61 protein-coding genes, 1 pseudogene and 3 riboswitches (2 of these 65 cut by a window edge) are annotated in these 56726 nt (G+C 53.4%); of the genes and pseudogenes, 14 read left to right on the forward strand and 48 right to left on the reverse strand.

The window, feature by feature from the left end; translation table 11 throughout:
• The 3 genes from M0651_RS14630 to M0651_RS14640 all read right to left on the reverse strand — a co-directional run.
• Positions 1–231, reverse strand: partial view of a nitroreductase family protein gene (locus M0651_RS14630; protein ID WP_248552485.1) — the 5' end (the start) only. It extends 366 nt beyond the left edge of the window; 231 of the gene's 597 nt are visible here — the first part of the coding sequence; its start codon is at positions 229–231; its stop codon lies beyond the left edge, outside the window.
• A 98-nt stretch (positions 232–329) separates the two neighbouring features.
• Positions 330–647 carry a DMT family transporter gene (locus M0651_RS14635; protein ID WP_248552486.1) on the reverse strand — a complete coding sequence of 106 codons (318 nt, stop codon included), beginning with the start codon at positions 645–647 and terminating at the stop codon, positions 330–332.
• Between the two features lie 3 nt (positions 648–650).
• The gene (locus M0651_RS14640) at positions 651–992 is read right to left on the reverse strand and encodes a DMT family transporter (protein ID WP_248552487.1); all 342 of its coding nucleotides are present in this window, start codon (positions 990–992) and stop codon (positions 651–653) included.
• A 59-nt stretch (positions 993–1051) separates the two neighbouring features.
• A riboswitch (guanidine-I (ykkC/yxkD leader) is annotated at positions 1052–1161 on the reverse strand.
• A 132-nt stretch (positions 1162–1293) separates the two neighbouring features.
• Here M0651_RS14640 and namA point away from each other — a divergent pair.
• From namA to M0651_RS14655, 3 genes are all read left to right on the forward strand, one after another.
• Positions 1294–2304 carry an NADPH dehydrogenase NamA gene (gene namA / locus M0651_RS14645; RefSeq protein WP_248552488.1) on the forward strand — a complete coding sequence of 337 codons (1011 nt, stop codon included), beginning with the start codon at positions 1294–1296 and terminating at the stop codon, positions 2302–2304.
• A 179-nt stretch (positions 2305–2483) separates the two neighbouring features.
• Positions 2484–3167: a futalosine hydrolase gene (locus tag M0651_RS14650; protein WP_248552489.1), complete on the forward strand. Its 684-nt coding sequence runs from the start codon at positions 2484–2486 to the stop codon at positions 3165–3167.
• On the forward strand, positions 3164–4000 hold the full coding sequence (locus M0651_RS14655; RefSeq protein WP_248552490.1) for a 1,4-dihydroxy-6-naphtoate synthase: 837 nt from the start codon (positions 3164–3166) through the stop codon (positions 3998–4000). Before M0651_RS14650 ends, M0651_RS14655 begins: the two co-directional genes overlap by 4 nt.
• A 280-nt stretch (positions 4001–4280) precedes the next feature.
• On the opposite strand, the gene M0651_RS14660 is transcribed toward M0651_RS14655, so the two are convergent.
• From M0651_RS14660 to M0651_RS24100, 3 genes are read right to left on the reverse strand one after another with little or no spacing between them, the layout of a single operon-like run.
• On the reverse strand, positions 4281–5165 hold the full coding sequence (locus M0651_RS14660) for a radical SAM/SPASM domain-containing protein (protein ID WP_248552491.1): 885 nt from the start codon (positions 5163–5165) through the stop codon (positions 4281–4283).
• 57 nt (positions 5166–5222) lie between these two features.
• Positions 5223–5639 (reverse strand): metallothiol transferase FosB, encoded by a 417-nt coding sequence (gene fosB / locus M0651_RS14665; RefSeq protein ID WP_248552492.1) that lies wholly within the window; start codon positions 5637–5639, stop codon positions 5223–5225.
• A 14-nt stretch (positions 5640–5653) separates the two neighbouring features.
• Positions 5654–6331: a DUF4183 domain-containing protein gene (locus M0651_RS24100; RefSeq protein ID WP_282577923.1), complete on the reverse strand. Its 678-nt coding sequence runs from the start codon at positions 6329–6331 to the stop codon at positions 5654–5656.
• 215 nt (positions 6332–6546) lie between these two features.
• On the opposite strand from M0651_RS24100, the gene M0651_RS14675 reads away from it, so the two are divergent.
• From M0651_RS14675 to M0651_RS14690, 4 genes are all read left to right on the forward strand, one after another.
• Positions 6547–6960, forward strand: coding sequence for a DUF4183 domain-containing protein (locus M0651_RS14675; protein WP_248552493.1), 414 nt, complete (start codon positions 6547–6549; stop codon positions 6958–6960).
• 43 nt (positions 6961–7003) lie between these two features.
• A riboswitch (Fluoride riboswitch) is annotated at positions 7004–7066 on the forward strand.
• Positions 7067–7106: 40 nt separating this feature from the next.
• Positions 7107–7496, forward strand: a complete 390-nt coding sequence (gene crcB, locus M0651_RS14680; RefSeq protein WP_248552494.1) for a fluoride efflux transporter CrcB — start codon at positions 7107–7109, stop codon at positions 7494–7496.
• Complete coding sequence (crcB, locus tag M0651_RS14685) at positions 7493–7861, forward strand: fluoride efflux transporter CrcB (RefSeq protein ID WP_248552495.1); 369 nt, start codon at positions 7493–7495, stop codon at positions 7859–7861. The genes crcB (M0651_RS14680) and crcB (M0651_RS14685) overlap by 4 nt, the downstream gene beginning before the upstream one ends.
• A 109-nt stretch (positions 7862–7970) precedes the next feature.
• Positions 7971–9059 carry a chymotrypsin family serine protease gene (locus M0651_RS14690; RefSeq protein ID WP_248552496.1) on the forward strand — a complete coding sequence of 363 codons (1089 nt, stop codon included), beginning with the start codon at positions 7971–7973 and terminating at the stop codon, positions 9057–9059.
• Positions 9060–9101: 42 nt separating this feature from the next.
• Here the strand turns inward: M0651_RS14690 and rpoD are convergent, their stop codons facing one another.
• The 3 genes from rpoD to M0651_RS14705 form a co-directional block, all read right to left on the reverse strand.
• Positions 9102–9995 (reverse strand): RNA polymerase sigma factor RpoD, encoded by an 894-nt coding sequence (gene rpoD, locus M0651_RS14695; protein WP_059045062.1) that lies wholly within the window; start codon positions 9993–9995, stop codon positions 9102–9104.
• 265 nt (positions 9996–10260) lie between these two features.
• Positions 10261–10899: a DsbA family oxidoreductase gene (locus M0651_RS14700; protein ID WP_248552497.1), complete on the reverse strand. Its 639-nt coding sequence runs from the start codon at positions 10897–10899 to the stop codon at positions 10261–10263.
• 28 nt (positions 10900–10927) lie between these two features.
• Positions 10928–11083 (reverse strand): hypothetical protein, encoded by a 156-nt coding sequence (locus M0651_RS14705; RefSeq protein ID WP_248552498.1) that lies wholly within the window; start codon positions 11081–11083, stop codon positions 10928–10930.
• Positions 11084–11294: 211 nt separating this feature from the next.
• Here M0651_RS14705 and M0651_RS14710 point away from each other — a divergent pair, with 211 nt between their 5' ends.
• Positions 11295–11981, forward strand: a complete 687-nt coding sequence (locus M0651_RS14710) for a metal-dependent hydrolase (RefSeq protein ID WP_248552499.1) — start codon at positions 11295–11297, stop codon at positions 11979–11981.
• A 58-nt stretch (positions 11982–12039) separates the two neighbouring features.
• Here the strand turns inward: M0651_RS14710 and M0651_RS14715 are convergent, their stop codons facing one another.
• From M0651_RS14715 to M0651_RS14740, 6 genes are all read right to left on the reverse strand, one after another.
• A complete protein-coding gene (locus M0651_RS14715; protein ID WP_248552562.1) occupies positions 12040–13197 on the reverse strand; it encodes an MFS transporter in 1158 nt (385 codons plus the stop codon).
• A 145-nt stretch (positions 13198–13342) separates the two neighbouring features.
• Positions 13343–13951, reverse strand: coding sequence for a TVP38/TMEM64 family protein (locus tag M0651_RS14720; protein WP_248552500.1), 609 nt, complete (start codon positions 13949–13951; stop codon positions 13343–13345).
• Positions 13952–13981: 30 nt separating this feature from the next.
• Positions 13982–14500: a GNAT family N-acetyltransferase gene (locus M0651_RS14725; RefSeq protein WP_248552501.1), complete on the reverse strand. Its 519-nt coding sequence runs from the start codon at positions 14498–14500 to the stop codon at positions 13982–13984.
• A gap of 10 nt (positions 14501–14510) precedes the next feature.
• The gene (locus tag M0651_RS14730; RefSeq protein WP_248552502.1) at positions 14511–14981 is read right to left on the reverse strand and encodes a DinB family protein; all 471 of its coding nucleotides are present in this window, start codon (positions 14979–14981) and stop codon (positions 14511–14513) included.
• Between the two features lie 12 nt (positions 14982–14993).
• Entirely contained in the window at positions 14994–15296 is a 303-nt protein-coding gene (locus tag M0651_RS14735) for an antibiotic biosynthesis monooxygenase family protein (RefSeq protein WP_248552503.1), read from the reverse strand.
• Entirely contained in the window at positions 15286–16236 is a 951-nt protein-coding gene (locus tag M0651_RS14740) for an NAD(P)/FAD-dependent oxidoreductase (protein WP_248552504.1), read from the reverse strand. Before M0651_RS14740 ends, M0651_RS14735 begins: the two co-directional genes overlap by 11 nt.
• 102 nt (positions 16237–16338) lie before the next feature.
• Between M0651_RS14740 and M0651_RS14745 the strand changes: the two genes are divergently transcribed.
• The gene (locus tag M0651_RS14745) at positions 16339–16713 is read left to right on the forward strand and encodes a DUF2512 family protein (RefSeq protein ID WP_248552505.1); all 375 of its coding nucleotides are present in this window, start codon (positions 16339–16341) and stop codon (positions 16711–16713) included.
• A 77-nt stretch (positions 16714–16790) separates the two neighbouring features.
• Here M0651_RS14745 and M0651_RS14750 read toward each other — a convergent pair whose 3' ends face one another.
• The 11 genes from M0651_RS14750 to M0651_RS14800 form a co-directional block, all read right to left on the reverse strand.
• Complete coding sequence (locus M0651_RS14750; protein WP_248552506.1) at positions 16791–17588, reverse strand: ABC transporter ATP-binding protein; 798 nt, start codon at positions 17586–17588, stop codon at positions 16791–16793.
• Complete coding sequence (locus M0651_RS14755) at positions 17588–18502, reverse strand: ABC transporter permease (protein ID WP_248552507.1); 915 nt, start codon at positions 18500–18502, stop codon at positions 17588–17590. The genes M0651_RS14750 and M0651_RS14755 overlap by 1 nt, the downstream gene beginning before the upstream one ends.
• A gap of 38 nt (positions 18503–18540) precedes the next feature.
• Positions 18541–19626, reverse strand: coding sequence for an ABC transporter substrate-binding protein (locus M0651_RS14760; RefSeq protein WP_248552508.1), 1086 nt, complete (start codon positions 19624–19626; stop codon positions 18541–18543).
• A 252-nt stretch (positions 19627–19878) separates the two neighbouring features.
• Positions 19879–20385 (reverse strand): metallophosphoesterase family protein, encoded by a 507-nt coding sequence (locus M0651_RS14765; protein WP_248552509.1) that lies wholly within the window; start codon positions 20383–20385, stop codon positions 19879–19881.
• Between the two features lie 5 nt (positions 20386–20390).
• Entirely contained in the window at positions 20391–21332 is a 942-nt protein-coding gene (locus M0651_RS14770) for a DUF7916 family protein (protein WP_248552510.1), read from the reverse strand.
• An 80-nt stretch (positions 21333–21412) separates the two neighbouring features.
• Positions 21413–23122 (reverse strand): glycoside hydrolase family 13 protein, encoded by a 1710-nt coding sequence (locus M0651_RS14775; RefSeq protein WP_248552511.1) that lies wholly within the window; start codon positions 23120–23122, stop codon positions 21413–21415.
• 102 nt (positions 23123–23224) lie between these two features.
• Positions 23225–23503, reverse strand: coding sequence for a hypothetical protein (locus tag M0651_RS14780; protein WP_248552512.1), 279 nt, complete (start codon positions 23501–23503; stop codon positions 23225–23227).
• The gene (locus M0651_RS14785) at positions 23490–24152 is read right to left on the reverse strand and encodes a hypothetical protein (RefSeq protein ID WP_248552513.1); all 663 of its coding nucleotides are present in this window, start codon (positions 24150–24152) and stop codon (positions 23490–23492) included. The genes M0651_RS14780 and M0651_RS14785 overlap by 14 nt, the downstream gene beginning before the upstream one ends.
• Before the next feature lie 88 nt (positions 24153–24240).
• The gene (locus M0651_RS14790) at positions 24241–25173 is read right to left on the reverse strand and encodes a Gfo/Idh/MocA family protein (protein WP_248552514.1); all 933 of its coding nucleotides are present in this window, start codon (positions 25171–25173) and stop codon (positions 24241–24243) included.
• Between the two features lie 381 nt (positions 25174–25554).
• Positions 25555–26583: a TIR domain-containing protein gene (locus M0651_RS14795; RefSeq protein ID WP_308195516.1), complete on the reverse strand. Its 1029-nt coding sequence runs from the start codon at positions 26581–26583 to the stop codon at positions 25555–25557.
• Positions 26584–26611: 28 nt separating this feature from the next.
• Positions 26612–27877, reverse strand: a complete 1266-nt coding sequence (locus M0651_RS14800; protein WP_248552515.1) for an MFS transporter — start codon at positions 27875–27877, stop codon at positions 26612–26614.
• 211 nt (positions 27878–28088) lie between these two features.
• On the opposite strand from M0651_RS14800, the gene chrA reads away from it, so the two are divergent.
• On the forward strand, positions 28089–29309 hold the full coding sequence (chrA, locus tag M0651_RS14805; protein ID WP_248552564.1) for a chromate efflux transporter: 1221 nt from the start codon (positions 28089–28091) through the stop codon (positions 29307–29309).
• Between the two features lie 27 nt (positions 29310–29336).
• Here the strand turns inward: chrA and M0651_RS14810 are convergent.
• The 15 genes and pseudogenes from M0651_RS14810 to metE all read right to left on the reverse strand — a co-directional run bounded on the left by M0651_RS14810 (position 29337) and on the right by metE (position 44237).
• Positions 29337–29676: pseudogene (locus tag M0651_RS14810) on the reverse strand (SDR family oxidoreductase).
• 16 nt (positions 29677–29692) lie between these two features.
• Positions 29693–30577 carry an NAD-dependent epimerase/dehydratase family protein gene (locus M0651_RS14815; protein WP_248552516.1) on the reverse strand — a complete coding sequence of 295 codons (885 nt, stop codon included), beginning with the start codon at positions 30575–30577 and terminating at the stop codon, positions 29693–29695.
• A gap of 33 nt (positions 30578–30610) precedes the next feature.
• The gene (locus tag M0651_RS14820) at positions 30611–31009 is read right to left on the reverse strand and encodes a hypothetical protein (RefSeq protein WP_248552517.1); all 399 of its coding nucleotides are present in this window, start codon (positions 31007–31009) and stop codon (positions 30611–30613) included.
• A 162-nt stretch (positions 31010–31171) separates the two neighbouring features.
• Positions 31172–31795 carry a nucleotidyltransferase family protein gene (locus M0651_RS14825; RefSeq protein ID WP_248552518.1) on the reverse strand — a complete coding sequence of 208 codons (624 nt, stop codon included), beginning with the start codon at positions 31793–31795 and terminating at the stop codon, positions 31172–31174.
• Entirely contained in the window at positions 31795–33042 is a 1248-nt protein-coding gene (locus M0651_RS14830; protein ID WP_248552519.1) for an MFS transporter, read from the reverse strand. The genes M0651_RS14825 and M0651_RS14830 overlap by 1 nt, the downstream gene beginning before the upstream one ends.
• 38 nt (positions 33043–33080) lie before the next feature.
• Positions 33081–33926, reverse strand: coding sequence for an aldo/keto reductase (locus M0651_RS14835; protein ID WP_248552565.1), 846 nt, complete (start codon positions 33924–33926; stop codon positions 33081–33083).
• Positions 33927–34063: 137 nt separating this feature from the next.
• Complete coding sequence (locus M0651_RS14840) at positions 34064–34555, reverse strand: sigma-70 family RNA polymerase sigma factor (protein WP_248552520.1); 492 nt, start codon at positions 34553–34555, stop codon at positions 34064–34066.
• 179 nt (positions 34556–34734) lie between these two features.
• Positions 34735–35850, reverse strand: coding sequence for a sensor histidine kinase (locus M0651_RS14845; protein ID WP_248552521.1), 1116 nt, complete (start codon positions 35848–35850; stop codon positions 34735–34737).
• Positions 35840–36544, reverse strand: a complete 705-nt coding sequence (locus M0651_RS14850; protein WP_248552522.1) for a response regulator transcription factor — start codon at positions 36542–36544, stop codon at positions 35840–35842. Before M0651_RS14850 ends, M0651_RS14845 begins: the two co-directional genes overlap by 11 nt.
• Before the next feature lie 103 nt (positions 36545–36647).
• The gene (locus M0651_RS14855; RefSeq protein ID WP_248552523.1) at positions 36648–37712 is read right to left on the reverse strand and encodes a sensor histidine kinase; all 1065 of its coding nucleotides are present in this window, start codon (positions 37710–37712) and stop codon (positions 36648–36650) included.
• Positions 37709–38389, reverse strand: a complete 681-nt coding sequence (locus tag M0651_RS14860) for a response regulator transcription factor (RefSeq protein ID WP_282577925.1) — start codon at positions 38387–38389, stop codon at positions 37709–37711. The genes M0651_RS14855 and M0651_RS14860 overlap by 4 nt, the downstream gene beginning before the upstream one ends.
• On the reverse strand, positions 38382–40214 hold the full coding sequence (locus tag M0651_RS14865; RefSeq protein WP_248552524.1) for an ABC transporter ATP-binding protein: 1833 nt from the start codon (positions 40212–40214) through the stop codon (positions 38382–38384). The genes M0651_RS14860 and M0651_RS14865 overlap by 8 nt, the downstream gene beginning before the upstream one ends.
• A 111-nt stretch (positions 40215–40325) precedes the next feature.
• Complete coding sequence (locus tag M0651_RS14870; protein ID WP_248552525.1) at positions 40326–41039, reverse strand: MgtC/SapB family protein; 714 nt, start codon at positions 41037–41039, stop codon at positions 40326–40328.
• Between the two features lie 158 nt (positions 41040–41197).
• A complete protein-coding gene (locus M0651_RS14875) occupies positions 41198–41824 on the reverse strand; it encodes an FMN-dependent NADH-azoreductase (RefSeq protein WP_248552526.1) in 627 nt (208 codons plus the stop codon).
• 124 nt (positions 41825–41948) lie between these two features.
• Complete coding sequence (gene metE, locus M0651_RS14880) at positions 41949–44237, reverse strand: 5-methyltetrahydropteroyltriglutamate--homocysteine S-methyltransferase (protein ID WP_248552527.1); 2289 nt, start codon at positions 44235–44237, stop codon at positions 41949–41951.
• 150 nt (positions 44238–44387) lie between these two features.
• Positions 44388–44583, reverse strand: a riboswitch (cobalamin riboswitch).
• A gap of 202 nt (positions 44584–44785) precedes the next feature.
• Between metE and M0651_RS14885 the strand changes: the two genes are divergently transcribed.
• The 4 genes from M0651_RS14885 to M0651_RS14900 are packed head-to-tail and all read left to right on the forward strand — an operon-like array spanning position 44786 to position 47943.
• Positions 44786–45784, forward strand: a complete 999-nt coding sequence (locus M0651_RS14885) for a multicopper oxidase domain-containing protein (protein ID WP_248552528.1) — start codon at positions 44786–44788, stop codon at positions 45782–45784.
• A gap of 44 nt (positions 45785–45828) precedes the next feature.
• On the forward strand, positions 45829–46362 hold the full coding sequence (locus M0651_RS14890; RefSeq protein WP_248552529.1) for a DUF2249 domain-containing protein: 534 nt from the start codon (positions 45829–45831) through the stop codon (positions 46360–46362).
• A gap of 13 nt (positions 46363–46375) precedes the next feature.
• Complete coding sequence (locus tag M0651_RS14895; RefSeq protein ID WP_248552530.1) at positions 46376–47617, forward strand: heme-copper oxidase family protein; 1242 nt, start codon at positions 46376–46378, stop codon at positions 47615–47617.
• 26 nt (positions 47618–47643) lie between these two features.
• Entirely contained in the window at positions 47644–47943 is a 300-nt protein-coding gene (locus tag M0651_RS14900; protein WP_248552531.1) for a metal-sulfur cluster assembly factor, read from the forward strand.
• A 67-nt stretch (positions 47944–48010) separates the two neighbouring features.
• On the opposite strand, the gene M0651_RS14905 is transcribed toward M0651_RS14900, so the two are convergent.
• The 7 genes from M0651_RS14905 to hrpB form a co-directional block, all read right to left on the reverse strand.
• Entirely contained in the window at positions 48011–48394 is a 384-nt protein-coding gene (locus M0651_RS14905; RefSeq protein ID WP_248552532.1) for a cupredoxin domain-containing protein, read from the reverse strand.
• 110 nt (positions 48395–48504) lie between these two features.
• Entirely contained in the window at positions 48505–49152 is a 648-nt protein-coding gene (locus M0651_RS14910) for a response regulator (protein WP_248552533.1), read from the reverse strand.
• The gene (locus tag M0651_RS14915) at positions 49127–49987 is read right to left on the reverse strand and encodes a sensor histidine kinase (protein WP_248552534.1); all 861 of its coding nucleotides are present in this window, start codon (positions 49985–49987) and stop codon (positions 49127–49129) included. Before M0651_RS14915 ends, M0651_RS14910 begins: the two co-directional genes overlap by 26 nt.
• Before the next feature lie 168 nt (positions 49988–50155).
• Complete coding sequence (nagE, locus tag M0651_RS14920; protein ID WP_248552535.1) at positions 50156–51622, reverse strand: N-acetylglucosamine-specific PTS transporter subunit IIBC; 1467 nt, start codon at positions 51620–51622, stop codon at positions 50156–50158.
• Positions 51623–51656: 34 nt separating this feature from the next.
• Positions 51657–52154: a PTS sugar transporter subunit IIA gene (locus tag M0651_RS14925; protein WP_248552536.1), complete on the reverse strand. Its 498-nt coding sequence runs from the start codon at positions 52152–52154 to the stop codon at positions 51657–51659.
• Between the two features lie 320 nt (positions 52155–52474).
• Positions 52475–54565, reverse strand: coding sequence for a glycosyl hydrolase family 18 protein (locus tag M0651_RS14930; protein WP_248552537.1), 2091 nt, complete (start codon positions 54563–54565; stop codon positions 52475–52477).
• Between the two features lie 542 nt (positions 54566–55107).
• A protein-coding gene (hrpB, locus tag M0651_RS14935) for an ATP-dependent helicase HrpB (protein WP_248552538.1) crosses the window boundary here: on the reverse strand, positions 55108–56726 show its 3' portion. 1012 nt of this gene lie beyond the right edge of the window; only the last 1619 of its 2631 coding nucleotides appear in the window; its start codon lies off the right edge, out of view; it ends in the stop codon at positions 55108–55110.

The following is a 56726-nucleotide window of genomic DNA, read 5'->3' on the forward strand; positions in this document are numbered from 1 at the left end:
GCTGTCCGCCGGAACAACCTTGCGCAACGTCTCTTTCGTGAGGTCCCAAAGCTTATCATGTTGCTCATTGAACAATACGACAACCCTGCCGCTTTGCGAGTTAAAAGAGGATGGCGAATAGAGCACCGCATTTTTCACGATTTCCTCGATTTGATCCTCAGAAATCGGAATATCCTTCCCGATGGCATAAATACTTCTTCTCGTTTTGACGGCATTCCAAAAATCGCTCATTTCATCTGTTCGCTCCGTTTCTGCCTGGATTAGGTGTGGAACCCCTCTTAATGTGTCCCATCGGTCGATAAACCAATCCGTCTCGGAGCAGCTTCCATTTACTCGCTAATTAGCTTTAATCCCATTGCGGCGCCTAAGATGAATGCAATAAACAACAATCGACGCCACTCACGGGATTCCCCATACAGGATCATCCCCGCGACGGCACTTCCCGCCGTGCCAATTCCTGTCCATACCGCATAAGCCGTCCCCATGGAGATCGTTCGCATCGCCAAGGTCAGGAACAAGAAGCTGAGCAGAAAACCGCCGGCCATCCAGGCATATGCTCCTAAGCTCTTGCGGGTATTGATTTTGTTAATCCCGATCACGCCCAGTACTTCGCCAAATCCGGCAACAACCAGCAGAATCCAATCCATCGGTTAGGCCCTCCCTTCCTGCTGCGACTCGCCATCAGTCACCATCTTCAGGCCGACGACGCCGACAAGCAACAGCAGAATGAGCATCAGCTTGACCCAGCGGAACGGCTCTCCAAACAACACCATCTCCGCGATCACCGTACCGGCCGTGCCGATCCCTGTAAACACGGCATAGACCGTTCCGATCGGCAGGCGTCGTCCAGACAGAATAAGCAGATACATGCTCATCACGATGCAAACCGCCGTACCGCCCCAACTGAGCACATCACTGGCATGCTTCAAGCCAATCACCCATCCAATCTCAAATATGCCGGCAATGCCAACTAACCCCCAATCGCGTTTCATGCTGCAAGATCCTCTCCTTCATGAAAAAAAATAAAACCCGAAAGATATCAAAAAGCGATATCTCCCGGGCTTTTGTCCCTCCGTGTCCACGGCACTTTCGGCGGCCGTGCGTTCCCTCTTGGACCAGCCCGGCTCATATATCCGCCGCGGAACCCTAGGCAACGATTCGTTTGCTATCTTAACCGATTCTCGGTGTTGGGTCAAGAAGGGTTCATACTTGTAAGTTATAATCCGATCGACTAACATGGATATTGTCATGGGTTTATTTCGAAGATTTTGAATCAGCTAAGGAGTGGTATCAATGAGTGCTCAACTATTTTCCCCGTATACGATCAAACAGGTCACCTTTAATAACCGGATCGTTATGTCTCCGATGTGCCAATATTCTTCCCCGAACCCGGACGGAAAAATCGACGATTGGCACCGGGTACATTATGCGTCCCGCGCCGTCGGCGGTGTTGGCTTAATCATCATCGAAGCGACAGCCGTCGTGCCGGAAGGCCGAATCACCTATAGGGATCTTGGCATCTGGAGCGACGAACACGTAACCGGATTGAAGGAACTCGTCCAACTCGCGCACCAAAATGGCGCCAAAATCGGTATTCAGCTAGCTCATGCCGGACGGAAAGCTGAGCTCGTAGAGACGATCATCGCCCCGTCGGCCATTCCGTTCCCGGAGAAGAAAACGCCGAAAGCCGCCGATGCGGACGATATTCGTCGGATTGTCGAAGGCTTTCGCGATGGCGCCCGCCGCGCTAAGGAGGCCGGATTTGACGTCATCGAGATCCATGGGGCTCATGGTTATTTACTGAACGAATTCCTATCTCCACTGACCAATCACCGGGAAGACGAATACGGCGGAAACGCCGACGGTCGTTACCGGCTGTTGAGTGAAGTGATCGAAGCGGTAAATTCGGTTTGGAACGGCCCGCTGTTTGTTCGGGTTTCTGCGAATGAATACGATCCCGAGGGCAACTCCCTAGAGCAATATATTGATTATTCCCGCCGTATGAAGGCGCAAGGCGTTGATTTAATTGATTGCAGCTCAGGCGGATTGGTTCCGGCGCAAATCCGTCCGTTTCCAGGATATCAAGTGAACCTGGCCGAGCAAATTCGCCGTCAGGCAGAAATCGCTACCGGTGCTGTTGGCTTGATCAGCGACCCATCTCATGCCGAAGAAATTCTTGGCAATGGAAGAGCCGATTTGGTATTCCTCGGCCGCGAGTTGCTGCGCAACCCTTATTGGCCGTACGATGCTGCCAAAGCTCTGCGCACGTCGCTTGAGCGTCCGGTTCAGTACCAAAGAGCTTAAAACTAACCGGTGGCTGGACCCGTTATCGCGTTACGCGAGCGCGGGTCCTTTTGTTTGCTGGTCAAGGTCCGCGGTTGACGATATACCGGATTGTCAAAACCTGACTTGGTTTTCGCGCAGCAGAGTTTTATAATTTGAAGAGTGAATTTGTCCATAGACTAAGGAGCTGTTCTTGATATATGAGTTATCGACCTCATCCTAAAATTCTGATCATGACGGCGGTGGAAGCCGAGCAACAGGCGGTCTTGCGCGGACTCGGCGGTTACGAAGGCGCCGAAGTGCGACTGGCCGGCGTGGGTCCGGCGTCAGCGGCGGCGGCAACGGCGGCCGTGCTGGCCCGTGCCGGCCAAGCTGCTGACGGCGGCGCATACAGCCTCGTCCTCAGCGTAGGGATCGGCGGCGGATTCGCCGGAATCGCCAGCGTTGGCTCGCTCGTGGTGGCGAGCGAAATCATCGCCGCTGACCTCGGCGCGGAGACGCCTGACGGCTTCGCCGGAGTGGACGAGCTGGGATTCGGCTCGCCCCGGATCGCCGTAGCGGACGAGCTAGCAGCTCGCTGGGCGGATGCGCTGCGAGAAGCCGAGCTGCCGGTCCACCACGGTCCGATCCTGACGTTATCCACCGTCACTGGAACGGCGGAAACAGCTCAATCCCTGGCTGAGCGTTATCCTGGCGCCGGTGCCGAAGCGATGGAAGGCTTTGGCGTTGCCGAGGCCGCCCGTCAATTTGGCATTCCCGTGCTGGAGCTGCGTGCTATTTCCAACGCAATAGGCCCACGCCAGCGGGATTTGTGGAAGATCGGCGATGCCCTGCAGGCTTTAGAGCAAGCCTGCGCTAAACTACCGGAGGTGCTGCAATCATGAATATCGCTTTTTCCCCTTGCCCTAACGATACCTTTGTGTTCCATGCCTGGGTGCATGGTTTAATTCCCGGTGCGCCCGAGCTGGACGTCACTTATGCAGATATTGATATCACGAACGGGTGGGCGGCTTCCGGCACCGGGCCTGAGGTGCTGAAAATCTCCTACGCCGCCCTTCCTTGGGTGTTGGACGAGTACGCGCTTCTCCCTTGCGGCGGGGCACTAGGCCGGGGCTGCGGACCGCTGGTTTTGACGGCAGGCGCAGCCTCACCTTCCTCCCTGTCGGGTCGCCGCGTTGCGGTTCCCAGCGAACGGTCCACCGCCTATCTGCTGTTCCGGCTATGGGCAGCGCAGCATGTTCCCGGCGGAATCGGCGAGATCCTCGTTATGCCGTTCGATGAAATCATGCCAGCTGTGAAGCGCGGCGACATCGACGCCGGCCTGGTGATCCATGAAGCCCGCTTCACCTATCAAAATTATGGGCTGAACCTGCTTCAGGACCTGGGGAACTGGTGGGAAGCCGACACGGGTTTGCCCATCCCGCTTGGCGCCATCATTGCCCGTCGTTCGCTAGATCTTGCCGCGATTGCCCGCTGGACGCGGGAATCCGTGGAATACGCCTGGGCACACCCGGACGCTTCGGCCGCTTATGTATTGAGCCATGCGCAGGAGATGTCGCCCGAGGTCACGCAAGCACATATCGGACTGTACGTTAACCCGTACACGGCCGATTTAGGCGATGACGGATACGCGGCGATCCGCGGGCTGCTGGATCGGGCGGCTGCCGAAGGATTGGTGCCGAAGATCGATCCGGCCAAGCTGAAAACTAGCTGGTAAGCTAGCCGTTACTGTTTCGGAATAGCGTGTCATAGTAACGCTATCGAAGGATTGATCTGATTTTTGCGCAAAGATAGCGATGTTTCATCACCTTATTTATCGAAACCACAGTTAAAATCCACCCTTTTCCGAAATTACAAGATGATTTCTTCACTCTATTTTTCGCCAAAGTCTGGATTTTTCGCAAATAGCGTTACGATATCACCTTAACTGGAATTAAAATCCGGGTAAACTAAAAGGAGCCGATTTCGGCTCCTTCTTTGCTACTATTCTCGTAACCTTACGCCCCACCGCCGAACCGTTTGCGATACCCGCACTTCCGGCATAGCTCCTCCACCGCTTCGCGCCGGGAGAACCCATCGTAGAGTCGGTTCGCTCGCTCACCTTCCACAATCTCCGAGAATGGTGTCTGATACACATTCCCAAGGTTAATAACGCCTTCCCCATCCAGACAGCATGGGATCACCGTTCCATCCACTAAAATCCCGGCCTGGTTGCGCAAAGCATGGCAGAAGCCCTTTCCATCATCCTCCGGCGCCCGCAGATCCGGCCATTCAAATTCATGATCCTGGTTAAGATATATCCGCTCGGCTAACCTAACGCCGCTTCCGGGCATAACTTTCTCCTCGATACGGTAATCGAGGTTGAATTCTTGTTCGATGATTTCAAGGGTCTCACGATTGCGCATGCACTGGAGGTTCGTTTCATTGTCCTGGGTCAAATTCCATAGACGGAAGGAAACAATGAGATCCGATGAAGCTACCGCTTCCCGGACGAAAGATAACACGCTCTTCAGGTAACCTTCCCGGTCGGTTGAGCCTTCATGTCCGTCAAAGCTATGCAGCGAGAAATTCATCTGCCGCAGCGCCAGCTTGCCCAGCAGCTTATGGCGAACTTTGGGAAGCAGCGTACCGTTGGTTGTAATGTTCACCTTAAAACCTTTTTCATGGCTGATATCGAGCAACTGGTCGATCTTGGGATGCAGCAATGGCTCGCCTTTTACGTGAAAATAAATATAGTCCGTATGCGGCTTGATGTCGTCCAGAATCTTGCGAAAATCCTCAATTTTGATAAACTGCGCCTGACGATGGGTCGGCGGACAGAAACTGCAGGCCAAGTTGCAGATACTGGTCGTTTCAATGTAGAACTTTTTAAACTTTTTCATGGTGACCTACTTTGTTAAAATTTTTAGTTTATGTCCTATTCTATCAATTTATCGGGATCAATAAAAGTGCATGTGATCTTTCTCCGCTTTATAGTAATCTAATCGGTCCTTTAGCGTGCCGGTGTGGAATTCGAACATACGCCCATCGGGGTCCAAAAAATAAATCGACTTCTGATCCCGAAGGTCTCTCTCGCGTCCCGGCAGCATTTCAACGTTCAATTCCCGAAGACGATTCATGTAAGCCGCGAAATCCCTCTCCTCGATCGTAAAAGCGATATGGGTATAGGTACGATACTCCTTACTGCGTGGAATGTCCTCCTGATTCAGTGCAATCCATAGCCCGTCCAAGTCAAAATAGGCCAGCTTGCGGCCTTTAACTAAAGGGATTGCCCCAAAGACTTGCTCATAAAACGCCGTGGATCGATCCAAATCGGATACGGAAAAACAGAAATGATTAATGCCCTTAACCTTCAACCGAATCCCCCCTATCAACTTATGGCTTGGGCGGTAATTTGCACGTTTTCCAGAATAATCGGCGTGCCTGCGACTATCATATCCTGACCCAGCTCCAACGTCAAAGACTCGGGCGCCAACGTGTACAACCGACCTTCCTGCATCATGCCGTTGATGAAGAGATTAGCGTAGGAGCCCGCGCCGGTTCCGGCAAAAGCCAACGGCTGGCTGCCCTTATCATCCGTAAACTGATTGGCGGGAATGTCGACGGTTCCGGTCAAATCGGCTGGAGGCGCATAAAAGTAGCGATACACAACGGTACTCACAAGAATGGCGCCCACAGCGGGTCCAGGCGGCCCTTGCGGTCCCTCGGGACCTACTGGGCCGGTCGCCCCCGGCGCGCCTTGCGGTCCCTCGGGACCTACTGGGCCGGTCGCCCCCGGCGCGCCCCTCATCTCGGCCAAGGATATTTCTCTACCGTGCGTGTCCGGGATTAGCCCTGTCGCGGGGGCCTGGCGTTCTATCCGTCGCAGCTCCTTGCGACAGCGCTCCAGAAGCCGCGCGGATCGACGGAGCTGTTTCCGCGGAGCGGACACGCTTCCCTTCTTCCGGCGGCGGCGTCCCCTTGCTGGGCATTTCTTTCCCTTTTTAGTCGCAGCCCTCCGTTGATGAACACCAATAGCCCCAACAAACACCTCTTGTTCAGTCCCCATCCAACTCTTCCCCCTGACCGACCTAGCCCTTTCTTACCTTCTTTCGTATCTTATGAACAACAGGCTAGGTACGCATGGGCGATATACTCGACCGAAATGCTCCTGAAAATCCATGTTCAACGGAGGCCTTACGCCGTTTCTATTAATGCGATCACAACATTAGATATGATGTATCGAATCTCTCGATACCCACTAAGATTAGGAGGTGAACATGCGTGCCTGTGATAAAACCTGTATTTACCGCAGTAGCTTCCGTTCCAGTCGCATCCGGAGGTGCCGTCACAACCACCGTGACGCCGGCGGTCACCCGTTACTTCGCCACCTTGACGGCGGGGATGATCGGTGCTGCCGATACGACGATTCCGGCCGCCAGTTTCGTGGACGATGCCGATGGCGCAGTTACGGATTTACCAGAGCTTACCGGGAGCGATTATTTTAACGTATATATCAACGGTGTAATTCAGCAAGCCTCGTTGTCAACCCTGACGGCGGCTAGCCTGGTGCTGAGCACTGTGGATTTAACCGCCGGGATCCCTATTCAGCTTGAAGTCGGCAGCTTTAGCGGCGTCGCTTCCGCCATCACGACCCAACCGACGATTTCTGCGCCAACGATCACGATCATCACGTAATCGTTATTGACGAGCTGTCCCCCAATCGCATAAAATGGTGCCAACGCAACAAGGCGATGGAGTTCGCCTGAACCGCTCGTTTCGAGCTGATGACTCCTACCAGATCCTCTGGTAGGGGTCTGTCTATTTTCAGGAGGTTGATTGCATTGAACATCCTTGCTTTAATCCTTGGCGGATTCCTTGGGACCCTTCTTCGTTATGGCCTGTCCCTCTGGATTCCAGCTGCTGGAGCTTTCCCTGTACCTATCCTCCTGATCAATTGGGCTGGATGCCTATTTCTCGGCTGGTTGTTTACCGTTGCCGCCATCCGGAACATCCATCCGAGTGTACGTATTGGGGCAGGAACAGGGTTTACCGGCGCGTTTACGACGTTCTCTACTTTCACGGTGCAGACGGTAGACGCCCTAGATTCCGGACATCTTGCGATAGCGCTCGCCTATCTATTATCCAGTTTAATTGGGGGTCTCCTGATGGCTTGGGCCGGGGTCAATTTGGGCCAAAAAATGCGTACCCCTAAGGCAGGTGATCACGCATGATTAGCATCATTGGATTGGGCGGGATCCTCGGGACGCTTCTGCGCTATTATTTGGGACAGTGGGTTTCCTCTCGATCTGCCCATCGAGGTTCGGTTTTTCCTTGGGGAACATGGGTGATCAACCTCAGCGGCTCCCTGCTGCTTGGCATCCTAGCCGGACTGCATGCAAGGAACGCCCTGCCTGACTGGAGTTGGTTGATGCTCGGAACCGGCTTCTGCGGTGCTTACACAACCTTCTCCACCTTTGGTTACGAGACAGTGACGTTAATCGGAAAGGGGTACAAACTTCAAGCCGCCCTTTATGTCCTTTCCTCGGCTCTGCTAGGTATGACTTGTGCTTGGCTGGGCGGTTGGCTGATCGCCTAACAGCAAAGACGTCCAAAACTTAAGGCATACGCCCGTATAACGATCAAGCGTGCCGGCAGCTGCATACTATACAGCAAATCCGCGATCATGCGAGAAAAGGTGATTTCTGTTGGCCAGTTTTCGTAAAGCTTATTTGCTGAAGCAGCGTATTGCTGGAAACATGCTGAAGAAGAACGGAGTCCACGGCGTTGGCGTCGGCCTGCGGGACCCTAAACGCCCCAAACGAGGCGCAGCTATCATCGTTTTTGCCGATGCCTTGTCAACCACCGCCGCATCCAAGAAAAACGCGAAGTCTAAACGCACCCCCTCTTTACCCCGATACTTAAAACCCCGGTCCGGCGTACCGTTTCGCGTCGTCCGTTCTCCCCGCTTCTGCAAGCGAAGCGGCAAGTTCACTCGCCGAATCCGGCCGGTTGTAGCCGGCTACAGTGTCGGCACGGCTGATGCTTCCGGCACGGCCGGCCTCATCGTCAGCAGTGACGCAAACGGATGTAGCTGCTTGATCCTGAGCAACAACCACGTCCTCGCCGATAACAATACCGGGCGTTTCTCCCCCACGCTCCAGCCCGGCGGTGCTGATGGAGGCACAACTGCCAGAGACCGGATCGGTCAGCTGGAACGGGTCACCAAACTGAGCCGGAAACGACCCAATTATCTCGATGCGGCGACCGCCAAGCCATTAAGGCAATCCTTGCTCAAGCCGACTTATGCCGTCTATGGCACCATCCCCGGCCATGTCCGTACCTATAAAGTTGGCGACCGCCTGAAGAAGGTTGGCCGCACAACAGGGGCCGTGACCGGTACCGTGGAATCGATTCATACCGATGTTCAGGTTGATTACGGGGATTACGGCAATTTGGGGACAATCACCTTCAAAGACCAAAGCGTGATCCGTGGCAAGCGTCCGGTTTCGCTGGAAGGGGACTCCGGTTCGGTTTGGCTGACGAGCAAAGGCAATCTCGCAGCAGCGGTCAATTTTGCCGGATCGGAGAACGGGATGCTGTCCATCTCTTATCCCATCGAATGGTTTATGCAGGTGTTCGGCGCTCGCGTTGCTAAACCGGTTAACGGTCGGCTGCTTCGACCCCAAAGAGGCAAAAACGGCAAATACATGTGTACTCGCCCGTTGCCCGCCAAACTTGTGAAATCGCTGCGCCCGATTCAAGCCTCGCCCCGCCCTAAACGGCGGCGTGCATAATAAACAAAGCTCCCTAAGGATGATCCCTAGGGAGCTTACTTGTTATTCCATAAAATCCTTCAGCCGTTTACTGCGGCTTGGATGCCGTAATTTACGAAGTGCCTTAGCTTCAATCTGGCGAATCCGTTCCCGGGTTACGCCAAACTCCTTCCCCACCTCTTCTAACGTCCGCGTCCGGCCGTCATCCATACCGAAGCGGAGCCGAAGCACATTCTCTTCACGTTCAGTCAAGGTATCCAAGACTTCCTCTAACTGCTCTTTCAGAAGCTCATAAGCTGCTGCTTCCGCCGGTGCCGGAGCGTCGTGATCCTCGATGAAGTCGCCCAGGTTCGAATCATTTTCTTCCCCTATCGGCGTCTCCAGCGATACCGGCTCCTGTGCGATCTTCATGATCTCCCGCACTTTATCCGGCGTCAGATCCATCTCCTTGGCGATTTCCTCCGGCGTCGGCTCACGTCCGATCTCCTGAAGCAACTGCCGCGAGATGCGGATCAGTTTATTGATGGTTTCCACCATATGCACAGGTATCCGAATCGTTCTTGCCTGGTCAGCAATCGCCCGAGTGATGGCTTGACGAATCCACCAAGTGGCGTAGGTACTGAACTTGAACCCTTTTGAGTAATCGAACTTCTCCACCGCTTTGATGAGACCCATATTGCCCTCTTGAATCAGGTCCAGGAAGACCATCCCACGCCCGACATAACGTCGAGCAATGCTGACAACCAATCTGAGGTTCGCTTCAGCCAGACGACGTTTCGCTTCCTCGTCGCCGTTCTCGATACGTTGTGCGAGCTGAATTTCCTCCTCTGCAGATAACAGAGGCACCCGTCCGATTTCTTTCAGGTACATTCTTACCGGGTCATCGATTTTAATCCCTGGCGGTAACGTCAGATCGTCGGTGTATTCCATTTCATTATGCTTCAAGTCCTCAGTCATCTTCCAGACCCCCACCCTAAAAAATGAAAAAAATGCGAAAACCATTCTATGTCTCTAGAACCGGTATATCCATTTGACAAATCATTGGTATTATGCTATTATTGAGGAGATTATTGCGTGATTGCTTTTTGAGTGGCTATCCGTCATTTTACCACAGTTCATTAGCTCATACAAGTTTTATTTTTTATTATGTTCATGGAACGAGACGCTGATCCCTAAGGATCAGCGTTTTTTGTGTTCCTCTACTCTTCTTATTCGACAAAGGTTACTCCCGATCCTCCCAAGCCCGAAGTAATGCGCCTTGAAAAATTTCCAACGGCTGAGCCCCGGACACCGCATACTTGCCGCGCAGCACAAAGAACGGTACTCCTCGAATCCCGAGCCGTCTAGCTTCGTCCTCATCTTCGCGGACTTCATCGGCATAAGCATCTTGCTCCAGCAAATCCCGAACCGCGGAGCCGTTCAGGCCAACCTCCTCGGCCAAGCGCACCAGCGTTTCTCGTTCTCCAATATGCAAGGAATCCGTAAAATAAGCTCGGAACAACCGCTCCGTCATTTCCTTCGCTTTTCCCTGCTCCCCGGCATAATGTGCCACTCGATGGGCGTCAAACGTATTTGTCGGTACAATGGTATCAAAGTTATACGTTAGCCCTTCCGCCTGAGCCTGCTGCGCCACATTGCGGTTTGACTCCTGGGCTTGCTCCAAACTAAGGCCGTATTTGACCGCCAATAATTCATGGATGCTCGACTCCGTGTCTTTCGGGGCAACCGGATCCAGTTCAAAGCTGCGGTATACAATTTCGATTTCATCCCGGTAATCAAATAACTCCAACGCCTTCTCCAGACGGCGTTTGCCGATGTAACAAAACGGACAGACAAAGTCCGACCACACTTCGATTTTCATATTAACTCCTCCTTTTACCAAAGATCCTTTACCGAATCAGTCCCCATTCACGTGCCTGCTCCTCGGTAAGGATAAATTGTTCCTGCTCCCAAACCTCGTCCTCTTTCGTCAGACCGAACGAAGTTCTGACCTGCGGCCAAATTCCCTTCTCCACAGCTTCGCTTTGCGTAATGATAATTTTCAAACCGGGTCCTTCCCTCCGTAACATCATCAAGTTTGTCAATTAAGATTACCCGAATCAAAAGCCTCCAAACCTGCCGCAAACCGCTCCTCCATCCCAATCTATGGAGATTATATGCGTATATGCTGCTCCTCATCTCGTGAGATGTGACTTGCCTGTCCAAGGCGGCTATAATAGGACATGAAGGATATCTTTTCCATAAGAGGTGATTGGAATGAAAGTTACTTACTGGGGACACTCCTGCATCCTGGTGGATACGGGGAAGCATCGGCTTGTCATCGATCCATTTCTGACCGGCAATCCGGTAGCCGCCGTCGCAGCCGATGACATTCAAGTCGACTATGTCCTTCTTACCCACGGTCATTCCGACCATATCGCCGATGCAGAAAGCATCGCCCGGCGAAACAACGCCCCGATTATTGCCATCGTTGAGCTCGCCGATTATTTGGCCAATGCCGGACTACAAACCGTAGGCATGAACCTTGGCGGTTCTCGCATATTCTCATTCGGCAAGCTGAAGTGGGTCCCGGCGCTCCACAGTACCTCCGTCAACCAGGACGGCGTGAGCATCTATCTTGGCGTGGCCGCAGGCATTCTGCTCGACCTGGATGGGTTTACGCTCTACCATGCCGGCGATACCGCCCTATTCAGCGATATGAAGTTGGTCAGCTTGCGCCGGCCGGTCGACTTGGCGTTCTTGCCGATCGGCGACCACTTTACGATGGGGCCTGACGATGCGCTGATCGCGGCCGAATGGATTGGTGCTAAACACGTCGTACCTGTGCATTACAATACGTTTGACGCGATTGCCCAAGACGGAGAACGGTTTGCGGCAGAGCTTAAGCGTATTGGTATACAAGGTCATGCCCTGAAACCGGGAGAATCCCTGGATACATTTTAGGCATAGAGCGGCTAAATGACAGCAAGTTGTTGCGATTCCAGCAGCAATTTGCTGTTTTTTAATCCGCCAGTTCCTTCCCCCGCGTCTCGGTCCCAAGTAAGAATACCGCCAGTGCTCCGACCAGAATCGTCACGAAGAACATCCAGAAGATGCTGCCTATTGCAATTTCACGGGCAACCAACATGCCAACCAGGTACGGGGCGATAATGCCGCCGATCCGGCCGAACGAAGCGGCCAGTCCAACCCCGGTTGATCGTACTCGGGTCGGGTACAGTTCCGGTGTGTAAGCGTACATTCCACCCCATGCCCCAAGATTAAAGAAGGACAAGCACACACCGGCCGCAATCAGCATTCCTTCACTTGTCGCATTGCCGAACCAGGCCGCGCTAACCGCGGTTAACAGCAAATATAACACCAGCACGAACTTACGTCCGAATTTCTCGATAAAATAAGCGGCCGTAAAATACCCCGGCAATTGGGCTAACGTCATAATTAACACATATTCGAAGCTTTTGACCAGACTGAAGCCTTTCAGCACCATCACCGAAGGCAGCCACAAGAACATGCCGTAGTAGGAAAAAACGACGGTAAACCACAGAATCCAAAGCATCATGGTCGAGCGGCGGTGTGAAGAAGCCCAAACCGACTTGAACCGCTCCCCGAAGGAAGGCCCCTGCCCTTTACTCTTCCTCGCTTGCTCCTTAAACCGGACCGGATCCTGGATGGACTTGCGCAGATAGAGTGCATAGAACGCAGGTACAGCTCCGATGATAAAAGCCGTCTGCCATCCGTAATCCGGGATAATAAAATAGGAAATCAACGCGGACGCAATCCAGCCTGCAGCCCAGAAACTTTCCAACAGGACGACGGCTCTTCCGCGTTCAGCGGCTGGGACCGATTCGGACACCAACGTGGATGCGACAGGCAACTCCCCGCCGAGGCCAAATCCAGCGATAAAACGCAACACACACAACATGGCAAAGCTCGTGGCGGCGGCAGATAATCCGCTGGCGACGGAGAAAATCAGCAAGGTCCACAGCAATACCGATTTGCGACCAAACTTGTCCGCCATATAACCGGCAATGGCCGCGCCAAAGGCCATCCCCACCGAGTTAATTGCCGTAAAGAAGCCGGTCTGTTGCGGCGTCAAGCTCCATTCCATTGCCAAGGCGGCGGCAATAAACGAAATGATGCCGACGTCCATCGCGTCAAACATCCAACTGAGCCCTGCGCTGAACAACAGCTTCCGTCGTTTCGCCGCAGGGCTTCCAGATATGGCCTGTTCCTGAGCGTTCAAACGTTTCGCCCCCTATCCTTTCTTGTTCTCTCTGTAGCTTATCCAATTAAGCGGCAGATCCATGCTAAGGCGTCATGCCTCTTTTCTTGTTTGATATATTACGGCTTCGTACAACAAAAGCGATTCCCAGAACGAGCAGAAACACGGCATACGAAAGGATCAGTTCCCGAAGATTCACTCCTGGAAAAACAATCGATGCGCTTAATATGCCGAACAGCCAAATGCTCGATAAGTTACCGATCAGATTGGACCAGGTGTATGAACTCAGCTTCAGGTTGGAAATGGCCGACATAAACGAAATTAAATTGTTGGGCATAATCGGAACCGTGCGCAAGAAAATCACCGCCCAAACGCCGTAACGGTCCAGCCCTTTTTGCCATTTTCCGTATTTCTGCAGCTTGCCCATCCACTTGCGGTTAAACCAATCCGCAAAGAAATATCCGCACATCAAATATACAATCATCCCTGCCGCCGTCCCGGCAATCCAGCTTGCCAACAGGCCGTTCATGATCCCCAGCAGGGAAATATGCAGCATGACGATCGTGGCAAATGGAAAAAATCCAAAGATCCCCTGCACCACGGCAAGCGGGATGGTGAGAAGGAGGATGGAATAACCGCCCAGATGGGTCGTCTCCAAAAACCAGTCCGTCAATTGTTTAATCCATTCGTTCAAATGATTCGTTCCCCATTCCCCAAAAACATATTACGGCTGAACACGGTTCCCCAAGATGATGAGATCCCGTTCCACGCCGTCCAAATTGGCTACGCGGGGCAAATGCGCCCACCGTTCAAAGCCAAATTTGCTAAGAAGCTTAAGACTCGGTTCGTTATGTCCAAACACGAACCCAAGCAGCGTATGCACACCGATTCGGGGGCTGGCGTCAATCGCCTGATTCAGCAGGATTCCGCCGATCCCTCGGGATCGGTAGGCTTCGGTGATGTAAATGCTGATCTCCGCCGTCCCATTGTAAGCCGGACGACCGTAGAAAGATTGAAAACTGAGCCAGGCGATGATCTGTCCGCCGGATTTCATGACCCATAACGGCCGGAAATCGGGAGAATGCTCGTCAAACCACTTCCGTCTGGCGTCGACGCTCACGGGCTCTAAATCGGCCGTGACCATCCGTCCGGCGATCGTTTCATTGTAAATGGCGACGATGGCCGACAAATCCTCGGGGAGCGCGTCCTCAATCGTATAGTCAAAATTCAATTGTTCTGTCATATGTACGTGCTCACGATCCTTGAATGATTTTATTGTAGAGCTTGATCATGCTAAAATGCATGCCTTCATGATACGTCGTAAAGTTAATCAACTGTCCTACGTTTTCGATCCGGTAACCGCTGGAGGTCGAATAAGGCTCGATGGGTTCCTCAAGTTGTCCGGCTAATACCCTTTTCACCCGTTCGGGTTGTGCTTCCAGCACCCCTAGAATGTCGTTCAAACCTGGACTTTCCGAGGTCCATTCCAACGGGGACGTCCCATTGGCGAACAGCTCTTGATAGATCGCCGGAAGCTCAGACGTTCGTCCTGTAAAGGTAAATGCATATTTATCCGTGACTAAGGCAAGATGTCCCAAATTCCATAAGATATGATTGCGGAAACCTTGAGGGACAACCAATACCTTCTCCTCTGGTAAGGTTATAGCCAGCTTCAAAGTTTGAGTGCGTACGAATTCAAGCTGCCGCCAAATCGCTTGTTCCATCTTCTTCCCCTCCTAGTCCGTTTCGTGTTTAATCTGAACGTAGTGTTCCACCGTCGGGAACGGATCGTAAAAATGATGAAGCAGCGCCTTCCATTCCTGATAATCAGGTGATTGGCGAAACCCGACCTCATGCGCGGTAATCGACTGCCAACGCACAAGCAGGATGTATTTGTTCTCCGTCTCCACGCATTTATGGAGCTCATGTCCCAAATAACCGTCCATCCGGCTGATGATTTTGGAAGCCTTGCGGAACTGACTTTCGAAATCATTGATCGTGCCCGGCTTAACTTGCAGTTGAGCTACTTCAAGAATCATCCTCTGCCTCCCCTCCGTTCAACTGATTATAGCACGGACTTAACGCTTTATGAATCCAAATTGCGGCAATTGAACCTTCCCCCATCGCTACGCTGACTTGTTCGGCATGAACACCCAAATCGCCGGCAGCCCAGACGCCAGGTACGCTCGTTTGCTTCGTGCGAGGGTCGGTTTCCACGTGGCGATTGTTGGAAATGGTTACGCCCAGCTGTGCCGCTAACCCGGAGTGAACCTCGTTGCCGCCAAAAGCGATAAATCCTCGTTCAGCTGCGAAACTTCGACCATCCTTCAGCATCACGCTGCGGATAAAACCTTCGGTGTGCTGCACCTCGGCGATTTCTCCTTCCTCGTAGCGGATCCCCCGTTCCGCCATTTGGTGCAGCAGTTGCGGCGCAACGTCCGTCCGTTCGTGATTGATATAGGTTAAGTCTCGGGTACGTTCCGCCAATAGAAGCGCCATCTCCGCCCCGGTGCGGCCGGCGCCCATTAATACCGTTTTCCGGTCTTGGATCTCGTACCCGTCGCAATCCGGACAGACGTACACACTGAGCCCTAATGTGGGTACCATACCTGGGACATCTGGAAAACGATCAAGTACGCCGGTGGCCAAAAGCACCGTCTTACCGGTATACCCCGTTCCGCTTAACGTGTCGACCTGCAACCGTCCTTCCCGTTTCCGGGCTCCTTTCACCGTATCCAGCACGAATTCTACACCGTAGGATTCCGCTTGTCTTCTCCCCCGGCTGCGGAGCTCTTGACCGGAAATCCCATCGGGAAAACCTAACAGGTTATGATACTGCTGACATAACGTCGATCTCCCAAAACCGGCGTCAATAACCAGCACTCGGTGCGCCGAATATCGCCCTAATTGGATCGCAGCCTGCAATCCGGCAATTCCGCCTCCTATGATTATGCAATCATAAACCTGGGTTGGTTCCATTTAAATGTCCCACTTTCCGCGTGAAATGAGTTGATCTTATGAAATGAAGTTCATGCATAGCCGCATTCCCGTCAGGAGAAATTAAGCGTTAGAAACAAGGAGGTGTCAGGCTTGGACAAGTTTCTCGTCAAATTGCTTGGTAACGGGGTCATCCTCATCACCATGTTGATGATCTTAAGCAACGCCTCATTCATTTCGGCGCTGCTGACAGCTTTAGCGTTGTCCATTTTAGCCTATTTATTCGGGGATCTCTTCGTCCTTCCGCGGACGAACAATACGATTGCGACCCTTGTGGATGCGTTGCTCGTCTTCGTCTTTCTGTGGGCGATCGCCGCCAATGCGGAGTGGACATTGTCCTTCGGCGAAATGCTGGCGATCACACTGGTGGTAGGCGTATTTGAGTGGTTTTTGCACGGTTGGCTGCTTCGCGATGGAATTCGCCGGGACAGCAGCGTACGGGTGCGCGATTCGCGATAGATGACCTCCCACGAATAAAAGCGCGAGGAAGGAGAGTTTCTCTCCATACTCGCGCTTTCTCATTCTAGAAGTGTGATTTAACTCCCCAGCATCACGCGGTCATCGGACAACTTGTGTCCGCTGATGCGCTCAAATTCGCCTAACAGCCGTTCCATCGTCAAATCGCGTTTCTTCGTGTCGTCCACGTCGAGGATGATGCGGCCGCCGTCCATCATGATCAGGCGGTTACCCAGCCGGATCGCCTGCTCCATGTTGTGGGTGACCATCAACGTAGTCAACTTCAGTTCGCTGACGATCTCCTGCGTCAGCCTCGTCACCAGCTCGGCGCGAGCCGGGTCCAGCGCGGCGGTATGCTCATCGAGCAGCAGTACCTGCGGCTCGGTGAATGTCGCCATCAACAGGCTGAGCGCCTGGCGTTCCCCGCCGGACAACGTGCCGACCTTGGCGCGGAGCCGATTCTCCAGCCCGATGCCCAGCCGGCGCAGTTGCTCCTGGAACATCCCTCGGCGTTTGGCGTTCACGCCGAGCGCAAATCCGCGCTGTTTCCCGCGGGAGAAGGCCATCGCCAAGTTCTCCTCAATCGTCATATGCGGCGCGGTGCCGGCCATCGGATCCTGGAAAACGCGGCCGATCCACTTGCTACGGCGATGCTCGGGGAGATGGCCGATGTCGACGCCGCCTAGGCGAACCTCTCCGGCGTCCGGCTTGATCACGCCGGAGATCATGTTCATCAACGTGGATTTGCCGGCGCCGTTACTGCCGATCACCGTTACGAAGTCGCCCGGGCGCAGATGCAGGTTAACGTCGATCAGCGCGATTTTCTCGTCCGGCGTACCGGGGTGAAACAGCTTTGATACCTCGGTTAACTTCAGCATCAGAACCCACCCCCTACGCTCTTCTGCCCAGGGGTTTGCGCGATTTCAGCCGCGCGCCGGCGGGCGGTCGATTTCTGCTTCATATTTCTTTGCACAGTCGGAAGCACCAAAGCAATGATGACGATTACGGCGGTGATCACCTTCAAATCCGTTTGCTCCAGCCAATCGATCCGGAGCGCCAAGGCCACAACGACCCGGTAGACGATCGAGCCGAGCACCGCCGCCAGCGTTGCCCAAAACACCGTCCGCGCCCCAAAGATCGCTTCCCCGATAATGACGGAGGCCAACCCGATGACGATCATCCCGATCCCGGACGAAATATCGGCGAATCCGGATTGCTGGGCAATCAGCGCCCCGGACAAAGCGACAAGGCCGTTGGACAAACTGAGTCCGAGAATAATGGTATAGTCCGTGTTGGCGCCAAAGCTGCGGATCATTCGTTTATTGTCGCCGGTTGCGCGCAGCGCAAGTCCAAGCTCCGTCCGAAAGAACAGATCAAGCAGCAGCTTGATGGCAATAACGACGATCGGCATGAACACCAGCGGCGACACCGAGCTGAACAACGTGGTTTCCCCAAGCAAACCCACGTTGGGTTTGCCCATGATCCGCATATTGATGGAATAGAGCGCGATCATCATCAATATCCCGGACAACAGTCCGTTAATCCGTCCTTTGGTGTGGATGAGGCCGGTGATGGCCCCGGCGGCCAAGCCGCCAAGGAAAGCCGCGATCGTGGCGATCCATGGCGAGCTTCCCCCCGTGATCATCACGGCCGCGATGGCTCCGCCGGTCGTAAAGCTGCCGTCCACGGTCAGATCCGGAAAGTCGAGAATCCGGAACGTGATGTAGACGCCAAGCGCCATGAGCGCGTACAGCAGGCCGGATTCCAGCGCCCCGAGCAGCGAGTTCAACATGATGAGTACCTCCTCGAGAATTTAGGAGCGAGTGCTGCCTATTCGATCAGATTGTTTGCTTGGTCCGTGATTTGGTCCTTCATGGCGTCCGTTACTTCGATGCCTAGTTCGGCCGCCGCTTTCAGGTTCATGATCAAGTCGAGCTTATCCGGTACGGTCACTTTCAGGTCGCCGACCTTTTTGCCGTTTTTCAACACGTCCACAGCCATTTGCCCTACTTGGTAGCCATGGTCGTAGTATTTAAATCCAATCGTGGCAAAAGCGCCCTTCTCCACCGTATCCCGGTCGCTCGAGAAGAATGGAATATCGTTTTCGTTTGCGACCTGGATGATCGTGCTGACCGCTTCGACTACCATGTTGTCCAGCGTAATGTACAGCGCATCGACCCGGCCAACGAGCGATTCAGCTGCTTGTTTGACTTCCGATGTATTGGTAACCGAGGCTTTAACCAATTTGATGCCGTAGGCGTCCAAAGCTTTCTCGGCATGGTTCGCCATGACGACCGCATTCGGTTCGCCTTGGTTGATGACCAGTCCAACCGATTTCACGTCTTTGAAATTCGCGGCGATGAAGTCCATCAGCTTGGTAATCGCCTCCGGGTTCGTATCCGAAGCGCCGGAGATGTTGCCGCCCGGATGATCCAGATTATCTACCAATTTGGCATCAACCGGATCTGTTACCGCTGCGAACAGAATCGGCGAGTTCTTGACCTGCTGCGCAACGGCTTGCGCCGGAGGCGTGGCGATCGCGAGGACGAGATCGTATTTCTCGCCGGCGATTTTTTGCGCGATGGTCGTATTGTTCGTTGGATCTCCCTGCGCATTGTTGTAATCCAGCTCCAGGTTGTCGCCTTCGACGATACCGGCGTCTTTCAAAGCGGCCAGGAACCCTTTTCTCGTTGCGTCTAGGGAAGGATGCTCCACGATTTGCGAAATCGCGATTTTATAGGAATCCTTGGTTGGCTCCGCTGCATTCCCCGCTCCCGCGGAATTCTCCGTTCCGGTGCCGCCGGTATTTCCCCCGTTGGCTTCATTCCCCCCGTTCCCGTTCGTGTTGTTGCCGCAAGCGACAACGCCTACCAACAGCAGCGACATGGCAAGTAAAACTCCAAGCTTCTTCTTCATATTTCGTTTCCCCTTTCTCTCTCATGAAATGATAAATGATGACCCAGCAAGGTTGGAGCAGTAAAGCATGATCCGATTAACGCTTTTGTCGATAAAAGGATTAAAGTGTCAATGGACAACCATTCGTCCAACGTGGACACGAGGTATTATTCCTATATTAAATGGTGGTCAATTATCCGTCAACAAAAAAGAGCCGCCCCGAGCACGGCCGGTTCTCCGGCCTTGCTCAGGCAGCTCTTTATCAACTTCGAGTCATTTTTTGGCATCCATATAAATATGTGTGGCCTCGATCGCTTGAGGCGTGACTTCAAGTACGCCAAAGCTGTATTTCGGTTCCCGCCGCTTGTCGGTTGGCGAACCGGGATTAAACCACAACACGCCTCCGCTTTCGGCAAGGTACGGCTTGTGGGAATGGCCGAACAGCACGGCATCTACCGGCTTGCCTGCAAAGACGCGCACGGCGTTCTCTTTGGCCCCATGTCCTCCTCCGGGCAGATGGCCATGAGTTAGCCCGATCCGCCTTCCGCCCAGCTCAAGAATTTTATGCTGCCCGAACCGGCGGATGATCTCCACCGGGTCGTTGTTACCAGCCACCCCGTCGACAGGGGCTATTGCTGCTAACTGTTCATAAACGTCCATGGTCACCCAATCGCCCAGGTGGAGAATCAGATCACAGGTTTTCAACGTTTGTCGCAGCTTCGCGGGCAGCTCCGCCCCGCGGCGCGGCATATGCGTATCCGACACGACTCCGATGCGCATAGGCGTTACCTCACCGGCGAAGCGGCCATACGTACGTAGGTGTGCCGCCGCCCGCGGATCGCGATCGATAACGCTTGAATGTTTTCCGGTACGGCCATTCCGGCGAAACCCGCATCCCCGATGTGGAATACGTCCGCGCCGGCCCGTTTGGCGCTAAGCGCGATCTCCCGGACCGTCGCTTCGTCCGCGCCTTCCTGGCTCGTGCCGATGGCCGCTAAAGCCAGTGCCCCCCTCGCCTTAACTTCCGCGATGGTCCGGGCCAGCTCCTCTTCGCGTACGCCGGGAACCGTCCCCGGGGCAGGCAGCAGGACGACGTCCGCACCGGCTTCGGCGAACCCGATCGCCGACTCGCGGTCAAGGACGCTGCCGCGAGTGCCGGCTCCGTGCATTTTGCCTGCCAGAATCAAACCGCCGAATTCCCGTTTGGCCAAGGTGATCGCCTTCAAGATGCGTTCATGGGTCACCCCGGTTTTCGGGTTGCCCGTCAGGCAGACGAAATCGCAGCCGAGCCGTTTGGCTTCCGCTAAACTCCGTGCCGTCGCCTGCCGTCCTTCAGGTAGCTGGTTCAGGGCCTCGACCGCTTCGGCCGATTCGTCAACCGGTTCCAGGTTGATGCCGATCGGCAGCCCCGTCAACCGCTTTAGTTCTGTGACCGGATTTAGCGTCTCCGGCTTCTGTTCCCCGCCGCCGACTTCCGGCGCAAATAGATCTCGCGCTTCGATGCCGCGAACCTGCGGCTGAAACACGTCAAAAACGTTCAACAGGATCATATCCGCACCGAAAGCCTTCGCGAGTTCTGCGTTGGTTAGCTCCGGCAATAGCGGCTGCGACATAACGACTGTTTCGGCGATCACGGTACGTCCTTCTGCCGCCAGCATCGCTCCTTTTAAAGCTTCGCGATCCATCCGCCGGAAATCCGATGCCCGGCAGTCCAATATCCGTTTCATGCCCTACCCCTCCGTTCAACAATTAACGAACTTATACTGTGTTCAGTGTAGCATGCCAGGAAACCGCAGACTACGCTATTTTACGAAGATGATGAGGTTCGTTTCAAATAGACTCTTGCTTCATAAGGACGCAGCCGCAAGTGGCGTAAATCCTCATGAACCTGCGGGGCATAATTGGAGATCAGGAGTTCGATGTCCCGCGGCTCCATGGCCTCCTCCGGCCATTCGAACACCGGATCGCCGGCACTAAAGTTTAAAATCACCAGCAGCCTGCTGGTTTTCAGCGTACGGGTGAACGCGTAAATCTCCGGATGGTCGGGAAGCAGCAGCCCGTATTCACCGTAAACGATCACGGCATGCTGTTTTATTAATCGAATCAGCTCTTTGTAGTAGTGATAGATCGAGTCCGGGTTTCGGCGTGCTTCCTCAACGTTGATCCGATCGTAATTCGGGTTGATACCGATCCAGGGGGCTTCTGCGGTGGTAAATCCAGCCTGCGGCCCGTTATCCCATTGCATGGGGGTTCGAGCGTTATCGCGACTTTTGAGGTGGATCGCCCGCAAGATTTCGGCTTCCGGAACACCCTTTCTTTGTTGCTCGCTATAGAAGTTGAGCGTCTCCACGTCGCGATATTCCTCAATCGATGCGAACGCGGCGTTAGTCATCCCGATTTCCTCACCTTGATAAATATACGGTGTCCCCTCCAGCATATGAAGGAAGGTGGCCAGCATTTTGGCCGATGGTACTCGGTATTCCTTCGAATCGTTACCGAAGCGCGAAACCGAACGCGGTTGATCGTGGTTGCCTAAATAGTTGGCATTCCAACCCCGGCCGTGCAGCACCGTCTGCCAGCGGGTGATGACTTCCTTCAAGTCCGTCAGCTTCCACGGATCGATGTCCCATTTGCCGCTGCCGGCAGAACCGGCATCCAGAAACATATGCTCGAATTGGAACGTCATATTCAGCTCGCGGCGGTCGTCTCCCACATAGTCCAGCGCCTCCTCGGGGCCTAATCCGGATGTTTCGCCTACCGTCATAATGTCATAAGAATACAGCACGTTATCATATAAGTTTTGCAGGAGGGTATGTACGTCGTCGAGGTTGGAGAACAGCTCGTAAGCCCGCACCGTCGGCATCTGCTGCGGATTGTGCGCGTCCGGCAGCCCTTTCGCCTTGGCGATATGCGCGATGGCGTCGAAACGGAATCCGTCCACGCCCTTTTGGAGCCACCACTGGATCATGTCGTGCAACTCGCGGATCACGGCTGGATTTTCCCAGTTCAAATCGGGTTGATGTTTGGAATACAAGTGCAGATAATATTCGCCAGTCCGTTCGTCGTACTCCCACACCGAGCCGCTGAAATACGACTCCCAGTTGTTTGGCGGTCCGCCGTTTTTCCCCTGCCGCCAGATGTAATAGTCCCGCTTAGGGTTGTCCGTGGACTGACGGGATTCCAGAAACCAAGGATGCTCGTCCGAGGTGTGGTTCAGCACCAGGTCCATCATCAGCTTCATTCCCCGCGCATGCAGACCCTCTAGCAGCTCGTCGAAATCCTCCATCGTGCCGAAGGCGGGATCGATTTTGCAATAATCGCTAATATCATAGCCGTTATCATGCCAGGGCGATTGATAGATGGGACACACCCAAACCACGTCGACCCCAAGGTCCTGCAAATCATCCAACTTGGACAGAATGCCGCGCAGATCTCCCACTCCGTCCCCGTTCGAATCCTTGAAGCTGATCGGATAGATTTGGTACACGACGCTTTCCTTCCACCAAGTCCGCTTCATATCCGCCGCCCTTTCTCTTTTTCCTATAGCTATTTGCACCGAGGCGCATTTGTATTACAAAAAAAGCCCAGGAACCTGAAGTTCCTGAGCTAAACTGTATCCTTAGGCGTACTGCTCCACCGCCTGCACGTATTTGCGATGCACTTCCGCCCGTTCCGATTCGAGCTTGCGTTCGGCGGTTTCCAGCTCGCGTTGTACTTCGCTTACCGCCATGGTTTGGTTCCGGACTTGATCCAAGCTGTCGTTGATACGTCCCTGTACAAGCCAATCCGAGAAGAAATCGTCAAAGAAATAGTCGGAAAATTTCAACAGTCCGCCGATTTCTAGATTCGTCGAAATGCTGGCCCCAATGTCTTTGAGCTCGCGCTCAAAACGCTGCAAGCTTTGCCGCGCCGTATGGATGGCTCATCGCCTCGTCAATCCGTCCGTGCTTGATATGCGTGGACAACATTCCGCCGCCCAGCATATCGTACGTCCCCCAATTTTTCGCGGAGCGAAGGTCTTCCTCAGCTGCGCTTAAGTCGCGAAGTGCCGATTGGCCTGCGCGTACCGCCTCGTCCACCTCTTTGAGCTCCACGGTGAGGACCGCCTCGCGTTCGGCCAACTCTCTCAGTTCGTGATTCTCCTCCAGGATTTGCCGTTCCTTGGCTTGAAAAACCCGCTCGTATTCATTCCGCCAAGAACCGAGGTCTAGAAGCCTGCGCTCGATCTCGGAGATTTGACGTTCCATATCCCGAACCGCTGCTTCTGCGGCATCATACCTCACCTTCGCCTCCAGCACTTCCCGCTGCTCCCGATCCAGCTTCTCAGCCTTGTTGCCAAGTACAGTAGCCAGCAAGTTGGATAACGACATCGCCGATAGCTTACGGACGTCCTCTTCCTCAGCAGCTAACTTCGTCTGCCAACGGTTCCGTTCTTCTTGCAAGCCGGACAACTCCTGCTGAAGATCTTTGAGGCGCCGTTGCCATTTCTCCTGGTTCCGACCTTTCTCCTTGAGCTCTGCCATCCGAGCGTTTAAATCCTCGAACATGCCTGGTTTCTCCCTTCACCGCCGGAAACAGCCATCCGGCCTAAGTGGTTTCGATATCATGTTCTACGTTGTTCGGTACGGTTATGTTTCAGAACGCCTGTTTCCAAGCCAAAGCGCCGTTCGCCTCCGCGCTCTTCACGATTTCCTCGCACAGCCGATGGGTTTCCAGCGAGTCCTGCAACGAGATGGCCGGAACCTTACCTTCGCGAACGCAGCTGATAAAATGATCGATGATTTGCACGAACCCTCGCCGATACAACACCGGATCCCAGTCCTTGAAGGTCGATCGTTTAGCCTCACCGCCGGCAAAATGCTCGGTGGTATTCAGCCCGTCCACCCGCCACTTCTGGCCGGGACTCATCACCTCGAGGATTTCATCGTTGGTCCCCGAGTCGCGATTCATGATTCCGATACAGGTGAAGCCTTCACCTTCCAGTTGGAGTGTGACATGATACAGCTTCCCATCTTGAACCCGAGTTGAGACATGGAAGTTATGAACTTCTCCCGGGGCCAAGAACCGCAGGGTATCCACCACATGGATATAATCGTCCAGTACGAAGCGGCGGGCGCAGTCCGGTGAAGGAGTACGGTTCTTCTGCAGCAGCACCAGCCGGCGATTCGGCTGTTCCTTTAATGCTGCATTCATCGGGGCAAACCGGCGGTTAAATCCCGTCATGAGCAGTATGCCTTTCCGTTCAGCCAAGTCACTGAGTCGCTTGGACTCCTCGAACTGATAAGCGATCGGCTTATCCACGTAAACGTGGATTCCGTTCTCAATCAGTTGCTCCACAATGGCCGGATGAGACTCCGTCGCCGAGTGGACAAACGCCGCATCTACGCCGGATTTCACCAAGTCATCCACGCTGCCCGCCGTTTCCGGGACACGGTATTTTGCCGCCAACTTGGACCTTGTCTCTGGATTTCGTGTACTAAAAATGAGGTCGATATCCTCCCTCGCCGTAATGACTGGCAAATACGCTTTTTGCGCGATATCGCCGAGTCCGATGATTCCGATACGCATCCGTTTAGCCTCCTGAAGGTACATTTCGTCAATTCGTTAGGTGGTAATCGTTCCCTACCATTTTGGCACAGGAAAAAGAGGATGTAAATTTGCTGCAGAAAAAAGTGAGCCCCCATGAACCTCATGGGGGCTTGTAGGTACTCCAATATTAAACGAAGGAAGGTCTTCTCAGATCCACGTCTCCCGTGAGGACCTTTACATATTCCTTATCTCCACCTTCAACGGAAGGACCAATATAAAGTATGCCTTTATTGCGACTTGAAATCACATCTCGCCTACCCTGTCCCTTCGTGCTCTTGGCCTCTAACAGCGATGGGGACTGACGTTTCGAAGCTTTGGACACCGAGTTCGATCCTTGTCTGAGTTTCATGTTATCACGCTTCATACCGAATCCCCTCCAAGGATATAATGAATGGTTCGCAAGAGTTCATTATTATGATTTACGATGATGCCTAATTGGTGTTCGGTCAAGTGATGCCTACCGGAAAAATGAACCGAGAGAACATGTTCTTTACCTAAAGGATAGCATAGGATGTATACCTGTTCAACTTCAAGTCGGCTAAAGAAAGCCCATTTTGAGGTTAAATACGCATCTACCACATAAATTGGCTGATGGCCGGACTCCACAAGTGCTTGGTTCTCGTGAAAGGTAAAAAACCGGCCTTTTCCGACGTTTCCGCCAACTTGCCCAATTCCGTCATCCCCCTGTGCCTTCCAGAGGGCTGCGCCTGTAACCAGATAATCCGGAGGAGGAAGGATGGACGTCCGGATGGCTTCACTCAAAGCGTTATAACGCTCCTCCTCGTTGGGGATGGATAGATTCTTGTTATAAGTCCAGAAGAGATGCAGGATCCGGCGTTTGCGTTCCAGTTCCAATTCCATTATCGCAATTTCATCGCGCGGGTCTTGGTAACATCCTTCAGCTTGAATGGCTTTCACGAGGAATTGGCAGGCTACAGAAACCGCTGCCTCCTCATTTCCGTCCGTTCGCACCTCGTAATTCAGCAAGGTCAAACCTTGGAGGTCGGATAAAAGATGATATTCCGATATGTTCTCCCCTTGGATTAGATCCTCGCTTTCTCTTACTTGTTGAGGGACAATTGCGAACACCCGCCGTCGCCCCAATCTCCCCCAAAACAAACCCATTTCAAACAGCGTATTATCCCGGGTGATAAAAACAAATTTCCCTCGATAAAGCGCGACGTCATCCGGTGCAAAAATAAAAACTCCAAAATCATTTCGATGGAGTTGTTTCTCAAGAGACTCGATCGAGTAGTCATTGCCTCCGAATGCGCCTGCATACCAAGGAGTGACCTGGGCATATCGGTTGATTTGGGCATGGATCCCGTTCGCGATCGCCATCGCTTCTCTTGAAGAACCAATAAAAACATTGGGCTTGATCACATCCACAACTCCTTGAAAAACGATTCATCTTTTCCTAATTATACCATCTAGATCCGTTTTGAGTAGTTCTATTTAGCACCCGCCGATATCGTACACCGATCATGGCCGAAAGAACACTGAATCCCCCTGCCAGTAAATACACATAAACAATTCCCAGACCCTCCGCTACAAAGCTCATCAGCAGCAGGGAGATCCCGAACAGGAAATTTTGAAGTGCAGCTCGGGCCGATAGCACTTTAGGAAGCATCTGCGGATCAGTGCCGCGTTGGGTGAATGTTTGCCGGGCGACCCCAGCAAGCTCAGCGAACGGACCGGTCAGCAGCACAAGGACCAGCGTCAGAATGGCAGCGGTATTTAGTGCAAAAGCGATTGTTAAAGCGGCATACCCGAGAGTGCCAATCCACAAGGCATGGAATAAACGGCGCTCCAGTTTGTTTACCAGAACTACGATCAACAACCCGCCCAGGACCGCCCCGGCAAAATAACCGGCGTTAATATACCCCCACCACGATTCGTCACGATGCAAAATATCCCGCACAAACACCAACAAAAACGCGCCCGACCATACCGCACCGCCTAACAGGTCCGTCAGTTCCATCCAAGTTAACGCCTGCAGCCGCGGCAAACGCCATAGGGTGATCCATCCCTCTTTTAACGTTTCCCAGCGAGAGGTTGTCTGAGTTGACATCAATTCTCCAGACCCGTTCCCAGCCTCCGCACTCCGGGTGACCTGTTCAGTTGGATCCATAATTCTCGTCGTGGCCAGCATGGCGAATCCGTAAGCTCCCGCAACCGCAGCAAGCACCGGAAATGAACCGAACTTTGCCACAACCACACCGCTGAGCGCCCAACCCGCAAACTGGACGATTTGATCTGTCGTAGCCATCATTCCGTTCGCTTTTAACAAGACTTGATCGTGAACCAACCGTGGAACTAGAGCGTTCCGCGCTGGCGTGGTCCACCCGTCGAGAAAGGAAAGAATCAAGATCATCCCATACAGAATGCTCGGCATGGTTCCACCCACCCAGGGCGACACATAACTCGCAAGCAGAGCAAACAATAAAAATTGGCCACCTTGCGACAACGATAACACCGTGGTTAACGGAAACTTGGCGAGCACCAAGGGGGCTAGCAAACTGCTGATCAACTGGGAACTCACCCGAATAAAAGGGACCAACGTCGCAAACACGATGGAACCGGTTTGATCCAGCACCAGCGTGATAAAAGCTACGATATACAAAACGTCCGCCATATTTGATAAGGTTTGCGAACTCCATAACCAAAAGAAAGACCGTTTCACCCATGTATCACTCCTTCATTCCAAACCAAATAACCCGGTTATCCCGGGGTCAAAAAAAGGTTAGGTTTAAGAGTGAAAGATCAAATCGGTCTCATGCTTACGCTCCGTTTACAATAGAATGATATGATGAGGAAAAAACGCCGTTTGGCGCATGTAGATACATGGAAAGGAGCTGCACCGCTTGAAGCCTGATCAAGTACCCCCTACTGAGATGGTACAACCGAACCCCGGGCGGCTCCGCCGCATGTTCGAGATCTTCGCCGTCTCCTCCAAGCTGGGATTAACCTCTTTTGGCGGACCGATCGCCCATCTTGGCTATTTTCATGAGGAGTATGTGAACAAACGCAAATGGATCGGGGAACTAAAATATGCCGAACTGGTCGCGTTATGCCAATTCCTGCCGGGACCGGCGAGCAGCCAGGTTGGCATGGGCATCGGCCTGTACCGAGGCGGTATAGCCGGCGCTTTAGCGGCTTGGGCTGGATTCACGCTGCCCTCCGCCGTGGTGCTTGTGCTGTTCGCCCTGCTGCTGCAAGGGACGGCGCTTGCCGACGGCGGTTGGCTGCACGGCCTGAAGCTCACGGCGGTCGCCATCGTCGCTCAGGCGGTGTGGAGCATGGGCGTGAAGCTCGCCGCCGGGCGCAGCCGAGCGACCATCGCCGCCTTGGCTGCTGCCGCCACCTTGCTCTGGCCAAGCGGCCTTACGCAGGTGCTGATCATCGCGGCGTCCGCGCTGGTCGGCTTATGGCTGTACCGCAGCAGCCCTACCCCCGGCGCTTTGCCGGCACCCTCCGGCGAGGAGCCGCAAAGCGGCAGTATCCGCCTCCGCCGCTCCTGGGCTGTCGCAAGCCTGGCCGCCTTCGTTGGTTTACTTGGGCTGTTGCCATTGGTCAGCAGGTGGTGGCCGAACCTCGGGCTGCAGCTGTTCGACGTCTTCTACCGCGCGGGCTCGCTCGTCTTTGGCGGCGGTCATGTCGTGTTGCCTTTGTTGCAAAGCGAAGTCGTCCCTCGGGGCTGGATCGGCGAAGCAGACTTTCTGTCCGGATATGGCGCGGCTCAGGCCGTTCCGGGTCCGCTGTTTACCTTCGGCTCCTATCTGGGGGCTTCCATCCACGGCGTCACCGGTGCCATACTGGCCACGATAGCCATCTTTCTGCCGGCGTTCCTGCTGGTCATTGGGGTACTTCCCTTCTGGCATCGGCTGCGCGGCATCCCTAAGGTACAATACGCGCTTCAGGGCGTAAACGCTGCAGTTGTAGGCATCTTGCTCGCCGCCTTATACGATCCCATCTGGGTGTCCTCCGTTCAGGAAACCGGCGATTTCATCGTCGCTTTGCTGTTATTCGCCATGCTAATGTTCTGGAAATTGCCACCGTGGGTAGTGGTTGTTGCCGGAGCGGCGGGCGGGGCAATTCTCGGTTGGATCGGATAAAGCGGATAGGTTAACAACGCCGACACGTTAAGGCTCGTAAATCATCTTCCGCGTCATCCCGCCGTCCACCACCAAATGCGTGCCGGTCACGAACGTATTGTCCGGGTGAGTCAAATACAGGCAAGCCCGGGCGATATCCGCCGGAGTTCCAACCCGGCCCGCCGGATGCTGCTCGTGTACATCACAAGGAACGAATAAGGCACGGCCCCCCGCCTGCCGGATCGCCTCAGCTGCCGTTTTTCCCGTTTCCTCATTCAGCTCCGCCAGCACGACAGACGCGCCTTCCTGGGCGTAAGCTTCCGCAAACGCCGCGGCCGATGCCTTGGCCCGCTCCTGTTACGATCACAGTCTGATTTGCAAAAGACATCTCTCGAACCTCACTCCTATTGTCCGCTTGCCGCAATGTGCCGGACTAATTCAGGCAGCCACTCGTCCAGCGCTTCGAATCGGTACCCGGCTTCACGCGCTTTCGTATTGTCCATCACCCATGAGGTCGGAATGCCAAACGGAGATTGATGCTCCTGAGCCGTTTCGCGTTCGACCAAGGCCGATTTACCGGTGATGTTCTCGATGAAACGAAGGATGCCGCCGATCGTAATATTCCCATCCGAGCAGGCGTTCATCGGCCCTGTAGACCCGGTTTCCCCTAGCCAGTCCAGAAACTTGGCCGTCTCGGCCGACGTGATGAAAGACATCGCCGCTTCCGGATTCGGCATGCCAATCGGCAGCCCCTGCTGGACATGCTCGACGTGAAAATGCAGCCGGCGCGTATAGTCATCCGGCCCCAACACGATCGGAATCCGCAGTGCGCTCACCGGAAAATCAGCTTCTTGGAACAATGCCGTCTCGGCCAATCGTTTCCCTTCCCCATAATCGAAAGTCGGTTTATCCCCGAGTTTCAGTTCATAACTGTAGGGATCGAAGTCCGATTCGACCAAGGGCACTTTGCCTAACTCATAAACCGATAAGGTGGAGGTTAAGATGTACTGCCCAACGCGCCCTTTGAAAGCCCGCACCGCGGCAAGCGCTTCGTTCGGCGAATAACAGATGTTATCGTATACGATATCCCAAGGTCCGGCCGCAGCCGCTTCACGAAGGGAATCTTCGTTCGTTCGATCCATTCGAAGCTGTGTGACCGGTGCATCATACCGGACCTCCGCTAACCCACGTGTTGCTACCGTGACCTCATGTCGGCCGGATTCCGCCAGCCGATTGACCAGTCTTTTGCCGAAATAACGCGAGCCGCCTAACACTAATATTTTTGCCATCCATCTTCCTCCTCCATCACCGACAGTTTCCCGTTATCGGGTCGTAAACGTGCTTTTCATCAAAGACAAGGCGCTTAACATCCCGAAAAAAAAGAATTGCGGATCTCTCACAATCTCGAAATAACCCACAATATAAATCTGTTTGACGTAAATCGTGATGATCGGATAAATCAGCAGCAGGAAGCTGGGTACAAATACAAACGCAAACAGCGGACGATGGAACTTCCGCCGGTTCGGGAAGCCGTTCAGGAAGCTTAAATACAGCCCAAACGCCAATCCGTACACGATTTTGCCGATCAAGCCGTAATCGATTTTATCCAGCGTTTGTGTCTTGTGATTCATCATGTCGGTAAACTGATTTCCGTAATACATCAGCACCAACGCTCCGAGCATCCAGACGAAATAATAGAAATAACCTTTCGAGTTCTTCATGCATCCTACTCTCCCTATGTATGGATCAAAACCGTTAACAATCAAATTTTACCATGAAATGCGAGAGAAGCAGGTAAAAAATCTAACGGACCCCGATGTCTCTGGAGTCCGTTATCGATCCATTTCAAGCATTCTGACTCAAATTAACGTCATCTGAGTCCGTTAGAACCTGATGATGTTGCCCGATCCTCTCATGTGCGACGTGTCGCACCTCTCCCTCTCCTCCTTCTCGACCAGCACTAGCCGCGGCCAGCGGCTGAACCAGGCCTTGCTATTGACACGCTGCCGGAACACAGCGTCATCATGGAAATACGGGCCCTGCCGGACTTGAAGCGACAAGAGGTCAGCCAAACCCAAAGGCGCAATGATCTCGACCTCTCCCGCAGCGTCTATGCGAGCGCCCACCGCTGTCGCCGTTTCGGGCCAGCGCTTCATCGCGTCCTCAACCGAGAGGTACGGCGCCACACCATTGCGTAAATGCATGCGCGCCTGATTTTTCGCCGACCAATTTAGCCGCGGGTTGCGTTCGCGTAACCTTGCATCATAGGTTTTCTCCGCCTCTTCATCCAAACACAACGGATCATAGTAGAGAACATCCACATCATGTAGCGGCGTCCGAACAGTATAGCCATGCAGCACATCCCATACAAAGTTGCGGATATAACCGGCGGCGATGCAGCCTTGAGGCAGTCCCAATTCAGCTACGAGCTGCAAATCGGCCATCATTTCAGGTTGCTGGCGGATCGCTTCACGCAACCCTTCCGCATCGGCAATCTTCTGCCACATCAACTTGTCGCCTCCTGCTGCTTTAACGCCTCATCCTTCGGCAGCAGCACGGCGAGCAGACCGATTAGCGGCAGCAAGGAGCAGATCTGCATGATGAACAGGATGCCCGCCTGGTCGGCGAAGTTGCCAAGCACGGCGGAACCCAGTCCGCCAAGACCAAAGGACAAGCCGAAGAACAGGCCTGAGACGAGTCCTACCTTCCCTGGCAACAATTCCTGCGCATACACGACGATGATCGAAAATGCCGAGGACATGATAAACCCGGCGATCACGACCAGCACGCCTGACCAAAACAAATTGGCATACGGGAGCAGCAACGAAAACGGCGCAGTCCCGAGAATGGACACCCAAATGATATTGCGCCGACCATAACGGTCCGCCATCGGCCCGCCGAAGAATGTACCAACCGCCGCTGCGGCCAAGAAAGCAAAAATATACCACTGGGCGGTTTCTTTGGCTACCCCATAATGATCCATTAGGAAAAACGAATAAAACGTCGAGATGCTAATCGAATACACGTTTTTGGAGAACAGTAGCAGGACCAAAACGGTGATGGCCAGCATCACCTTCCCCCGGCTAAGCCGGCTCTTCGGTTGAGCAGCTCCGCCGCCGGCAACCGCAGATCCGGTAGCCCGAGGCTTACGTGGCTTCAGATCCTGTCCGCCATACCATCTCGCCACGTAAAACTGGATGACGATCGCGGCGACCGCCGCCAAGGCGAACCAGGCTACGCTAGTCTGACCCAAAGGGATAAAGATCAAAGCCGACATGATGGGACCTAGAGAAGCACCGATGTTCCCTCCGACCTGAAAAATAGATTGTGCCAGCCCGCGTCTTGGTCCCGCCGCCAAATAAGCTACGCGCGACGATTCGGGATGGAATACCGACGATCCCAGCCCGATCGAGGTGACCGCGAGCAGGATGAACGCATAGCTTGGGGCAAACGCCAGCATGATGATGCCCGCCAGGGTAAAGCAAACCCCCAGCGGAAGAATGTACGGCCGAGGCCGGACATCCGAGTACAAGCCCACCAAAGGCTGAAACACGGACGCCGTCATATTCATGGCGAACGAAATCCAGCCGATTTGCCCATACGATAAGAGGAGCGATTCGCGCAAGACTGGGAACAAGGCGGGAATCGCCGATTGCATCGTGTCGTTTAATAAGTGCACAGTGCTGATAGCAAATAAAATCGGGTACACCGTGAATGCGGGATTTGCCGCTTTAACGGCCGTTGTCTGGTTCATCTTGACCTCACTTCATCTGAATTAAAATGTTTAATTCGTTATTTGGGAATGTTAGTATCCGGATCCGACCCGAAGCGCTGATTACGGTTTAACCCGTCAATCGTCAGGATCTCCTCCGTACTCAACTCGAAATCAAAAACATCGGCATTTTCGAGGATCCGCGCTTCTCGCACCGATTTCGGAATGGTGACCACACCCAGTTGCAAATCCCAACGCAAAATGACCTGGGCCACGGTTTTTCCATACTTCGCGGCGATGTTTAGGAGAGTTTCATGCTCCAACAAATGGCCTTGACCGAGCGGCGACCAAGCTTCCAGCTGAATGCCCTTATCCGTGCAGTAGCGGAGCAAGTCCTTTTGAGTCAAGTAGGGGTGGAACTCCACTTGATTAACCACCGGCACTACCTTCGCTTCAGACAGCAGGTCTTCCAAGTGGTGAATTTGGAAGTTGCTGACGCCAATCGCCCGCACCTTGCCTTCTGCGTACACTTTTTCCAGCGCCCGCCATGTCTCCTTATACTTCCCTTTCACCGGCCAATGCACCAGGAATAAGTCCAAATACTCCAGGCCCAAGCGCTTCAGACTGTCGTCAAAAGACTTCAACGTCGTCTCGTACCCCTGCTCTGAGTTCCAGACCTTCGAGGTGATAAACACCTCTTCCCTCTGAAGGTTATTCTCCTCCAGTGCGCTCCGGACGGCTTGGCCCACTCCCTCTTCATTCCGATAGGCGGAAGCGGTATCAATACTGCGGTATCCATGGCGGATGGCCGACTTGACGGCTTGCACCACTTCATCGCCTTCTTTGGCCTTAAAGACGCCAAGGCCCAGCCAAGGCATTTGAACTCCGTTGTTTAACGTTACGGTATCCTGCAAATGATTAGGCAAAGTTGACATAAGTTCCGTCCTCCTCTTCTCAAAAGGCGATTTCTGGTAATATCCTACATCAAAAGGGCCTAAATGAACAGGGAACAAAAGCAAAAGACTGCCCGAAGGCAGCCTCTTGAGCATCGATATAAAGAGTATCAGGCCGTTTCGCGGGACCGGCGCAGCTTTTGTCTGGCGCGGTACAACACGATTTTGAAATGAGATAACGAGATGCCCATGAGATCCGCCGATTCCTGATAGGAAAATCCATGCACATCGTACAGTAGCACCGCATGCTGCTGATTGGGCTGAAGCAAGGACAATTGCGCGTAGAGTTCCCGACGGTTCTCCTCGCCGAGCACGGATTTTTCCGGGGTATCCTCGCTTGGATAACGATGAAAAAATTCATTTTCGTAAGTAGATGACCGGCTTTCCTTGCGCAACAAATCGATATAGGCATTGTGGGCAACACGAAGCAGCCAAGCCTTAGCCCTTTTCCCCTCCGCCTCGTGAAGGTGCATCAACGCCCGGCAGAAGGTCTCCTGCATTAAATCCTCGGCGATATGTGAGTTGCGGCACATGCTATACAAATATCGAAATACGTCATTTTTATATTCGCGGTAAAGTAAATCCATAGAACGAGTCTTCATTTAGTAGCTTCCTCACTTTCTCTCCCAGCTTTCAGGGCAAGTCGATCTTTCTCTTTATCATGATCTTTTCCTTGCTTCGTCCATTATGCCGAATAGAGTTTGCGTCCCGTCTAAGAAATTGTTAAGTTTTCCTTAAGAATTTACTGCATTTTCGTTAAACAAAAAGACGCCTTACGGCGTCATGGAGTAAATCCAGATGAATTTTTCGCGCTGTCTCGGTGCAGACGGACCGTAAAAGCCGTGCGGTATTCGTTACTGTCTGCGGAGATCGCGCCATGATGCAGATCAACGATATGCTTGGCGATCGCGAGACCGATGCCGGAGCCGCCCGTATGGGAGGCACGCGACTTCTCTACGCGGTAGAATCGGTCAAACAGATGCGGCAAATCCGCCGTCGGAATCGGGTCGCCGTAATTGACGACCTCTGTGACGATCTCATCGCCTTCCTGCCAGCCGCGAATGTCCAAATATTTACCGTCGTGCCCGTACCGAATGGCATTGGTAATCAGATTCTCGTAAACCCGGCGAAGCTTGTCCCCGTCTGCTTGAACGTAAAGCGGCCCTTGCAGGTACAACCGGCATTCCATTCCGTTCTCCTGCAGTTGCCAGCCGAAATGAGCGGCCATTTGATGGAGCATTTCCACGAGATTAATCCGCGTGAATTGCAGCTTCATCTCTTTGTTCTGCATGCGGGTGTACTCGAACAAGTCTTGCAGGAGCTGCTTCAACCGAAGCGATTCCTCATAGGCCATGCTGACGTAATAACGCAGCTCGACCTCGTCGCGATAACGATCCTCCTCGATCAGCCCCAAATAACCGGTAATCGAAGTAAGCGGGGTGCGCAAATCATGGGATACGTTCGTGATCAGCTCATTTTTGGTTTGCTCTGCCCGCCGCTCGTCTTCAATGGAAGTGACCAGCCGATCGACCATGCGATTGATGTCGGTGGCGAGCTGACCAAGTTGACCAACGTTCTCCACAGGGATTTTTCGCACGGAGCCGGCTTCAATTTTATGTACTTCCTCAATTAGCAGCTCCAAATATTTCTTCTCGTGGCGGCGAATGCTGCGGCGATAGAAATACAATGAAAACAACATCAGGATCGGCACGCCCGTCAAATAATACGCTTCCGGGAAACCGATATTACGGTTAATCCATAGGACGACGTTGTATACCGTCATGCTCGGGAAGAAGAAAAAGAACAGCCGCGCCAGCAAAATGAGCAGGAACAGCGAGATTAACGAAGCGACGATCGTCCAAAACAACCAGGCTAAAAAACGCAGGCTAGCTTTCAAGTTTGTAGCCGACCCCCCATACGGTACGAATCAGCTTCTCCCCGTCCATTTCCTTCTCCAGCTTGTCCCGGAGACGACTGATATGCACCGTTACGGAATTGCTGCTATCCAGATACTTATCCTTCCAAATCAGCTCGAAGATCTCCTCGGAGCCAAACACCCGACCGGGATGGCTGGCCAGCAAATACAGAATGCCGAATTCGATCGGCGTCAGCTTCAGCGGGTTGCCATCCACCGTCGCAGAATGTGTTTCTTTATCAATCGAAAGCGAAGCAATTTTGATGATATGCTCCTGCGACGTCTGCGGCGATCCCGCCGGTTGTGCTGCGTAAGAGGAACGGCGAAGCAGCGACTTCACGCGAGCGACCAGCTCCAGTGGATTAAACGGCTTCACCATATAATCATCCGCTCCGGTCATCAGCCCGGTAATCTTATCCATATCGCCGTCCCTCGCGCTTAACATGAGGATTGGCGTAGTCTGCGATTCGCGAATCTTCATACAGACGGAGATACCGTCAAGGCCGGGAAGCATGACGTCCAGGATCACCAAATCCACTTCATCCTGCTCGGTGATCTCCAGCGCCCGCAAACCGTCCTCCGCCTTCAATACATCATAACCTTCGTTCGTTAAATATATCTCGATCAGTTTTGCGATTTTTTCATCATCATCGACAATCAAAATTCGTTTACTCATTGATCCAATCATCCTTTATTTGAGCTGGTTAGACACGAGCACAGTAACATCATACCATGTCTATTGCCCCCAGATACAAATAAAAGGTTACAATTTCCCCCGGTTATGGTTTCCAGCGGAAAGGGATGGCGACCCTGAAACTGGTGCCTTTTCCGAACTCGGAGGCGACACCGATCTCCCCTTCATGGATGTCCACGATTTTCTTGACAATGGAGAGGCCCAGCCCGCTGCCTCCGCTGCTGCGTGTGCGGGATTTATCCGCTTTGTAGAAACGCTCGAAGATATGGACCAAATCCGGCTCGGATATGCCAATCCCGTTATCTATCACGGTGACCACCGCCTTGTCCTCTTCGGTCGTCAAGTAAATTCCAATCTCCCCGCCCTCAGGCGTAAATTTGATACTATTGTGCAGCAAATTCATCCACACCTGGCTTAGCAGGTCTTCGGCCCCTTCGACCTCAAGCTCGCTGACATCCAACTGAATTTGAATGTTCTTGGCAAGCCATTGGGGTTCACAGGCCAGCACCACGTTTTGAAGCTGGCGGTCGAGCCGAAAGCGGTTCGTCTGCATCGAGACTCGGTCCGTCTCGAGGGAGGACAATTTAAGCAAATTATCGCTCATCTGCGACAAACGGCGGCTCTCCGATTCGATGATCTCCAGGTAGTGGTCGCGTTTCTCTGGAGTCAGATCCGGCCTTCGCAACGCTCTGGCAAATCCGCGAATCGAAGTCAGCGGTGATTGGATCTCATGTGAGACATTGGAGATGAAGTCCTGACGCATCGATTCCATTTGCCCAAGGGCTCCAGCCATTTCGTTAATGCTGTTCACGATGGTTTCGAACTCTCTCAACCTCTCGAAGCCCTCCAACCGAACGGTAAAGTCCCCCTTAGCGATGCGGCGTATCCCGTCGATAATGGCATTCAGCATTTTCAGTTGATGAGGTCGTAACAGAAGGGAAAGCAGAAATACGATCACGAAAAATAACAAGACTCCAAGAACTACACTCAGCAGATCCATGACATATGCAGAAAATGGGGGCCCTGCCTTTCGGTATATTGCCGAGGTGATCCAGCGGGCGAAGGTCCAGGTCGCTCCAAATCCAATGAAAATGACAAGGACCTGGCCGATTCGAAGCAACGTCTTACCTACTCTCCTCCAGAAAGTCAACGTTCGCACACCTCCAGTCGGTAGCCCAGTCCACGAATCGTGCGGATTTTGAAACCGAAGGTCTCTTCGGGGAACCGTTCGCGCAATCGATTGATATGCACGTCGAGCGTGCGTTCATTGCCCTCGAAATCATACCCCCAAATTCCCTCGATCAACTGCTCTCGGGTGAGGGTGCGCCCCGCATGACTGCCCAGCTTAAACAGCAGCTCGAATTCCTTGAGCGGCAGCGTAAAGCGATCTTCGCCGCAATCCGTTTCAAACGTCTTGCGATTCATTCGCAGCGAACCGATCGTCACGGTCTGGGAGATCGACACCTGGTAGCGCTTGAGCAACGCCTTCACCCTTGCGACAAGCTCTGCGGGTTCAAACGGCTTGACGAGATAATCGTCCGTACCCAGCTCAAAGCCCTTAACCACTTGTCGGGTTTCTCCCTTAGCTGTCAGCATAAGCAGCGGCATCTCATAATCTCGGCGCAGCTCCCGGCATAACTCCCAGCCGTCCATCTCCGGCATCATGATGTCCAGAATGACCATGTCGATCCTTTCCGATTCCACCAGTGATAAAGCCTCACGACCATTCCCCGCTTCCAGGATCTGATCCATCCCCGCTTCCTCCAGGAAGAGACGAACCAGTTCCCGAATATGCTGATCATCGTCAACGACGAGAATTTTAGCCATGATCCTTCCCTTCTTCCTCGTTCGTGAACTCCTCCGACTGTTCGGCGCTTGCGGCGATTTGCAACTGCTGCGAGGCAAATTCACGATACATGGCATGTTGGTGCAGCAGTTGATCGTGAGTTCCCCGCCCTGTCACTTTTCCTTTTTCGATAAAAATCAACTGGTCCGCTCCAACAACGGTGGACAAACGGTGAGCGATGACGATCGTCGTCCGGCCTTGCATCAGATTTTTGAGAGCCTTCTGCACGACAAATTCCGAGCGACTGTCCAGACTGGAGGTGGCTTCGTCCAGCATGAGGATTTTTGGATCGCGCAGCAATGCCCGCGCAATGGCGATCCGCTGCCGCTGTCCGCCGGACAGCTTGACCCCGCGTTCGCCCACATCGGTATCGACCCCGTTTGGCAGCTCAGCGATAAAGCCGTCAGCATAAGCCATCTTCGCGGCTTGTTGTAGTTCCGCTTCGCTAATTTCACGCTCGATGCCATAACAAAGATTCTCACGGATTGTTCCGGCAATAATCGGGCTCTCCTGAGATACGTACCCGATCATGCCGCGCCAGGAGCGCAGTGTAAACGAATCGATCGGTTCTTCCCCCAGTCGGATGGTGCCACGCTGCGGCACATAAAACCGCTCCAATAAGGAGAACAACGTCGTTTTTCCGCCACCGCTGGGGCCGACCACTGCCGTTACTGTCCCCGGCTCCATCGTAAAAGAAACCTCCTGGAGCACCGGCTCGTCCGGCTTATACCCGAAGGTGATCCCGTCCACGATCAATGGCCGGTCAGCCTTCGTGATCTCTTGTCCTTCACCGAAAGGCTCCTCCTCCGCATCCAGCGTTTGGAGAATCCGTTCGGTCGCTCCTTTCGCTTTCTGCAACTGGGTGAAGAACGTCGTGAGCTGTGTCATCGGCATAACGATCTGCACAAGGTACAAAATAAACGCCACCAATTCCCCGGCGGTCAACCCGCCGCTCGCAACCTGCATCCCGCCGTAGCCGATGACTACGACAAGCAGCATCATCATAACGAAGGCCATGAACGGACTGATCCAAGCCATAACTTTACCTTCGCGCACCCCGAAGGAAAGCAGCTTTCCGATCGCCTGGCTACCACTTTCGTACTCCTTCCGCTCCGCGTTTGAAGACTTAACCAACCGAATTTCCGATAGGACCTGGCTCAAAACCGCCGTAAAAGAGGCCGTCTCGTCTTGCATGGCGAGCGAAATTTTATACATCGTTCGACCTAACGGCACGAGGATCAACGCGGCCAAAGGAATCACCGCAAACATGATTAGGGTCATTTTCCAGTTCAAATAGAACAAGACGGCCACCGCGCCGAGGATGGAGATGATCCCGCTGAAAAAGCCGGCCACCTGCTCGGAGATCAGCGACTTTATGATCCCGGTGTCATTCGTCATCCGGCTGACCGATTCCCCAGTCCGGTTATTATCGAAGTAGGATACCGGCAAGCGAAGCATCTTCCTCCATAATCGATCCCGGAGGCCGGCAACCATACGCTGTCCCGTATAATTCAACAGAAATATCGATAAACCTGAAGCGACGGACATCCCGATGAATGCGACGCCGATCCAGACGATTTGCATGCCGCTGATCGAAGACAGTGAAAAGCCGTCGACGAGGTTCTTCGTGAACATGGGGATCACGAGGCTGACCAGTGTTGACAGCAAACTAAGCACAATCGCCACGGCAAACAAACGCAGAGGTGGCTTCGTTTCCCGAAGAAGACGAATAAAGGCTTTGGAGCCAACCCCTCCGTTGCTCACGATACGATCGGTTTCCGTCGTTGTTGCGTTATTCCTTGGCATGAGATTCTCTTCCCTTCTATCTCTATCTGAAGCAAGATGAGCCGAGTACATCGACTCTAGGAAAAGACTACATTGGGAATGTAAACTGAAGTTAAATCAAACGTGGTGAGACTAAAGATTTTCCACTTCGACGCTGATGACGTGATCGATGGTGCGTAGAAAATGGTAAAGCTCCGTCGTATACTCTTTCTCCGAAGCGGTAATCACCATATCCACCCGCTGCCGTCCCTCCTCTAGGTCTTTGATTTTCAGCCGACGGATCCGGTGTTGGTTCGCTTTGGCCTTACGCCCTTTGTCGTCTTTACGTTCGATAATGCGGATCAACTCCGTCACGTTCCCGTGATCCTCCATCACAATTTTGAGGGAGACGTCACGCTGGTTCAGTTTATAGGGTCCGATCCATTTAATGACATAGGGGACGAAATTCACCGACAGGATCAGCAAGATGACGGTCAGCCCGGCTTCCAGATAAAATCCGGTCCCGATAGCGATCCCAATCCCCGATGCAGCCCAAATCATCGCCGCAGAGGTGAGACCGGAAATCCCCTCATTGCTCCGGCGCAGAATCGCCCCGGCCCCCAGAAAACCTATCCCGCTGACGATTTGCGCGGCCAACCGCATCGGGTCCATGTTCGGATGATCCGGGCCGGCGAATTTGGCAAAAGCCTCGATCGACACGATCGTCACCAGACAGCTGGCGATACAAATGACCATACTCGTCTTGATCCCCAGCGGTTTCTGTTTCAATTGCCGGTCGATTCCGATAAACAAACCAAACAAGAGGGCCAAACATAACTTTAAAACCATTTCCAATTCGTTGTACATGATGCGTCGCAACTCCTTCAATTATATAAGGTGAGTATAATTGTATTCGGTAAGCCGGCGCAAATGGATTAATTCCGCCTAGGCGGACAAAGAAACGCAAAAAAAGCCTGAACCGTTAACGAAACGGCTCAGACTTCTTTTTATGCATGATCGTGGAATTAGAACTTCGCTGCCAGCTCGGCCGCGCGTTTTACGCCGTCCTGAATGATTTCCTCGGCACGGTCGGGGAATTGGTTGTGTCCCTCAACAACAACGGCTTCCGGATGGTTAATACCCCAAAAGGCCAGCGTGTTCTTCACATAGTTCAAGGACATTTCCAGCGCGGTCATCGGACCTTCGGAATAAACGCCGCCACGTGCTTGCAACAAAGCGACCTTCTTATCGCCAACCAGGCCAACCGGTCCTTGTTCGGTGTATTTGAACGTTTTGCCAGCTTGGTTCAGGTAGAACAGGTACGTCAACAGCTGCGCCGGAATCGTGAAGTTCCACAGCGGGAACGCAAACACGACTTTATCGGCTTGCAAGAACTGCTCCAAGTAAGCATTGGCCACTTCGGCGGCTTGTTGCTCCTCTGGCGTAGTTGGCATTCCTTTGCCGACTTTGAACAGCCCGTTCAACATATCCAGGTCATAATACGGCAGGTTAACCTCAAACAGGTTCAACTCCGTGACGACATCCGCGGGATGCGTTTCTTTGTAGGTTTGCAGGAAGCTTTCGTACAACTTCACAGTGGCGGATTGATCCGCCGGGCGATTATTGGCTTTCACGAATAAAACTTGAGACATATTCTGTTTCCCTCCATTATTGATTATCTCTATTGTTATCTTCTTTCTTTTTATTAGTTACTTTAAAATAAACCGTAACTAATCGAACAATAGTTATAATAATGGGTAACTAATCATTTGTCAATTACAGTTCCTCGTAATTTTTGCGAACCTGCTCGGCAGCCGCTGTCATTTGCCGCAGCGAGGCGACGGTCTCCTTTTGCCCCCTGGTTTTTAATCCGCAATCTGGGTTGATCCAAAACAGTCCCGGGTCCAGCACTTGAAGCGCGCGCTCGATCATGGAGACCATCTCTGCTTTGGTTGGTACGCGTGGGCTATGAATGTCGTAAACGCCAAGTCCGATCCCGAGCGGGTACGTCTGTTTCTCAAAGCTGTGAATCAACTCGCCATGGCTGCGTGAGGTTTCGATCGAAATGACGTCGGCGTCCAACGCTCGGATCTCCTCCAGGATATCTTCAAATTCGCAGTAGCACATATGCGTATGAATTTGCGTTGTATCCAAGACCGAGGAGGTAGTCACCCGGAACGCTTTTACCGCCCAGTCCAAGTAATTCGACCAATCCTTCCGCTTGAGTGGAAGACCTTCGCGCAATGCGGGCTCGTCCACCTGGATCATCCCGATACCGGCCTGTTCTAACGCTTCGACCTCCTTACGCAAAGCCAAGGCGATTTGATAGGCTACCTGCTCCCGGGATAAATCGCTGCGAACGAACGACCAGTTCAAGATCGTAATCGGTCCTGTCAGCATCCCTTTCACCGGCTTGGCCGTCAGGCTTTGGGCATAGGCAGTTTCATTGACAGTCATCGGCTCTGCGAACTCGACATCCCCGTAAATCACAGGCGGCTTAACGCAGCGCGTACCGTAAGACTGTACCCAGCCTCCCAGCGTAAACGCAAAGCCCGGCAGCTTCTCACCGAAAAATTCCACCATATCGGTGCGCTCAAATTCGCCGTGTACCAACACATCAAGCCCGAGTTTCTCCTGGATCTCGACCCATTTGCGGATCTCCTCCCGGATGAATTCCTCATATTTCTCCGGGCTCCACTCGCCTTTACGCCATTTCTGCCGCGCGGCCCGAACCTCGGCGGTCTGCGGGAAACTGCCGATCGTCGTTGTTGGCAGGAACGGAAGTAGCCACTTTGCCTGCTGCTTCAGCCGCCGCTGTGCAAACTCGCTGGCGCGCTCCGCCGGTGCCACAGCAGCCTGCGCCGCGGCCTCCCTCACCGCAACACGACTCCGGGCAGGGTCTGCGGCGAGCGCGGCCAGCGCACGGCGGTTCTCCGTGAACCGGGCCGGTTCCAGCCCTTCTCCGCTTGCTGCCTCGCACAAGCTCGTCAGCTCCTCCAGCTTCTGCTCGGCAAACGCCAGTGCCTCGCGTAACACCAGGGATAAGCGCTCTTCGCCCGCCACGGATACCGGGACATGCAGCAAGCTGCAGGAAGGCTGCACGATCAGCTCCGTTTCTCCGGCTAAGACCGAAATCTCCTTCAACAGGCTTAGCGTCTCGTCCAAATCTGCACGCCAAATATTCCGTCCATCGATGAGTCCTGCGCCTAGTGTCTTGCCCGCAGGAAATCCATTGCGACGCAACGCCTCCAGATTCCCGTCCCGGCCATGAACGAAATCCAGGCCCAAGCCCTGCACCGGTAGTTCTACGAGCGTATCGTACCGTTCGACAGCATCGAAATACGTTTGCAGCATGATTCGCAGCCCCGGAACTTCCCGGGCAATCGTCCAGTATATCAAGCCAAGCCGGCGGACGTCCTCTTCCGTTAACGAGACGACCAACGCCGGTTCGTCCATTTGCACCCAAACGACGCCAGCCGCTTCCAGCTCCCGTAATACCTGTACATATAAAGGCAGCAGTTTTTCGATCCAGTCATCGACTTGGCCCGCGGTCTCCCCTTTAGACAATTTCAACAAGGTGAATAACCCCAGCATCACGGGTCTACCTTCGACGCCGAGTTCTTGTTGGGCTTCCAAATAAGCCATAAGCGGGCGGTTGACGACTACCCTCGGATCCCGACGCCCCAGCTCAGGCACGATATAATGGTAGTTGGTATTAAACCACTTCGTCATTTCGCTAGCCGTCGCCAGGTCATTCCCCCGGGCTATTGCGAAATACAGATCCAACGGCAATTTATCGCTGTTCCAATGAAACCGCTCCGGTACCAAACCGAACATCGTCGCAGTGTCTAATACGTGGTCGTAATAGGTAAAATCACCGACAGGGATCACGTCGATCCCCCGATCCCGCTGCAAACGAAGATGACCCAGCCGGATTTCCGTCAAGCGATCATGCAGCTCTAGCTCTGTAATTTTTCCTGCCCAATACGCTTCGATGTGCTTCTTCCATTCCCGTTGTCCACCAATTCTGGGATATCCCAGATTTCCGCTAACTATGTTTCCCATGTTGATTTCCTCCCCATCGTCGTTTGGCTTGATGACAGCAATTGTCTGCAACACAAAAAAGGTCCCCGATAGCAGCATAGCTAAAGAGGACCTTCGATCATTTGTTCGATGGCTTGCATCTTTAACACCTCCCTATCTCCCGTAGGTACAGCAGTGCCGTTGAAATAGGCAGGTCTCCTGGCTTCGGCATCATTGCCGGATGCGGCCTTCCCGGTGACTTGATCACCAGTGGCATATCTGCATCTGACTCCTCCGTTACAGTGGCGGGACCGCGCCGGCATCGCACCGGACTTCCCTTTTAAGCTCCGGCAAACTTGGCCGGAACACCTATTTCCGCGATATTCAATTGGAATATACCTCCCATCTTACTTCATGTCCCAAGGGAATACAACACCAAACATATCGGAATTCAATTATTTATGACAACATTTTCGACAACTTTCAAGTGATTAATATCACAATCCGACCTTCAAACCCATCGTACGATAAAACTAATCCAACAAGAATGCCAAGGGTTTACACATCAACGATAGAAAGAGGAAAAACTCATGAAATCGGGGAACATTCTGAAGTGGTTATTGCTAGGTTTATCCGGTCTGGTCATGATCGCAGCCGCCTGGTTTGCCTTTCCGTCAGAGGAGCCTACAGTCCGTGAAGCCGCCCCTCATGTGGAAGCGCCGCATATCAATCATCCGCCAGTCGAGCCGGTCGTCCATCGCGAGGGGAATACCGTACACATCGAGATGACCGCTCAACGAACCGACATTGAGATCTCGGAAGGCGTCACCTATAATGCCTGGACGTTTAACGGCACGGCACCTGGCCCGGTATTGCGCGTAAAGCAAGGCGATCAACTGGAATTTACGCTCAACAATTTAGACCCTGATATGCCGCATTCGATGGATTTCCACGCCGTCCATGCCGCTCCCAGCCAGAAGTTCGTCGAGGTGATGCCCGACGAGCAAGGAACATTTACCTATCCTGCGGATACACCCGGCGTGTTCATGTACCATTGCGGAGCAAGTCCGGTGCTGCTTCACGTAGCCAACGGAATGTATGGGATGATCATCGTCGAACCGAAGGACGGTTACCCTACGGATGCGGAAATTGATCAGGAATATACCATCGTCCAAAGCGAATGGTACGCGGAGAACGATATGGATGCTTTTCAACAAGGCGATCCGGAACATGTCGTATTTAACGGCGATGACCACACGCTAAAAGAACATCCCATCCTCGCCAAAGTTGGCGATAAGGTTCGGCTTTATGTTGTGAATGCGGGCCCCAACCATGTTTCTTCCTTCCATGTGGTCGGCACCACCTTTGATCACGTCTACCTGGATGGCAACCCAAAGAACGAGCTGTACGGCATGCAAACCGTGTTGCTTCCGGCCGGCGGAGGTGCAGTTGTCGAGTTTACCGTCACGGAAGAAGGTGATTATCCGATTTTAACCCATCAACTGAACGATGCTTATTTGGGAGCAACCGCTATCCTGCGGGTGACTCGGGATGGATTGGATAACGGAGCACCGGCGATGAACCATTAAGAAACGATGACCCGATTGCAATCTTATGAAAGAGGTGAAGCTCGATGGAACGACAAGATGCCAAAATCGTTGAATTGGACGTCCGGGAGCAGCTCAAGAGTAAATTGGAGCCGTTCCAGCTGATCATGGACACAGTAAAAACGCTGGGAAAAGACGATATCTTCGTATTGCATGCCACCTTCAAACCCACGCCATTGCTCGGTTTTCTGAAGATGAAGGGGCTCGTCGGCCAATCGGTCATGTACGACAAAGAACATTGGATAACAACGTTTGTCCATAAGAAAAATAAAACGTGGTTGGAAACCACCGATGAGTCTAAGGTTGCCCCAAAGGCGCAGAGCGCATCTGCCCTATCCTCCCCCAGTCTCATTGAGCTCGATAACCGCGGACTCGAACCGCCGCAGCCGATGGTGCGGACCCTTGCCGCTCTGGAGCGTTGTAAACCAGGTGACGAGGTGCATATTCACAATGACCGGGTTCCGGTATTTTTAATCGAAGAATTAAACAGCTTAGGCTGTACCTATACAATAGAAGAACAACCAGACGGTACCGCGAAAGTCCAAATCCGCAAACCATAAGGAGGTGTACCTAATGCCGGCCATGTCCCGCTTGCCCTTTCTATTTATCGTCACGGGGATCTTCGGATTCGTCCTGTTTCACGCCACCTCTTTGATGTCTCTCACGGGTTGGATCGGGGATGACATTCGAGGCCCGGCCGGCTGGTTCCAGGTCCATCTGTTTGTACTGGGTTGGGCGACCATGCTAGCCATGGGGGCCGTCTACCAGTTAATAAATGTGATCCTGCAGTCCAACTTATACAGCGAACGTCTTGGATACATTCATTACGCACTGTTTACCGTAGGCCTGTTCGGACTGCTGTTTGGCTTTATCCAAGGCGACACCTATTGGATCGGCGGTTTTGCGACTATTGCGTTCTCGGGCATCGTCTTGTTCGTCTGGAACATGGCCGCTACACTGCTACGGGCCGGAACGTGGAACGCGATCACGATCGGTACAGCTTGCGCGGTCCTGTATCTCCTGCTCACTGGTTTATCCGGGATGGCAATGGGGATTAACTTCGCTACCGGACTTTATAACGACTTGCACGAAAATCTGTTTGGCACTCACATCTGGCTGGGCACATTAGGCTGGTTCGGACTATTGATTACCGGATTCAGCTATAAGTTATTGCCGATGTTTTATTTGTCCCATGATTATCCAACCCGTCTGGAGTACGTCGTCTTAGGTCTATGGAATGCGGGCGTCTTACTGGGCGCGACCTCTTTCCTGTTCGGCTTATCAGCGGGCTACAAAGTCGCGGCATTGCTGTTGATCGTCTTGGCCGTATTATGCTATAACGTCCACCTATTGCAAATTCGCAGCAAGCGGCATAAGCGCAGCCCCGGGGCTGGCATTGAGTGGACCGTGACCGGGAGCCAAATCTTTGCGATATTTTCTGTTGTGTTTGCAATACGGGCGCTAGTATCCCCTGAACACTTGCTGGACACCCATACCGTGCTCATGGTTGGCTGGGTTTATCTAAGCTGCTGGGTTTCGTTCACCGTATTAGGATACATGTCCAAGATCGTGCCATTTCTATGGTGGACCCACAAATACGGCAAACAAGCCGGCCGTCCGGGGACGCCGCTGCTAGCCGATCTGCTTGATGAACGGAAAGCGAATTTCGGATTAATCTTGATCCTATGCGCCAATTTAACTGTCCTCGTCGGCCTGATCCTCGGGTCACAGGTTGTCATCGCCACCGGTGGTGCCTTGCTGTCGATAGTATCCGTGGCGTATATCACATTGATTGCATTGGTTTTTGCTCATTAACTTCAATATAAACGGAGGGAATATCCATGAATAAAATTGATCAGATCCGCGAAAGTCTACGTGAAGTTTATGATCCCGAGCTGGGAGTCAATATTGTTGATCTCGGGCTGGTTTACGATATCCGGGAAGAGGAAGATCAAGTACACATCCAAATGACCTTAACAACGCCAGGTTGCCCGATGCATGATACGATCGTCGGCGGCGTTCGCTGGGTGCTCAACGATCAGCTCGGAATCCAGAATCCGGAAATCGACATCGTATGGGAACCGCGTTGGTCACCGGAACACATGTCGGAGGCGGCGAAGGAGCAGTTGGGGTATTTATAAGGACACCTAATATCTTAATCCTATGTAAAAAAGCTGGCGCCTCATCGATCGATGAGCCGTCAGCTTATTATTTTACAACCAAATTGCCTTTCATTTCCTTATGATTCTTACCGCAGGAGATGTTGCAGGAATATTCGAAGGTCCCGGCTCGATCTGCTGTGAAGGTGATCGTCTTGCCACCCCGAACTTCCTTGTTATATCCTTTGATTTTCAGCGAATGCATGCCCTGCGTATTTTTCAGCGTAATCCGCACGGTGTCGCCCTGTTTGACCTTGATTTCCGTAGTGTCATATCCCGATGGGCTGGCATGAACGGTAAAAGACTTCACCGGTCCTTTCGCTTCCGCCGCCGGTTCCGAACCGCCGATATAGCGCCCCGGGGCGTCGGCGCACGCCGATAACAGAAGCATTCCGCCAAGTAAGCAAACCGCAGCCGTCAGACGGTAGTTCATCCACTTCTCCCCCTTCTTTAACTAGGAACTAATCCTAGTTTAGAACGGTCAGCACTTATGCCTTGTGACTTCCATCACAATAAGCTCTTCTAGCCTATCAGTACGGAATATCAGCTTCGGCGATCGATCCATCCCTGTTCCAGAGCATAACGCGTCAATTGAACCCGATTCTCCAAATGCAGCTTCTGCAGGATGTTTTTCAGATGGTTTTTGACCGTCTGATCCGATATGTGCAGTACGCCAGCGATCTCCCGATTGGTCATGCCTTGAGCAACCCAACTGAGAATCTCCCGTTCGCGTGCGGTTAGAGGAGGTTGTTCGCCACTCTCCTTCTTGTTCACCGGAAATTCTTGCAAAATACGCAACGCCAGCTCGCTAGACAAAGGAGCTTCATCGCTGGCGATCGCTCGCAAATATTCCAGCCACGTCCCGGGCTCCAGGTTTTTGAGCAAGTATCCCTGAGCCCCCTGCTTCAGCGCTTCAAACAGATGCGCAGCGTCATCCGACACGGTGATCAGGACGATCTTCACGTAAGGGTAGCGCAGCTTAATATCACGGGTTGTCTCCAAACCGTCTTTTCCAGGCATACGGATATCCATTAAGATCAAATCGGGCATCCACCGTTCCGTTTGGGCGATGGCTTCGTCACCATTTTCCGCGTAAGCCACGATTTCGAACATTTCGTCCTCGGACAAAATCTCTCCAATCGCCTCCCGAGCATGAGGGTGATCGTCAACGACCAGTACCCGAACCTTCATCACAACCGCCTCCTCTCCGAATTTCAATGGTTGTTCCGCCCGACTGGGAAGCGACAAGCAGTCCCCAGCCCATCTCGTTCGCCCGCTCCCGCATAATTCGCAGACCATAACGCCCTTGATTCACGGCGTCTTCCGGTGCAAAACCACATCCATGATCGATGATTTTCAGAACGAAGTCGCGGTGATCTCCCCCTGACGTGATCTCAATGTCCTGCACACCCGCATGTTTCGCTGCATTGACAACTGCTTCACGCACACAGGATAACAACTCCATCTTCGCCTTAGGCAGCCAATGGGTTTCCTCTAGTTGCCAATCCAAACGCAAGGTGAGCTGCTGTTCGGCAGCGATCCGGCGGACCAGAGCCGACATCGAGGTTTCATCCGTCTCGCCTTCCTTCACATTGGACGGAATCCGCAGGTCGGAAATCGCTTCGCGCACATAACGATTCACTTCATGAATGGTTTTGCGTAGTTCGTTCCAGTCGTAAGCTCCGTTTGACGCCGGTTGTTGCCGTTCGGCCCGGTCCACTTTTACAGATAACAAGAACAACGATTGCGCAATACCGTCATGAAGTTCCCGAGCCAGCTGCTCCCGCTGTTCCAGTCGAACCTTCAGCGCCCTTTCCCGTTGCAGCTCCTCCTGCATGCGTTCCAGGTAAGCAAACCAACGGTACAGCAAGGTGATGCTCACCGCGAATAAGAGGATTGGCGTTAACACGTTGCCCAGCTCCATGGACACATAAGGCATGAGAAACTGGTGCCGTACCACCTCCCATACCCCGACAACCAGCGTCGGAACGATCAAAATCAGCCATTTTGTAAATTTATAAGACATGTTTTATTTCCCCTTCAGTCCGTCTCCCATCGACTTCACTTTACATAAGTCGAGGTCTGGCTGGCAAGGTTTAGACAGAATTTTGAATCCTTTCTCTGATTTGAGCCGTAAAATAAAAAAGCAAGGCGGAAGTGCGATTCCGCCCTGCTTTGCATAACGTGCGTTGCCTTACAGCAATTTTTTGATGTCATCCTTGATCGCTTCGGATTGTGGTCCGAACACGACTTGGACAGCGCCTTTGCCGAGTCTCATGACGCCCGATGCGCCCAGCTGTTTCAAAGCGGCATCGTTGACCTGTTTATCGTCCTTGACGACGAGGCGAAGGCGGGTAATGCACGCATCCACGGACTCGATATTGTCCGGTCCGCCGATGTTGGCCAGGATTTTGGCCGAACGGTTGTCGCTGCTTGCCTTACCTGTTCCGGCAGGGGCTTCCTCGACCACTTCGGCAATGTCTTCCGCATCTTCACGACCTGGCGTTTTCAAATTCAGCTTGACGATCATAAAGCGGAAGATCACGTAGTAAACGACCGCCGTAACAAGACCAATCGGAATAAGCAACAGCGGTTTGGTTGAGATTTGATAGTTGATCGCATAATCGATGAAACCGGCGGAGAAACCGAAGCCCAGTTTCATGCCAACCGCGTAAGTAACATAAGCCGCGATCCCCGACAGGACAGCGTGAACAGCATAAAGCAGTGGCGCAACGAACATAAAGGCAAATTCCAACGGCTCTGTAATCCCTGTCAGGAACGAAGCCAAGGCAGCACCCAGGAAGATGGAGCTCACCATTTTACGTCTTTCCGGTCTCGCCGTATGGATAATCGCAAAGGCAGCGGCCGGAAGACCAAACATCATGATCGGGAAGAAGCCGGTCATGAACATGCCTGCTGTTTTGTCGCCTGCGAAGAAACGGTACAAGTCGCCATGAATGACGTCTCCTGCCGCATTCGTAAAGTCACCGATTTGGAACCATACGATCGAGTTGATGATATGGTGCAGACCAAACGGAATCAACAAGCGGTTAGCGATGATATGGATAGCCGAACCGATACCACCCAAGCTGGTAACCCAATCGCCAAAGATATCCAAAGCGTTTTGAACAGGTCCCCAAATCAAGCCAAAAATCAATCCGACAATAACCATGGTCACTGCGGTAACCATTGGAACAAATCGTTTGCCGCCGAAGAAACCTAACCAATCCGGCAGCTTGATATTATGGTACCGTTTGTAGAGGTAAGCTGAAATACAACCTACGATAATCCCGCCAAGAACGCCCATGTTTAGTTTCGTATCGGCGGATTGCATGAGTCCTGGGAAAATTCCGGGTACTCTTCCGAGCACGTTGAGCAAGATCAGATGACCAATCACAGCGGATAAAGCGGCAACCGCATCTCCGGCCAAACCAATCGCAACACCTACCGCAAAGATCAGCGGAAGATTGTCGAAGATCGTCCCCCCGCCAGCCGCCAGGAACGGAGCAATATACGTGTTGAGGAATCCCCCTACCCCATCTCCCAGGTGAAAATCCTTGATGTAGTCAATGCTGCCGAACCTGAGCAGAATCGCTGCTGCAGGCAGAGTTGCTACCGGCAGCATCAATGACTTACCGATTTTCTGGAGAAAAGCTAGCATGCACAAACCATCCTTTCCTTACTACCTAAATTTTTTATTGTAAAACCGCCTTCAAAATGACGTTTCCGCCTGCCGTCACAGGACCGGTGAGGGTTTCCACGCTGTTCGTCACTTCTCCGGCGTTTGTTACTATAACTGGGGAAATCACAGGATAGCCCGCCTCGCGAATACTCGCAAGATCGAATTCGATCAGCAACTGACCCGTTTTCACTTTATCTCCTACGGCGACATGGGCGATAAAGCCCTCGCCTTTGAGCGACACTGTATTGATGCCGAGATGAAACAGAAACTGCAAACCAGACGGATGCTCCATCATCACGGCATGGTTGCTCTTGATCACATGAACGATTTGGCCGTCAAACGGCGCTACCAATCGCCCTTCGCTCGGTTCAACCGCTAATCCCGGCCCCATATGGCCTCCGGCGAACGCCTCGTCCGGCACTTGAGTCAGCGCCACGGCCTCCCCTGTTAGCGGCGATAGGATCTCCAAAACCTTACTCTCGGTGTTTTTCTTTCTCCATTTTGAAAACAAATGGCTCTCCTCCTAACTTACTACCTATATTCTGGCAACTTTGCGAGAACTATACGCCAGTTCCCGAAGTGCCAGGGGAAACGGGCGCAAAAAAATAAGAGCCAAGAAAAGAAGCCTATATAAAGTAGGACTGCTTTCCTTGGCTCATGCCCATTCTAGATCAACGGTAACACGCCAAAAGTCATTTGGTTTTCGGTTATGTGACTATAATAATTCAAGCTCTCCCTAGCGTCAATAGAAAAATTGAAAGCGTTCACGCAGTGTCAGATATTCAAAATTTTAACGATCTATCCTCTCCCCTTCTCTTCCTGTTCAAGGGTTCATTGGGCCTGGAACAAAGCCGGCACCTTATCGGGCTCCCAGCCCGGCAGCGAAGTGTGAGCTTGAATCACTTTATAGGTTACACCGTTATACGTCACAAGTTGATTGACGGTGTACGCGGTATAAGGCGCCCATGACGCTGGCCCCGTACCCGTCGGATCCGTCGTTGCGGTCACTGGGCTGCCCGCTGCGGAGCTATTGCCCGCCGCGTCTTTCGCCTTCACGGTAAACGTATAGGAAGTTGAAGGCGAAAGGCCGGTGAGGGTAGCCGACGTCCCAGTCACTGTCGTGGCCAGTTGATTGCCGTTATACACCTCATATCCGATCACACCAACGTTATCGGACGAAGCGCTCCAGCTCAGACTCACGCTGGACGAAGTTTTGGCCGTTACCGTAACATTGCCCGGTGCAGTTGGTGCCGTCGTATCGCCCGGGTTCGTTCCTGGATCCGTTGTTACCGAGAGCGGAGCGCTGGCCGGTGAGACATTACCTGCCGCATCCCGTGCAACAACCGTAAAGCTATACGCCGTAGCAGGCGCTAGGCCGCTGATCGTTGCCGTCGTCCCCGATACGCTGGCAGCTTGTGCTCCGTTTCGGTAGACATTGTATCCAACAACGCCCACGTTATCCGAAGACGGCTGCCAGGTTAACGTCACAGCGCTGGAGGTTTTGGAGGTTGCCGTAACAGAAGTCGGCACAGACGGTGCTATCGTATCCACCGGCGGTGTCACACCTCCGCCCAAGTCGTTTCTCAGCTTGGTTTGCAGCGTTTTGTTACGGTCTCCGCTCAGCTCCCAGAACATCGCGCCGGCGAGACCTCGATTCTTGATGTAGTCGGTTTTGAAGCCGATTGACTGCGAATCGTCGTAGGTGATGAAACGCCGGTTGGACGGATTATACAGATAAGGCACCTTGGCCGTGTCGTTCCAATACCGGGTATACCCGTTTTTGTTGATATAATTGGCTTCCAAATCGTAGAAATCAAACGAGCCCGCTTCCCAGGTTCCAACGGATGAAACCCCACTGGCGCTTTGGTATTGTCCGTTGCCCGCGTTATTCACCCCGTCCCAACCACGACCGTAGAACGGAATGCCCAGTACCAATTTATTCGCAGGCACGCCTGCGTTCAAGTGGCCTTGTACCGCGGTATCGGCATTAAATACCGAAGCGCTTGGCACGCCTGCGTTGCCAGCCGCCGGATCGTAGTACAACGGGGCGTTGTGGGCTGTAATCTGCTGCCAGCCGCCGTTGAAATCATAAGTCATGATATTGATCCAATCGACAATGGAGGCGATATTGCCCAGCTCCGTATTGCTGGCGAAGGAAGGGGAAGCCCCAGAGGCAATGGTCAGCAAATACCTCTTGCCATCCGCTGCCCCGGCCGCATCCAGCTTGTTCCGGATCTCCCGCAGCAGCTTCGTATAGTTCTGCTTATCCTCCGGGCGATAACTATTGCCGGGCAGTCCGCCGGTTACCGGGTACTCCCAATCCAAGTCGATGCCGTCAAAATTGAACTTGCGCAGGAAGTCAACGGCGGAATTAGCGAATGTCTCGCGCGTCACTTGGCTGGCGGCTACATCGCTGAACCGGTTGGACCAGGTCCACCCACCCACGGAGATGATCGTCTTCAAATGTGGATTCGCCTGCTTCAGCTTGTTCAGCTGATGGATATTCCCAGCGATGGGCTGATCCCAAGTGTCGCCGGGAAATTGCTTGCCGGCATCGATCCAGGGGTCACCGAGGACAATCGTGCCGTTGGGCACGTTGATCGTTTGCCCCTTCTCGTCTTGTGTCGGCCAGGTTACCGGATTCGGTCCGGCGGGATCTGGATTGCCGTGGCGGCCGTCCCAAGCGATGTCAGCGAATGCGTAATTGATATGAGTGATCTTGGAAGCGTCGATATCAAAGACATTAAAATTGCGGGTATATGCGCCCCAAGATGGATAATAAGCGACGATTTTGTAGGGATCGGCCGCCTGAACAGCCTTAGGTTGGAGCAGGCCGCCCGGGAGCAGCAGGGATAAGGCGAGACAGGTCATGGTAAACAACTTCCACTTCTTGGCGAAACTTCGGGTTCTCATTAAATGCATCACTAAAATCCCTCTCTTTCAATCGAAGTTGGAATGGAATAATGCTAGCAACACCCTTCCTCTTGATTCACCCATTAAATTACGCCTGCCGCTGCCGATCACCTCCTACCAATTAAGAACACATTTCCTACCCGTAAGCCTCCAAAGCTTGTCCCGGCGCCAATAGGAAATATCTTTGAATCGCTTACAAATCTATTAAATCATAATAGAATTGGTGCATAAAGGATAAATTTCTATTATTTGATTACATTCGCGCATCACAAAAAAACGCAGCGATCCGGGAAGATCGCTGCGTTTACGGCATGTAATGACACACGGTTAGGTTCATGTATTCGCTTTTTCATATCTATTTTGTCGCGAGACGTGGAAGTTGCGGATTCTATTTGATATTTCATATAGAAATCTAGCTTCCCTCTGCTTCCCCCACGTATTTGTATGATAACTCATATATAGTTCGCAGAATCGGCTAATTTGAGGAAAATGTACTCGGTTTTTCGCATACAAATCCTATTTCTTAACCAATGGTTCACATTCACTCTAGCTTAACGTTGTCCGTCTGGACGAACCCTTCGGGTCGCGGTCGCCTGGAGCGGGTCATCCGGCCAGTAATGCTTAGGGTAACGGCCCTTCAGATCCTTTTTTACTTCGAAGTACGTGGTTTGCCAAAAACTTCGCAGATCCGAGGTCACCTGAACGGGTCGGCTAGCCGGTGATAACAAGTGCAGTGTGATGGGAATTCGCCCGAACCCGATCCGCGGAGTTTCCATCATGCCGAATACTTCCTGTAGACGTACTGCGGCATAAGGGGCTTGCGGCCCATCGTAATGGACCTGGATTTTCGAGCCGCTGGGGACATGTAGATGTGTCGGCGCTTCCGCGTTCAGCTCTTGTTGCTGAGACCAAGTTAACAGGTTCTCCAGAATGTTATAGAGAGACAACGCCTGCAGATCCGCCCGCTTGCGGACCCCGGACAAATATGGAGCCAACCAGACCTCGGCGGTCGCAGCCAGCGTCTCATCGGAGACGTCCGGCCAATCGTTGTTGCTAAGGCGATGCAAGAACATAAGCCGCTCCTGCAGCTTCCGAGCCTTCTCCGTCCACGGCAGAATGGCGACGCCTTTGGCGGCGACCGCGCCGAGCAATGCCAACGTGATCTGCTCGGGACTGGGCGCTGGGTCTGGTTGCTCCCTTAGCACGATCGCACCGAACGTCCGGCGGATTCGAGCTCGTACCGTACCGGAGACGACATCCCATTCTGCGCTTCGTTCTTCGGTGATATCCGCCGCATGATGGCGGTACAGCTCCTCTTCTTCCAGAGAGGCTGCGAGCAAAATCCGGCCTTCCGTCCCCTCGTCATCGACCTCGGCGATCGCTAAGAACGCTTCCGAGCCCAGCGAATCCTTGATGAGCAGTTGAGCGCCTCGGCCGTTTCGTAGCAAATACCGCCCATCGGGACGACGCATGGCGATCCGATCCGGATAAGCGAAGGAAACAAGCAAGCCGCAGCAGCGGTCAAGGTCCGCTTGAGCGGACGATCCGGCCGTGTGAATGGCCGGAGTTATGGCCGGGGCGGCGAGGCCGGTGCCAGGAGCGCTGGCCACTTCTTCGCCGTCCGGCGGCTCAAAGTCGGGGTCGTCCGCGGCCTCCGGGACGACCGCTCCGCCGAGCTCCTCGAACGCGAGCCGCTGCTCCCACTGGCGGGCGAGCGCGGCGACGCGCCGCAGCTCGTCCGGCACGGCCGCGCGCCCGGACGCGGCCAGCACCAGCGCCAGCCGGCCGCGCAGATCCGCATCGCGGCCGGCCGGCCAGCGCAGCAGGTCGCGCTCTTCGAGCAGCGCGGCCAGCGCGCAAGCCGGCGCGCCAAGCCCGAGCTCGCGCGCCCGCAGGAGCATATGCGCCAGGCGCGGGTGCAGCCCGAGCGCGGCCATATGGCGGCCGTGGGCGGTGATGCGCCTGGCCGCATCCAGCGCTTCCAGCTGGCGCAGCAGCTGGACGGCGCGCGCGTACGGCGCCGGCGGTGGCGCGTCGAGCCACGCCAGCTCGTCCGGCGCGGCGGCGCCCCACGCCGCCAGCTCCAGCGCGAGCGGCGCGAGGTCCGCCTCGAGCATCTCCGGCGGCGTCCGCGCCGCCAGCAGGCGGTCCTCCGCCTCGCTCCAGAGGC

This window comes from Paenibacillus mellifer (genome assembly GCF_023195895.1).
In the GTDB taxonomy this organism is placed as follows: Bacteria; Bacillota; Bacilli; order Paenibacillales; family Paenibacillaceae; genus Fontibacillus; species Fontibacillus mellifer.

Excerpts from the sequence above, each read along its gene's own strand:
- crcB (WP_248552495.1), top strand. The coding sequence starts at position 7,493 with ATGATTAGCATCATTGGATTGGGCGGGATCCTCGGGACGCTTCTGCGC.
- rpoD (WP_059045062.1), bottom strand. The coding sequence starts at position 9,995 with ATGACTGAGGACTTGAAGCATAATGAAATGGAATACACCGACGATCTG.
- M0651_RS14730 (WP_248552502.1), bottom strand. The coding sequence starts at position 14,981 with ATGGAACAAGCGATTTGGCGGCAGCTTGAATTCGTACGCACTCAAACT.
- M0651_RS14865 (WP_248552524.1), bottom strand. The coding sequence starts at position 40,214 with ATGCCAAGGAATAACGCAACAACGACGGAAACCGATCGTATCGTGAGC.
- nagE (WP_248552535.1), bottom strand. The coding sequence starts at position 51,622 with ATGCTAGCTTTTCTCCAGAAAATCGGTAAGTCATTGATGCTGCCGGTA.
- chrA (WP_248552564.1), top strand. The coding sequence starts at position 28,089 with ATGGTACAACCGAACCCCGGGCGGCTCCGCCGCATGTTCGAGATCTTC.
- M0651_RS14915 (WP_248552534.1), bottom strand. The coding sequence starts at position 49,987 with ATGTCTTATAAATTTACAAAATGGCTGATTTTGATCGTTCCGACGCTG.
- M0651_RS14860 (WP_282577925.1), bottom strand. The coding sequence starts at position 38,389 with ATGGCTAAAATTCTCGTCGTTGACGATGATCAGCATATTCGGGAACTG.
- M0651_RS14875 (WP_248552526.1), bottom strand. The coding sequence starts at position 41,824 with ATGTCTCAAGTTTTATTCGTGAAAGCCAATAATCGCCCGGCGGATCAA.
- M0651_RS14895 (WP_248552530.1), top strand. The coding sequence starts at position 46,376 with ATGCCGGCCATGTCCCGCTTGCCCTTTCTATTTATCGTCACGGGGATC.
- M0651_RS14850 (WP_248552522.1), bottom strand. The coding sequence starts at position 36,544 with ATGAGTAAACGAATTTTGATTGTCGATGATGATGAAAAAATCGCAAAA.
- M0651_RS14750 (WP_248552506.1), bottom strand. The coding sequence starts at position 17,588 with ATGCTGAAGTTAACCGAGGTATCAAAGCTGTTTCACCCCGGTACGCCG.
- M0651_RS14830 (WP_248552519.1), bottom strand. The coding sequence starts at position 33,042 with ATGAACCAGACAACGGCCGTTAAAGCGGCAAATCCCGCATTCACGGTG.
- M0651_RS14905 (WP_248552532.1), bottom strand. The coding sequence starts at position 48,394 with ATGAACTACCGTCTGACGGCTGCGGTTTGCTTACTTGGCGGAATGCTT.
- M0651_RS14785 (WP_248552513.1), bottom strand. The coding sequence starts at position 24,152 with ATGTTCGAGGATTTAAACGCTCGGATGGCAGAGCTCAAGGAGAAAGGT.
- M0651_RS14725 (WP_248552501.1), bottom strand. The coding sequence starts at position 14,500 with ATGACAGAACAATTGAATTTTGACTATACGATTGAGGACGCGCTCCCC.
- M0651_RS24100 (WP_282577923.1), bottom strand. The coding sequence starts at position 6,331 with ATGGGGACTGAACAAGAGGTGTTTGTTGGGGCTATTGGTGTTCATCAA.
- M0651_RS14930 (WP_248552537.1), bottom strand. The coding sequence starts at position 54,565 with ATGCATTTAATGAGAACCCGAAGTTTCGCCAAGAAGTGGAAGTTGTTT.
- M0651_RS14825 (WP_248552518.1), bottom strand. The coding sequence starts at position 31,795 with ATGTGGCAGAAGATTGCCGATGCGGAAGGGTTGCGTGAAGCGATCCGC.
- M0651_RS14760 (WP_248552508.1), bottom strand. The coding sequence starts at position 19,626 with ATGAAGAAGAAGCTTGGAGTTTTACTTGCCATGTCGCTGCTGTTGGTA.
- M0651_RS14820 (WP_248552517.1), bottom strand. The coding sequence starts at position 31,009 with ATGAAGAACTCGAAAGGTTATTTCTATTATTTCGTCTGGATGCTCGGA.
- M0651_RS14870 (WP_248552525.1), bottom strand. The coding sequence starts at position 41,039 with ATGTACAACGAATTGGAAATGGTTTTAAAGTTATGTTTGGCCCTCTTG.
- namA (WP_248552488.1), top strand. The coding sequence starts at position 1,294 with ATGAGTGCTCAACTATTTTCCCCGTATACGATCAAACAGGTCACCTTT.
- M0651_RS14890 (WP_248552529.1), top strand. The coding sequence starts at position 45,829 with ATGGAACGACAAGATGCCAAAATCGTTGAATTGGACGTCCGGGAGCAG.
- metE (WP_248552527.1), bottom strand. The coding sequence starts at position 44,237 with ATGGGAAACATAGTTAGCGGAAATCTGGGATATCCCAGAATTGGTGGA.
- M0651_RS14650 (WP_248552489.1), top strand. The coding sequence starts at position 2,484 with ATGAGTTATCGACCTCATCCTAAAATTCTGATCATGACGGCGGTGGAA.
- M0651_RS14900 (WP_248552531.1), top strand. The coding sequence starts at position 47,644 with ATGAATAAAATTGATCAGATCCGCGAAAGTCTACGTGAAGTTTATGAT.
- M0651_RS14640 (WP_248552487.1), bottom strand. The coding sequence starts at position 992 with ATGAAACGCGATTGGGGGTTAGTTGGCATTGCCGGCATATTTGAGATT.
- M0651_RS14735 (WP_248552503.1), bottom strand. The coding sequence starts at position 15,296 with ATGATTCTTGAAGTAGCTCAACTGCAAGTTAAGCCGGGCACGATCAAT.
- M0651_RS14710 (WP_248552499.1), top strand. The coding sequence starts at position 11,295 with ATGAAAGTTACTTACTGGGGACACTCCTGCATCCTGGTGGATACGGGG.
- M0651_RS14770 (WP_248552510.1), bottom strand. The coding sequence starts at position 21,332 with ATGAAACGGATATTGGACTGCCGGGCATCGGATTTCCGGCGGATGGAT.
- M0651_RS14715 (WP_248552562.1), bottom strand. The coding sequence starts at position 13,197 with ATGTTTGACGCGATGGACGTCGGCATCATTTCGTTTATTGCCGCCGCC.
- M0651_RS14775 (WP_248552511.1), bottom strand. The coding sequence starts at position 23,122 with ATGAAGCGGACTTGGTGGAAGGAAAGCGTCGTGTACCAAATCTATCCG.
- M0651_RS14740 (WP_248552504.1), bottom strand. The coding sequence starts at position 16,236 with ATGGAACCAACCCAGGTTTATGATTGCATAATCATAGGAGGCGGAATT.
- M0651_RS14910 (WP_248552533.1), bottom strand. The coding sequence starts at position 49,152 with ATGAAGGTTCGGGTACTGGTCGTTGACGATCACCCTCATGCTCGGGAG.
- M0651_RS14885 (WP_248552528.1), top strand. The coding sequence starts at position 44,786 with ATGAAATCGGGGAACATTCTGAAGTGGTTATTGCTAGGTTTATCCGGT.
- M0651_RS14790 (WP_248552514.1), bottom strand. The coding sequence starts at position 25,173 with ATGCGTATCGGAATCATCGGACTCGGCGATATCGCGCAAAAAGCGTAT.
- M0651_RS14655 (WP_248552490.1), top strand. The coding sequence starts at position 3,164 with ATGAATATCGCTTTTTCCCCTTGCCCTAACGATACCTTTGTGTTCCAT.
- M0651_RS14815 (WP_248552516.1), bottom strand. The coding sequence starts at position 30,577 with ATGGCAAAAATATTAGTGTTAGGCGGCTCGCGTTATTTCGGCAAAAGA.
- M0651_RS14765 (WP_248552509.1), bottom strand. The coding sequence starts at position 20,385 with ATGCGCATCGGAGTCGTGTCGGATACGCATATGCCGCGCCGCGGGGCG.
- M0651_RS14660 (WP_248552491.1), bottom strand. The coding sequence starts at position 5,165 with ATGAAAAAGTTTAAAAAGTTCTACATTGAAACGACCAGTATCTGCAAC.
- M0651_RS14635 (WP_248552486.1), bottom strand. The coding sequence starts at position 647 with ATGGATTGGATTCTGCTGGTTGTTGCCGGATTTGGCGAAGTACTGGGC.
- M0651_RS14755 (WP_248552507.1), bottom strand. The coding sequence starts at position 18,502 with ATGTTGAACTCGCTGCTCGGGGCGCTGGAATCCGGCCTGCTGTACGCG.
- M0651_RS14700 (WP_248552497.1), bottom strand. The coding sequence starts at position 10,899 with ATGAAAATCGAAGTGTGGTCGGACTTTGTCTGTCCGTTTTGTTACATC.
- M0651_RS14840 (WP_248552520.1), bottom strand. The coding sequence starts at position 34,555 with ATGAAGACTCGTTCTATGGATTTACTTTACCGCGAATATAAAAATGAC.